The organism is Neorhizobium sp. T25_13 (assembly GCF_002968675.1).
Taxonomy (GTDB): domain Bacteria; phylum Pseudomonadota; class Alphaproteobacteria; order Rhizobiales; family Rhizobiaceae; genus Neorhizobium; species Neorhizobium tomejilense.
In genome coordinates this window covers 57,672-112,415 of record NZ_PVBI01000016.1, presented here as the reverse complement: position 1 = coordinate 112,415, position 54,744 = coordinate 57,672, and the positions used below count along the sequence as shown (strand labels likewise).

General features: G+C 61.6%; 61 protein-coding genes (2 of these 61 running past the window's edge). 33 read left to right on the top strand and 28 right to left on the bottom strand.

What is annotated here, in order from left to right; all coding sequences use genetic code 11:
* The 10 genes from C5J22_RS27215 to C5J22_RS27170 form a co-directional block, all read right to left on the bottom strand.
* Positions 1-55: the 5' end (the start) of an ABC transporter permease gene (locus C5J22_RS27215; RefSeq protein ID WP_370649435.1), read on the bottom strand. It extends 830 nt beyond the left edge of the window; 55 of the gene's 885 nt are visible here — the first part of the coding sequence; its start codon is at positions 53-55; its stop codon lies beyond the left edge, outside the window.
* A gap of 22 nt (positions 56-77) precedes the next feature.
* Complete coding sequence (locus C5J22_RS27210) at positions 78-1,094, bottom strand: ABC transporter permease (protein ID WP_046634007.1); 1,017 nt, start codon at positions 1,092-1,094, stop codon at positions 78-80.
* Positions 1,095-1,167: 73 nt separating this feature from the next.
* The gene (locus tag C5J22_RS27205) at positions 1,168-2,772 is read right to left on the bottom strand and encodes an ABC transporter substrate-binding protein (RefSeq protein WP_172746797.1); all 1,605 of its coding nucleotides are present in this window, start codon (positions 2,770-2,772) and stop codon (positions 1,168-1,170) included.
* 295 nt (positions 2,773-3,067) lie between these two features.
* On the bottom strand, positions 3,068-4,180 hold the full coding sequence (locus C5J22_RS27200) for a sialidase family protein (protein ID WP_105440797.1): 1,113 nt from the start codon (positions 4,178-4,180) through the stop codon (positions 3,068-3,070).
* A gap of 50 nt (positions 4,181-4,230) precedes the next feature.
* On the bottom strand, positions 4,231-5,163 hold the full coding sequence (locus tag C5J22_RS27195; protein ID WP_052754678.1) for a carbohydrate ABC transporter permease: 933 nt from the start codon (positions 5,161-5,163) through the stop codon (positions 4,231-4,233).
* The gene (locus tag C5J22_RS27190; protein WP_105440795.1) at positions 5,160-6,062 is read right to left on the bottom strand and encodes a carbohydrate ABC transporter permease; all 903 of its coding nucleotides are present in this window, start codon (positions 6,060-6,062) and stop codon (positions 5,160-5,162) included. The genes C5J22_RS27195 and C5J22_RS27190 overlap by 4 nt, the downstream gene beginning before the upstream one ends.
* Positions 6,063-6,072: 10 nt before the next feature.
* Positions 6,073-7,374, bottom strand: coding sequence for an extracellular solute-binding protein (locus tag C5J22_RS27185; protein ID WP_172746795.1), 1,302 nt, complete (start codon positions 7,372-7,374; stop codon positions 6,073-6,075).
* A gap of 31 nt (positions 7,375-7,405) precedes the next feature.
* Entirely contained in the window at positions 7,406-8,500 is a 1,095-nt protein-coding gene (locus tag C5J22_RS27180) for an ABC transporter ATP-binding protein (RefSeq protein WP_105440792.1), read from the bottom strand.
* A 202-nt stretch (positions 8,501-8,702) separates the two neighbouring features.
* Positions 8,703-9,386 carry a GntR family transcriptional regulator gene (locus tag C5J22_RS27175; RefSeq protein ID WP_105422830.1) on the bottom strand — a complete coding sequence of 228 codons (684 nt, stop codon included), beginning with the start codon at positions 9,384-9,386 and terminating at the stop codon, positions 8,703-8,705.
* Between the two features lie 31 nt (positions 9,387-9,417).
* The gene (locus tag C5J22_RS27170) at positions 9,418-10,317 is read right to left on the bottom strand and encodes a dihydrodipicolinate synthase family protein (RefSeq protein WP_105440791.1); all 900 of its coding nucleotides are present in this window, start codon (positions 10,315-10,317) and stop codon (positions 9,418-9,420) included.
* Positions 10,318-10,568: 251 nt separating this feature from the next.
* Between C5J22_RS27170 and C5J22_RS27165 the strand changes: the two genes are divergently transcribed.
* The 13 genes from C5J22_RS27165 to C5J22_RS27105 all read left to right on the top strand — a co-directional run bounded on the left by C5J22_RS27165 (position 10,569) and on the right by C5J22_RS27105 (position 22,516).
* Positions 10,569-11,318: a hypothetical protein gene (locus C5J22_RS27165; RefSeq protein WP_105440790.1), complete on the top strand. Its 750-nt coding sequence runs from the start codon at positions 10,569-10,571 to the stop codon at positions 11,316-11,318.
* Between the two features lie 159 nt (positions 11,319-11,477).
* Positions 11,478-12,356: a dihydrodipicolinate synthase family protein gene (locus C5J22_RS27160; RefSeq protein WP_105440788.1), complete on the top strand. Its 879-nt coding sequence runs from the start codon at positions 11,478-11,480 to the stop codon at positions 12,354-12,356.
* 5 nt (positions 12,357-12,361) lie between these two features.
* The gene (locus C5J22_RS27155) at positions 12,362-13,042 is read left to right on the top strand and encodes a GntR family transcriptional regulator (protein ID WP_105440786.1); all 681 of its coding nucleotides are present in this window, start codon (positions 12,362-12,364) and stop codon (positions 13,040-13,042) included.
* Positions 13,043-13,093: 51 nt separating this feature from the next.
* A complete protein-coding gene (locus C5J22_RS27150; RefSeq protein WP_105440785.1) occupies positions 13,094-14,425 on the top strand; it encodes an ABC transporter substrate-binding protein in 1,332 nt (443 codons plus the stop codon).
* A complete protein-coding gene (locus C5J22_RS27145; protein WP_105422838.1) occupies positions 14,425-15,360 on the top strand; it encodes a carbohydrate ABC transporter permease in 936 nt (311 codons plus the stop codon). The genes C5J22_RS27150 and C5J22_RS27145 overlap by 1 nt, the downstream gene beginning before the upstream one ends.
* Before the next feature lie 29 nt (positions 15,361-15,389).
* A complete protein-coding gene (locus tag C5J22_RS27140; protein WP_172746798.1) occupies positions 15,390-16,211 on the top strand; it encodes a carbohydrate ABC transporter permease in 822 nt (273 codons plus the stop codon).
* Positions 16,212-16,238: 27 nt separating this feature from the next.
* Complete coding sequence (locus C5J22_RS27135; RefSeq protein WP_105440783.1) at positions 16,239-17,297, top strand: ABC transporter ATP-binding protein; 1,059 nt, start codon at positions 16,239-16,241, stop codon at positions 17,295-17,297.
* Between the two features lie 72 nt (positions 17,298-17,369).
* A complete protein-coding gene (locus tag C5J22_RS27130) occupies positions 17,370-18,881 on the top strand; it encodes a UbiD family decarboxylase (protein ID WP_105440782.1) in 1,512 nt (503 codons plus the stop codon).
* Positions 18,882-18,998: 117 nt separating this feature from the next.
* Positions 18,999-19,661, top strand: coding sequence for an iron-sulfur cluster repair di-iron protein (gene ric, locus C5J22_RS27125; protein WP_105440781.1), 663 nt, complete (start codon positions 18,999-19,001; stop codon positions 19,659-19,661).
* A gap of 54 nt (positions 19,662-19,715) precedes the next feature.
* The gene (locus C5J22_RS27120) at positions 19,716-19,991 is read left to right on the top strand and encodes a DUF6522 family protein (RefSeq protein WP_038546230.1); all 276 of its coding nucleotides are present in this window, start codon (positions 19,716-19,718) and stop codon (positions 19,989-19,991) included.
* Positions 19,992-20,100: 109 nt separating this feature from the next.
* Entirely contained in the window at positions 20,101-20,610 is a 510-nt protein-coding gene (locus C5J22_RS27115; protein WP_105440812.1) for an SCP2 domain-containing protein, read from the top strand.
* On the top strand, positions 20,601-21,578 hold the full coding sequence (locus tag C5J22_RS27110) for a peptidase U32 family protein (protein WP_105440779.1): 978 nt from the start codon (positions 20,601-20,603) through the stop codon (positions 21,576-21,578). The genes C5J22_RS27115 and C5J22_RS27110 overlap by 10 nt, the downstream gene beginning before the upstream one ends.
* Positions 21,579-21,580: 2 nt before the next feature.
* Positions 21,581-22,516, top strand: a complete 936-nt coding sequence (locus tag C5J22_RS27105; protein WP_371412675.1) for a U32 family peptidase — start codon at positions 21,581-21,583, stop codon at positions 22,514-22,516.
* A gap of 20 nt (positions 22,517-22,536) precedes the next feature.
* Here C5J22_RS27105 and C5J22_RS27100 read toward each other — a convergent pair whose 3' ends face one another.
* On the bottom strand, positions 22,537-23,220 hold the full coding sequence (locus C5J22_RS27100) for an NnrU family protein (RefSeq protein ID WP_105440777.1): 684 nt from the start codon (positions 23,218-23,220) through the stop codon (positions 22,537-22,539).
* 10 nt (positions 23,221-23,230) lie between these two features.
* On the bottom strand, positions 23,231-23,386 hold the full coding sequence (locus tag C5J22_RS31385) for a hypothetical protein (RefSeq protein WP_167551678.1): 156 nt from the start codon (positions 23,384-23,386) through the stop codon (positions 23,231-23,233).
* A gap of 121 nt (positions 23,387-23,507) precedes the next feature.
* Here C5J22_RS31385 and C5J22_RS27095 point away from each other — a divergent pair, with 121 nt between their 5' ends.
* The 6 genes from C5J22_RS27095 to C5J22_RS27070 all read left to right on the top strand — a co-directional run bounded on the left by C5J22_RS27095 (position 23,508) and on the right by C5J22_RS27070 (position 29,149).
* A complete protein-coding gene (locus C5J22_RS27095) occupies positions 23,508-24,053 on the top strand; it encodes a cytochrome c oxidase subunit 3 (protein ID WP_245440551.1) in 546 nt (181 codons plus the stop codon).
* Between the two features lie 9 nt (positions 24,054-24,062).
* A complete protein-coding gene (locus C5J22_RS27090; protein ID WP_105440774.1) occupies positions 24,063-24,335 on the top strand; it encodes a cytochrome C oxidase subunit IV family protein in 273 nt (90 codons plus the stop codon).
* Between the two features lie 202 nt (positions 24,336-24,537).
* Entirely contained in the window at positions 24,538-24,990 is a 453-nt protein-coding gene (locus C5J22_RS27085) for a c-type cytochrome (protein ID WP_105404461.1), read from the top strand.
* Between the two features lie 22 nt (positions 24,991-25,012).
* Positions 25,013-26,359 carry a nitric-oxide reductase large subunit gene (locus tag C5J22_RS27080; protein ID WP_105440773.1) on the top strand — a complete coding sequence of 449 codons (1,347 nt, stop codon included), beginning with the start codon at positions 25,013-25,015 and terminating at the stop codon, positions 26,357-26,359.
* A gap of 75 nt (positions 26,360-26,434) precedes the next feature.
* Positions 26,435-27,241: a CbbQ/NirQ/NorQ/GpvN family protein gene (locus C5J22_RS27075; RefSeq protein WP_105440811.1), complete on the top strand. Its 807-nt coding sequence runs from the start codon at positions 26,435-26,437 to the stop codon at positions 27,239-27,241.
* A gap of 9 nt (positions 27,242-27,250) precedes the next feature.
* Positions 27,251-29,149, top strand: a complete 1,899-nt coding sequence (locus C5J22_RS27070; RefSeq protein WP_105440810.1) for a nitric oxide reductase activation protein NorD — start codon at positions 27,251-27,253, stop codon at positions 29,147-29,149.
* Positions 29,150-29,213: 64 nt separating this feature from the next.
* Here C5J22_RS27070 and hemN read toward each other — a convergent pair whose 3' ends face one another.
* Positions 29,214-30,566, bottom strand: a complete 1,353-nt coding sequence (hemN, locus tag C5J22_RS27065; protein ID WP_105440772.1) for an oxygen-independent coproporphyrinogen III oxidase — start codon at positions 30,564-30,566, stop codon at positions 29,214-29,216.
* Between the two features lie 201 nt (positions 30,567-30,767).
* Between hemN and C5J22_RS27060 the strand changes: the two genes are divergently transcribed.
* The 5 genes from C5J22_RS27060 to C5J22_RS27040 are packed head-to-tail and all read left to right on the top strand — an operon-like array spanning position 30,768 to position 33,412.
* Positions 30,768-31,037, top strand: coding sequence for a DUF2249 domain-containing protein (locus C5J22_RS27060; RefSeq protein ID WP_038546255.1), 270 nt, complete (start codon positions 30,768-30,770; stop codon positions 31,035-31,037).
* 12 nt (positions 31,038-31,049) lie between these two features.
* The gene (locus C5J22_RS27055; RefSeq protein WP_105440770.1) at positions 31,050-32,408 is read left to right on the top strand and encodes a hypothetical protein; all 1,359 of its coding nucleotides are present in this window, start codon (positions 31,050-31,052) and stop codon (positions 32,406-32,408) included.
* Complete coding sequence (locus C5J22_RS27050) at positions 32,405-32,926, top strand: DUF2249 domain-containing protein (RefSeq protein WP_105440768.1); 522 nt, start codon at positions 32,405-32,407, stop codon at positions 32,924-32,926. The genes C5J22_RS27055 and C5J22_RS27050 overlap by 4 nt, the downstream gene beginning before the upstream one ends.
* A complete protein-coding gene (locus C5J22_RS27045; protein ID WP_105440767.1) occupies positions 32,919-33,215 on the top strand; it encodes a metal-sulfur cluster assembly factor in 297 nt (98 codons plus the stop codon). The genes C5J22_RS27050 and C5J22_RS27045 overlap by 8 nt, the downstream gene beginning before the upstream one ends.
* Positions 33,212-33,412: a hypothetical protein gene (locus C5J22_RS27040; protein WP_105440766.1), complete on the top strand. Its 201-nt coding sequence runs from the start codon at positions 33,212-33,214 to the stop codon at positions 33,410-33,412. Before C5J22_RS27045 ends, C5J22_RS27040 begins: the two co-directional genes overlap by 4 nt.
* Positions 33,413-33,466: 54 nt before the next feature.
* Here C5J22_RS27040 and C5J22_RS27035 read toward each other — a convergent pair whose 3' ends face one another.
* A complete protein-coding gene (locus C5J22_RS27035) occupies positions 33,467-34,162 on the bottom strand; it encodes a Crp/Fnr family transcriptional regulator (protein ID WP_105404467.1) in 696 nt (231 codons plus the stop codon).
* 166 nt (positions 34,163-34,328) lie between these two features.
* Between C5J22_RS27035 and C5J22_RS27030 the strand changes: the two genes are divergently transcribed.
* Positions 34,329-35,546 (top strand): NnrS family protein, encoded by a 1,218-nt coding sequence (locus tag C5J22_RS27030; RefSeq protein ID WP_105440809.1) that lies wholly within the window; start codon positions 34,329-34,331, stop codon positions 35,544-35,546.
* Positions 35,547-35,602: 56 nt separating this feature from the next.
* On the opposite strand, the gene C5J22_RS27025 is transcribed toward C5J22_RS27030, so the two are convergent.
* The 7 genes from C5J22_RS27025 to C5J22_RS26995 form a co-directional block, all read right to left on the bottom strand.
* Positions 35,603-37,219 (bottom strand): copper resistance CopC/CopD family protein, encoded by a 1,617-nt coding sequence (locus C5J22_RS27025; RefSeq protein ID WP_105440764.1) that lies wholly within the window; start codon positions 37,217-37,219, stop codon positions 35,603-35,605.
* A 31-nt stretch (positions 37,220-37,250) separates the two neighbouring features.
* Complete coding sequence (locus tag C5J22_RS27020) at positions 37,251-37,778, bottom strand: YcnI family protein (RefSeq protein ID WP_105440763.1); 528 nt, start codon at positions 37,776-37,778, stop codon at positions 37,251-37,253.
* 307 nt (positions 37,779-38,085) lie between these two features.
* On the bottom strand, positions 38,086-38,472 hold the full coding sequence (locus C5J22_RS27015) for a hypothetical protein (RefSeq protein WP_172746794.1): 387 nt from the start codon (positions 38,470-38,472) through the stop codon (positions 38,086-38,088).
* 179 nt (positions 38,473-38,651) lie between these two features.
* Positions 38,652-39,497 carry a metal ABC transporter permease gene (locus C5J22_RS27010; protein ID WP_105440761.1) on the bottom strand — a complete coding sequence of 282 codons (846 nt, stop codon included), beginning with the start codon at positions 39,495-39,497 and terminating at the stop codon, positions 38,652-38,654.
* The gene (locus C5J22_RS27005) at positions 39,494-40,354 is read right to left on the bottom strand and encodes a metal ABC transporter permease (protein ID WP_105440760.1); all 861 of its coding nucleotides are present in this window, start codon (positions 40,352-40,354) and stop codon (positions 39,494-39,496) included. Before C5J22_RS27005 ends, C5J22_RS27010 begins: the two co-directional genes overlap by 4 nt.
* Complete coding sequence (locus C5J22_RS27000; protein WP_105440759.1) at positions 40,351-41,250, bottom strand: manganese/iron ABC transporter ATP-binding protein; 900 nt, start codon at positions 41,248-41,250, stop codon at positions 40,351-40,353. Before C5J22_RS27000 ends, C5J22_RS27005 begins: the two co-directional genes overlap by 4 nt.
* Before the next feature lie 72 nt (positions 41,251-41,322).
* Entirely contained in the window at positions 41,323-42,201 is an 879-nt protein-coding gene (locus C5J22_RS26995) for a metal ABC transporter substrate-binding protein (protein ID WP_245440553.1), read from the bottom strand.
* A 364-nt stretch (positions 42,202-42,565) separates the two neighbouring features.
* Here C5J22_RS26995 and C5J22_RS26990 point away from each other — a divergent pair, with 364 nt between their 5' ends.
* Complete coding sequence (locus C5J22_RS26990; protein WP_105440757.1) at positions 42,566-43,066, top strand: sigma-70 family RNA polymerase sigma factor; 501 nt, start codon at positions 42,566-42,568, stop codon at positions 43,064-43,066.
* A gap of 184 nt (positions 43,067-43,250) precedes the next feature.
* Here the strand turns inward: C5J22_RS26990 and C5J22_RS26985 are convergent, their stop codons facing one another.
* On the bottom strand, positions 43,251-43,679 hold the full coding sequence (locus C5J22_RS26985; protein ID WP_105440756.1) for a response regulator: 429 nt from the start codon (positions 43,677-43,679) through the stop codon (positions 43,251-43,253).
* A 183-nt stretch (positions 43,680-43,862) separates the two neighbouring features.
* Between C5J22_RS26985 and C5J22_RS26980 the strand changes: the two genes are divergently transcribed.
* Complete coding sequence (locus C5J22_RS26980) at positions 43,863-44,576, top strand: Crp/Fnr family transcriptional regulator (RefSeq protein WP_105440755.1); 714 nt, start codon at positions 43,863-43,865, stop codon at positions 44,574-44,576.
* 7 nt (positions 44,577-44,583) lie between these two features.
* On the opposite strand, the gene C5J22_RS26975 is transcribed toward C5J22_RS26980, so the two are convergent.
* Both C5J22_RS26975 and C5J22_RS26970 read right to left on the bottom strand, forming a co-directional pair.
* Complete coding sequence (locus C5J22_RS26975; protein WP_105440754.1) at positions 44,584-44,829, bottom strand: hypothetical protein; 246 nt, start codon at positions 44,827-44,829, stop codon at positions 44,584-44,586.
* Positions 44,830-44,904: 75 nt separating this feature from the next.
* Positions 44,905-45,621, bottom strand: coding sequence for a Crp/Fnr family transcriptional regulator (locus C5J22_RS26970; protein ID WP_105440753.1), 717 nt, complete (start codon positions 45,619-45,621; stop codon positions 44,905-44,907).
* 233 nt (positions 45,622-45,854) lie between these two features.
* Between C5J22_RS26970 and C5J22_RS26965 the strand changes: the two genes are divergently transcribed.
* Positions 45,855-46,121: a hypothetical protein gene (locus tag C5J22_RS26965; protein ID WP_105440752.1), complete on the top strand. Its 267-nt coding sequence runs from the start codon at positions 45,855-45,857 to the stop codon at positions 46,119-46,121.
* Here the strand turns inward: C5J22_RS26965 and C5J22_RS26960 are convergent.
* Entirely contained in the window at positions 46,118-46,456 is a 339-nt protein-coding gene (locus tag C5J22_RS26960) for a hypothetical protein (RefSeq protein ID WP_105440751.1), read from the bottom strand. The two genes, C5J22_RS26965 and C5J22_RS26960, sit on opposite strands and share 4 nt — an antisense overlap.
* A 354-nt stretch (positions 46,457-46,810) precedes the next feature.
* Here C5J22_RS26960 and C5J22_RS26955 point away from each other — a divergent pair, with 354 nt between their 5' ends.
* The gene (locus C5J22_RS26955) at positions 46,811-47,116 is read left to right on the top strand and encodes a hypothetical protein (RefSeq protein WP_046604592.1); all 306 of its coding nucleotides are present in this window, start codon (positions 46,811-46,813) and stop codon (positions 47,114-47,116) included.
* A 97-nt stretch (positions 47,117-47,213) separates the two neighbouring features.
* Here C5J22_RS26955 and C5J22_RS26950 read toward each other — a convergent pair whose 3' ends face one another.
* The gene (locus tag C5J22_RS26950; RefSeq protein ID WP_105440750.1) at positions 47,214-48,722 is read right to left on the bottom strand and encodes a PLP-dependent aminotransferase family protein; all 1,509 of its coding nucleotides are present in this window, start codon (positions 48,720-48,722) and stop codon (positions 47,214-47,216) included.
* Between the two features lie 129 nt (positions 48,723-48,851).
* On the opposite strand from C5J22_RS26950, the gene C5J22_RS26945 reads away from it, so the two are divergent.
* The 4 genes from C5J22_RS26945 to C5J22_RS26930 all read left to right on the top strand — a co-directional run bounded on the left by C5J22_RS26945 (position 48,852) and on the right by C5J22_RS26930 (position 52,783).
* Positions 48,852-49,490, top strand: a complete 639-nt coding sequence (locus C5J22_RS26945) for a LysE family translocator (protein WP_105440749.1) — start codon at positions 48,852-48,854, stop codon at positions 49,488-49,490.
* 16 nt (positions 49,491-49,506) lie between these two features.
* Positions 49,507-50,415: a dihydrodipicolinate synthase family protein gene (locus tag C5J22_RS26940; RefSeq protein WP_105440748.1), complete on the top strand. Its 909-nt coding sequence runs from the start codon at positions 49,507-49,509 to the stop codon at positions 50,413-50,415.
* A gap of 548 nt (positions 50,416-50,963) precedes the next feature.
* Positions 50,964-51,383, top strand: a complete 420-nt coding sequence (locus C5J22_RS26935; RefSeq protein ID WP_205837228.1) for a hypothetical protein — start codon at positions 50,964-50,966, stop codon at positions 51,381-51,383.
* The gene (locus C5J22_RS26930) at positions 51,380-52,783 is read left to right on the top strand and encodes a hypothetical protein (protein WP_105440746.1); all 1,404 of its coding nucleotides are present in this window, start codon (positions 51,380-51,382) and stop codon (positions 52,781-52,783) included. The genes C5J22_RS26935 and C5J22_RS26930 overlap by 4 nt, the downstream gene beginning before the upstream one ends.
* Positions 52,784-52,805: 22 nt before the next feature.
* On the opposite strand, the gene C5J22_RS26925 is transcribed toward C5J22_RS26930, so the two are convergent.
* Positions 52,806-53,735, bottom strand: a complete 930-nt coding sequence (locus C5J22_RS26925; protein WP_105440745.1) for a family 16 glycosylhydrolase — start codon at positions 53,733-53,735, stop codon at positions 52,806-52,808.
* Positions 53,736-53,777: 42 nt separating this feature from the next.
* On the bottom strand, positions 53,778-54,744 hold the 3' portion of the coding sequence (locus tag C5J22_RS26920; RefSeq protein WP_105440744.1) for a glycosyltransferase. Its footprint extends 176 nt past the window's final position; 967 of the gene's 1,143 nt are visible here — the last part of the coding sequence; its start codon lies beyond the right edge, outside the window; it ends in the stop codon at positions 53,778-53,780.

Below are 54,744 nucleotides of genomic sequence, written 5' to 3'. Positions count from 1 at the left end.
GGCGGAAGGCCGAATTTGGGTTTGAGCGAGTACCGTTCATGGCCACGTCCTGCATGTCGAGAGATTGAGCTGCCATGTCACCGCGTCCTCGGATCGAAGATCTTGTAAAGCGCGTCGGAAAGCAGGTTGAGCGCAATGAAGATGATACCGACCAGCAGCACGCAGGTCATCACTGCGTTCATGTCGCCGATCAGCATGTTGTTGGTGATGTATTGGCCGAAGCCCGGCCAGGAGAACACGGTTTCGATGAGGACGGCGCCCTCCAGCAGGCTGCCGTAGGCCAGCGCCACGATCGTCACCAGCTGCACCCGGATGTTCGCGAACGCGTGGTGCCAGATGGTGCGGCCCTTCGACAGCCCCTTCACCCGCGCCGTGGTCACGTATTCCTGGTTCAGCTGGTCCAGCATGAAACTGCGGGTCATGCGGGTGATATAGGCCATCGACGAATAGCCGAGGATGCTCGCCGGCAGCAGCAGATGGTTGACCGCATCCCGCAAGACCTCCCAGTCGCCGGCGATGATCGAGTCGATCAGCAGGAAGCCGGTCGTTTCCGGCACGAGGCCGATGTAATAATCCGACAGGCGGCCGCCGCCGCCGACCAGATCCAGCGCCGCATAAAAGATGATCAGGCCGATCATGCCGGTCCAGAAGATCGGCATGGAATGGCCGATCAGGGTGAGGAACCGGATGATGTGGTCGACCGGCCGGTTGCGGCGCACGGCTGCGAGAATGCCGAGCGGAATGCCGAGGCCCGCCCCGACGATGATCGCGAATGTCGCAAGCTCGATCGTCGCCGGCATGACATGCAGGATGTCGTTGATGACCGGCTGCCCTGTCCGGATCGACGTCCCGAAATCACCGTGAGCCAAGTCGCTCACATAGCGGAAGAACTGCTGGTAGAGAGGAAGGTTCGCGCCGATCCTTTCCGCGACCGTGTCGTATGTGGCCTGGTCGGCCTCTTCGCCGACAATGGCGCGGACCGGATCGACGGGCATCAGCCGTCCGATGCAGAAGGTCAGGATCAGCAACCCGAGAAGGGTTGCCAATATGGTGCCGGCCTGCCGCGTGAAAGCGGTGAGACGCTCGTTGTTCATGGGACTTCCTCAGAACCGTACTGGATGCCGCGGCGCTGCAAGACCAGGAGGCCTACGCCGCGGCAGCCGACGATTATCGTTCTTTCTTGACGGTGCGAAGCTGGGTGGACCAGGACGGGTTCAGCTCAAGACCCTTGATGTCGGCCCGGAAGCCGACACTGTCGACCACTTCCGAGAAGGGCTGGATCGCCGGCACCATATCCGCGTAATAGGTCTGGATCTCCTGATACTGCTTGGTCTGCTTGTCCTTGTTGCCTTCGACGAGAGCATCATCGACCATCTTGTTGATCTTCTCATCATAGAAGGACGTGCGCCAGCCCTGGAAATTCGTCAGCTTCGCCTCATCCGCATTGTTGGGATTGTAGACGATGGCGCGGAAGTTCGAGTCCGGATGCGGCAACTGGCCGCCGCCGCCGCGGCCGACGAGAAGCTCATACTTGCGTTCGCGCATCGCGCCGTAGATCTGGTCGCCGGAGCCGGTGACGATCTCGGCCTTGATGCCGGCCTGCGCCAGCGTCGCCTGGATGGCGGTCGCAAGACTCATGAACGGCACGTCGGAAATGGCGCGCAGCGTGGTCGGGAAGCCGTTCGCATAACCGGCCTCGGCAAGCAGCGCCTTGGCCTTCGCGACGTCGAGCTTGTAGCCCGCATTCGGCAAGGCGCCGAAAATGCCCGCCGGAACCGGACGATCGCGCAGCTTGCCGAAATAGGGCAGCACGCTGTCGTTCAGGCCCTGGTAGTCGATGAGGTAACGCAGCGCCTCGCGAACCTTCGGCTTCTGGAACTTCTCGTCCTTCATGGAGACGGCCAGATAATAGAAGCCGCTGCCGCCATTCGTCTGGATCTTGACGTCCTTGCTGCTCTCAAGCGCCTTGAGGTCGGCCGCCGACATGGAAAAGGCGATGTCGATATCGCCCTTTTCGAGCATCAGCCGCTGGCTCTGCGATTCCGCCAGATGGCGCATCATGATCCGGCGCATGGCCGGCTTCTCGCCCCAGTATTTCGGGTTCTGCTCGAGCGTGACGCGCTCGTTCGACTGCCACTGGCCGAGCGTGAACGGACCGGAGCCGGCAGAGTTGTTGGTGAGCCAGGCGGCGCCCATATCGCCGCTCTTGTCGTGCTCCATGACCGTCTTCATGTCGAGGATGGAGCCCGGCCCGACGATGCCGAGCGTCTGCACGATGACCTGCGGATCGACCTTCTTCGGCAGCTTGATGACGACCGTGCCGTCGTCCGGAGCGGTGAAGCTTGCATCGGCATTGGCCGCAGAGAAGCCATGCGTCTTCAGGAATGACGCCTGCGCCAGGTTGAGCTTCATCAACCGCTTGAAGGACCAGACCACATCCGCCGAAGTGACCGGGTTTCCGGAAGCAAAAGTCGCCCCCTTGCGCAGATTGAAGGTGATCGAGCCGTTGTCGTCGGCGATCGTCCAGCTTTCCGCCAGCTGCGGATTGACCTGGGCGCGATTGACGGCATCGAGCGCCACAAGGTTGTCATATATGTTTGTGAGAACCTGTACGGTCTCCTTGCCGGTGATGGCAGCAGGATCGAGCGTCAGGATATTGGTCATCGAGAAGCCGACGACCAGCATATTGGGTGGGGTTTCGGCATAGGCAGGCTGGAAAAACAGAGCGGAACCGAGCAATACCGGTCCCATTATTCTCGATAGCGGCGTCATGGCCGTCCTCCCTTGGATTGCCGGTCTCCTCCCGGCAGATAGATAATCGCGCTCCAAGAGATATGATGTCTTACGACACCTGTCAATCCAAAATGCCGCCTTCCCCACTCGCAGCGCAGTGGCTGAGGGCAGGCACCAGACATGTTTTCCGAATCTGCTTTCTGAAGCACCGCCGGGTAATCGTATATAGGGATGTATGGCGGCGCGTGGAGCCCCTCCCCTTTGTGGAAAGGGGTTGGAGAGGGGTCTTCACCTAACATAAAAGCCCGGTCGCCGGGCTGAGCCGCGCGGCTGATCAGTCAGCTATGCCGAAAATCGATGCGGCGATGAAGCGCTCCTGATCGCTGCCGTAATTGTAATAATAGACGCTCAGCAGCTTCCCATCCGGCCTGACGACCGTACGCGGATAACCGAGATCGGACATGCCGCCGTCGTCGCGGATGACGATGTCGTCGCTCCAGGTCTTGCCCTCGTCCGAACTGACCCGGGCACGAAGGCCATAGGGCGCGTCGCGATACCCGAACACGAGCACCAGCCGGTCATCCTTCAACCGGTTCAGCGTCGGCGGGTTGCCGGCGTAACCCGTATTCGGCACCGGTCGGCCGATCAATTCCCAGGTCTTGCCCTCGTCGCCGGAGGTATAGGCCTCGATCCAGGCCTTGCGGTCCGGGCCGCGGCTTGCCGTCGAGCAACGCACCAGCGTCAGCACCTTGCCGTCCTTCAGCCGGATCGACGCCGGCATGATCGCAAAACCCTCCGGCTCCTCTCCGACGAAGCTTTCGAAGCTGAAAGTCTTGCCGCCGTCGCGGGTGCGGACGCAGAAGACCTGGCCTTCCTTGCCGTTCGGCTTGGCGGCGCTCAACAGGAAGAGCGCGTCATGCTTGCCGAGCGGCACGATGTCGGTGCGCGCCGAAATGCCCGGCAGGCCGAAATCGCCAAGCCGGTAGGGACCGCGCCAGGTCCTCGCCCGGTCGTTGCTGACATAGAACCAGCTGATCGCGCCGCCCTGCAGGCCGGTGCGGGCGCACATCACCATCGTTTCCGGATCGGTGAAATCGATCGGCTGGTCGAGCGAGCGAAGGTCCCGGTCGATGTCGATCCTAGGCTGCGCTTCGAGTTCAGGCAGGACATGCTCGTCTCCGGAAAGCGTCTGGCCGCCGGGTACGAAAGCGTTAAACCGCTCGATAGTCCAGGTTTCGCCACCGTCGAGGCTGCGGGCCTGCACCGGAATGAACGGCCGGGTCTTGTCGCGCGCATGCAGATTCTCCGCCTCGCCGCGGAAACCCTGCACGAAAATCGTCACCGCCTCGTCACCCCAGAGCCACAGGCCGTAATTGGCGGGCCATGCGGCAAACTCGCCCGGTTTACGGTAGACTTCCACATTCTTGATCGCATCCGACTTGATCACAGGCATCCTCCTTGCCGCCGGGGCGGCTCATTCATCTCTTGATTGATCGGTCAGCCCTTGACGCCGCTGGTCACCGCGCCGTCGATCACGTGCCGCTGCGCCAGAAGGTAGACGATGATGACCGGCAGGGTGATGAGGGTCGCCATCGCCATGACGACGTTCCAGCGCGCATCCGGCCCGCTCTGCAGAAGCTGCAAGCCGATCTGCAAGGTCGCCATCTCCCGGTGCGAGTTGAGGATGAGCGGCCAGACGAAGTCGTTCCAGGCGCTCTGAAAGCTCAAGACGCCGAGCACGGCGAGCGACGGCCGGGCCAGCGGCAGCAGGATGCGCCGGAAGATCGTGAACGGCGATGCACCGTCGAGCTTGGCGGACTCCTCGTATTCCATCGGGATGCGGGTGAAGAACTGCCGCATCATGAAGATGCCGAACGGTGTCGCCGCAGTCGGCAGGATCATGCCCCAATAGGTGTTGAGAAGGCCGGTGCCGCCATTGCCGAGCCAGTCGTTGCCGCCAGCGAAGGGGATCTTCTGGACGATCAGGAAGACGGGAACGATCTGGCTCTGCGCCGGCACCATCAACAGGCCGACGACCAGCGCGAAGATCAGGTTGCGGCCGGAAAACTGCATGCGGGCAAGCGCGTAACCGGCGAGCGAGCAGAAGACGAGGTTCGAAACGGTCGAGCCCAGCGCGTAGATCAGGCTGTTCACCAGCTGCCGGCCGGCATCCGGCGAGGCCATGGCATCAAGATAGTTCTGCCATCGCAGGCCGTCCGGAACGAAACTCGGCGGAAACCGGAAGATTTCCTGGTCGCCCTTGAACGAGGTCGAGACCATCCAGAGGAAAGGCATCACGGTGGCGAGCGCTGCAAATAGCAGCAGCAGGTAACCGATGACGTTCATGACGTCGAAGCGCGGGAATTCCCGGCCGCGGCGGCGGGCCGTGATCTGTCGTTCCATCGCGGCGGGCTGTGCAAGGTCGGTCATGCGTCTTTCCTCCGCATGATCCGGGTCCCGATGATCGAGAACACCAGGATGGTCAGGAAGAGTATGGTCGACATGGCCGCGCTATAACCGAACTCGGTATATCCGAAGGCCGTCTGGTACATCTGGTAGACGACGGTTTCCGTCGAGCCGAGCGGCCCGCCCTGCGTCATCACGTAGATCGCGCCGAACACCTGGAAGGTCTGCACGATCAGGATGATCAGCAGATAGAAGGTGACCGAACTCAGCATCGGCACGGTGATGCGCAGGAAAATATCCTTGCCCTTCGCCCCATCGAGGCGCGCTGCTTCGTAGAGGTCGTTGGGAATGTCCTGCAGACCGGCGAGATAGATGATCATCGCGGTGCCGAAATCGCGCCAGATCGCCATGATGATCAACGAATTCATTGCAAGGCTGGGGTTCTGAAGCCAAGGCTGCGGCGGCAGGCCGACCCGGGTCAGGACACCGTTCAGCGGCCCGGCATAGGGCTCGTAGACATAGGCCCAGACGACGGCCGCCGCAATCAGCGAAGTGAGGACGGGCAGGTAGAAGATCGTCCGGAAGGCGATGCGCCCCGGCACGTTCTGATTGAGCGCGACCGCGGCCAGCAGGCCGAGCACCATGGTCGGAAAGGTTACGCCGACCGTATAATGGATCGTGTTGCCGACCGCCTGCTGGAAGCGCGTATCGTTGAAAAGCTTGATGTAATTGTCGAAGCCGACGAAATTCGTCGGCTTCAGGAACGAGACGTCCGTGAAGCTCATCAACAGGGTCGCCACCGCCGGCAGCAGCAGCGACAGGAACAGGATGACGAGCGCGGGCGCGAGGAATGCGTAGGCGCTCCAGTTCTGATGAAAACTGACCGTTTTGATCGGTCTGGATGTCGAGTTCTGAAGCGCCATCACCTGCTCCTCAGCTCTTTTTGAGCAATGTCTGCACTTCGTCGGCGGCAGTCTTCAGCGCCTTGTCGGGCGTGTTCTTCTGGAAGATGACTTCCTGAACGCCACGGGCGACGAGCGTCATCATGCGGGAGAATACGGGCGTCGCCGGGGCCGTCGGCGGAGCGTAGCTCGCGGTCTTGATGAACTTGGAAAGATAGGGGTCGGCCTGCACGTCCTTGTTCTGCTGGGCGGACTTCAGGGCCGGCACGTTCTTGCTGGCAACCGCAAATGCGACCTGCTGTTCCGGTGACATCGCAAACTCGACGAGCTTGAGCGCCGCTTCCTGGTTCGGGGCGCCTGCCCGGACGGCGAAGCAGAAGGGATCGACAAGCGAGGTGAAACCGCCGCTCTCCTTCGGGAAGGGCACGACGTCGAACTCGACGCCTGCCTTCAGCGCGTTATTGGTCGAATAGTTGCCCGCGACCAGCATCGCAGCGCGTTGCTGGTTGAACGGGTTCGCCATGCCGCCGGGGCCGACGCCGAAGCCCGCATCGGTGATCTTGTCGGTGACAACGAGGTCTTGCAGGAAGGTCAGTGCCTTGACGCCTTCCGGACCGGCAAAACCCGGCGCCGACAGATCCGCCGTCAGCAGCGAACCGCCCGCCCCCTGCAGCAGCAGCGTGAAGAGTTCGAAGGCCTCGAGGTCGTTCTGGTAAAGCTGGATGCCGGAGACCTGCAGCATGCCGCCGCCCGGGCGCTTGGTAACGGCCTTTGCCCATTCGCGAAGTTCGGCCCAGTTCTGCGGGCCCTTGTCCGGATTGAGGCCCGCTTCGCTGATGAGCTTGCGGTTGATGCCAAGACCACGCGAGGTGCCGTAGAGCGGCATGGAATACTGACCGCCGTCCGCGCGACCGTAGGCGAGCAGGGACTGGTCGAGATCGGCCGTCTTCACATTCGGAAGCGCCTTTCCGAGTTCGACGAGCTTCTTGCCCGAAGCATAGGTGAGATTGTAGTCCCAATGCTGGACGATCAGGTCCGGGCCGGTATTGCCGTTGATCGCCGTCAGCATCTTTTCATTGAGCTGCGACGGTTCGGCATAGAGGCTGGACTGCAGCGCGACTTCCGGACGTGCGGTCTTGAAAGCAGCTTCGAGCGCTTCGCCGGCGGCCTTTTTGCTGCCTGCGAGCTGAGACCAGAAAACCAGTTGCTGGTCCGCCGCAAGCGCACGGCCGGACGCCGACATCAGGATCGGCAGGCCCGCGAGCCCGGCGGCGGCACCTGACAGAAATGCACGGCGCGTAGGCCTCATGGCATGCATGACATCGTTCTTCATCGCAAACTCCTCCCGATTTATCGACGATGATTCAGTTCCGGCCGACTGTAGTCCCGGCGGCATCAAAGACGTGGATGTTGGCCGCGTCGCAATAAACGTTGAGGTCCCTGCCCGGCTCGACGGCCTGGTCGCCGGCAAATACGCAGGTGAAATTCTGACCCTCGATACCGCTGTGAACGATCGTCTGGGCACCCAGCCTCTCGACCGATCGCGGCACGACGCCGATCTTCACCAGCGGCTCGCTGCCGGCCGGATGCGGCGCCAGAAATTCCGGGCGAATGCCGAGGACGACCTCCTCGCCGACCTTGAGGCGCTTCGCCAGTCCGTCGATGACGATCGTCCCGATGCCGGCAACCTCGAAGGAATAGTATTCGCTTTCGATCGCCTTCACCTTGCTGCGCAACATGTTCATCGGCGGACTGCCGATGAAGCCGGCGACGAAACGGTTTACCGGCTTGTGATAGAGGTCCATCGGCTTGCCCACCTGCTCGACACGGCCGCCGTTCAGCACCACGATCCGGTCGGCCATGGTCATGGCCTCCAGCTGGTCGTGGGTGACATAAACCATAGTGGCGCCAAGCTCCTTATGGAGCTGGGTGAGCTCGGTGCGCATCTCGATGCGCAACGCGGCGTCGAGATTGGAAAGCGGCTCGTCCATCAGAAAGATTTTCGGCTTGCGGACGATCGCTCGGGCGATCGCGACGCGCTGTCGCTGGCCGCCCGAAAGCTTCGACGGTTTGTCCTTCAGCCGGGTGGAAAGCTGCACCGTGCCGGCGGCTTTTTCGACCTGCTGGCGGATGTCGCCCTTCGAGCGGCGCTCCATCTGCAGCGGAAAGGCGATATTGTCGTAAACGCTCATATGCGGATAGAGCGCGTAGGACTGAAAGACCATCGCCACACTCCGCGTGCCGGCCGGCCGGCGGGTCACGTCGTCCGGGCCAATTCTGATCGCGCCGTCGCTGATCGGATCGAGCCCCGCGATCAGGCGCAGCAACGTGGACTTGCCGCAACCGGACGGGCCGACGAAAACCGCGAATTCTCCGTCCTCGATGGCAAGCGATACGTCCGTGATGGCGTCGAACGCCCCGTAGCTTTTCGAAACGTTGGATAGCTCCAGACGCGCCAAAGCTCGGTCCTCCCCTGAATTGCTTCTCCCAAAGCGTCAGATCCCTGACACCCTCACCATGCAACAAAAAACCGGACCTGTAAACATGTTGTTCGACAACTTCTATGCAAACTGATATGATCAGTTATACATTAAGAGCGCCGCCGGGGACGTGGAGCCCCTGGAAACCACCGATAGGATTTAAATACCGGGCCGCCGCCCGTCAGAGCTCGATCGCACGCTCGCGGGCATGCATGATGTGGCGGTCGATGGCGTCGCCCGCCGCATGCGGATCGCGGGATTTGATGGCATCGATGATTGCCAGATGATCGGCGAAGGCCGGCGGCAGGACCTGCTCGGAAAGGCTGATCCTGTCGAGCTTGATGAGCCGCATGCGGATCGCGTTGACCGCATAGGCCTGGATCAGCAGATCGTTCTGGGTCGAGTCGACGAGAAGGTTGTGAAATCCGTCGTCGACCTTCTGGCCGCGCTCGAAGACATCCGGCGAGGGAGCATTGCGGACCTCGTCGAGGATCGACTGGTGAAGCCTGGCCTGCTCGTCGAGGATAGCGTCGGGCATCCGCCTGACGGCCGTCAGCACGGCCTCGCGCTCCAGCGCCATGCGCACCTGGAAAGCCTGGCGGATGATCGAGAGGTCGATCTGGGTGATCTGGATGCCTCGCTGCGGCATGACCACCAGCAGGCCTTCATATTGCAGACGCGGCAACAGCTCGCGCAGAGCGCCGATCGACAGGCCAAGGAGAGCGACGAGCTCCCGCTGGGACACGAACTGACCCGGCCGCAGCCGGCCATCGAACAGCGCCTCGCGAAACCGCTCGTAGGCGATCTGTTTGACCGAGCGGAGTTCTGGCTGTTCGGTGCCGGGCGGTGCAGTACGTGCGCTCATCTGTCTCCTATCGCCGGCGGTACCGGGCGGGTCAAGCAGCGGCGCGATAACCCGTCCGCTCAAACAATTCAATGAGCATAGCACGATCGCGCTGATTGAGAGCAACCAGGGGCGGCACCGCATATGCCAGACTTTCGTCGTTGCGATAATGGGCAAGAGCCGCCTTGAGGGCAACGAGCGATCCGTAGGCATCCACTGCCTCGATGCGCCGCGACTGCTTCTCCAGAAGGCCCGCATCGTCGGGATTGTCGTAAAGCGCCCTCAGATCGCTGGCAAAGACGTTCGGCATGCCGCCGATCATGCCGGCGCCTCCAGCCTTGACGAGCGTCGGCAGAACCCGGTCGTCGCCCGTAAAGACGGCAAGCCCCGGGAAGGACTTCACCAGCATCAGGCCGTTTTCGAGATCCCCGGTCGAATCCTTGATCCCGGCGATGCGGCTGCCATGCCTGCGCATCAGGGCGGCGACCAGCGGCTGCGTAAAACGGACGCGGCTGAGCTGCGGGATGTTGTAGAGGACGAGATCGATTTCCGTATGCGCCCTGGTCTGCTCGATCAGCGCATCGAAGAAAGCCGCGACGCCGTCCTCGCTCGCTCCGTAATAGAAGGGCGGCAGGACGAGCGCGGCGCGACAGCCGAGCTCTCCATAGGCGATCAGCGAGGTTACCGCGTCGTCGAAACTCGCCGTCATGATCGCCGGCATCTGACGGGCCATATCCGCCCCACCCGCCTTCAGCGTTTCGAGCGCTTCGAGCTTCTGGGCGGTCGAAAAAGATGCGCCCTCGCCCGTCGTGCCGAACGTGGAAATGAAGCTGCAGCCGTTTGCCAGGAGACGGTCGACATGCGCCTTCAGCCGGAGGGTATCGATACGAAAATCGGCCGTCACCGGCGTGACGGAGGCGGCAACAATGCCCTTCAGCGCTGCATTCGACATGAACAGGTTCCTCGTTATAGAACTGATATAATCAGTGTAGATATCAGTCGTCAAATATATATTTACATCAGCCGCCGGCTACGGCATGTTGCGCCCGGGATTGGCGATGGAGGAACGGATGCGCGACTGCCGTCGGCATATTTTAAAGCGTGCAAAATCCATTGATTTTATTGGGATGCTTGAAAGCTCGGCTATTGGTACTAATTGCGAATGCCCCTGGGCTTCCACTTCAAACCAAGGAAACTGAACCGATGCCGGACATGCCTGCCGACACCCTCCCCGCCCGCCTCGCGAGTGCCATTCGCAATGCCATCCTGTCGAGGACCGTGCTTGATCCGGAGCCCTTTCTCGGGCTGCCGCTGGCGGATGCGTATGCGGTGCAGACGGACGTGTTTCGCGCGCTTGGCCTGCCGTTCAAAGGCGCCAAGCTCACCCTGAAGGGTGATTTCTGCCAGAGCGCACCGCTTCTGTCCGTCGACGAAGAAACCAGCCATGCCCATCAGCCGGGCATCTCGCTGGAAGTCGAACTGGCCTTCGTGCTCGACAAGGATGTCGTGGCCCGCGACGGCGAAGTGACCCGCAAGGATATCGTCGACGCGATCGGTTCGGTGCAGATCGGCGTGGAGCTTCTCCGCAGCCGTTACCAGGGCGGTTCCCGGGGCGATCCGGCCCTCGCCGCCGCCGACATGATGAGCAATGTCGGGTATGTCCTCGGCCCGCCGCTGGACCGGAGCCTGCTCGACGAAGGCGCATCGATCGGTCAGCTGTCGGTTTTCATCGACGGTCAGTCCGGCTTCGACAAGCCCGCGGCGCATTCCGACGGCGACCCGCTGAAGACCATGGTCGTGCTGGCCAACCAGAAACAGCTCTCCTCCTTTTCCATGCTCAAGGCCGGACAGGTGATGACGACGGGCACGTTGTGCGGACTGATCCCGGTCGCCGAGCCGGGCAGGATCGAAGTGAACATGGGCGGACAGCGGTTCGTCCTCGACCTGAGCTGACGCGACCTCGAGGGATGTGGCGATGACCGAACGTCCCTCGAAACCCACCAACGAACAGTAGCCAGGGCTCACCTTCAACTCCAAGCAAATTACTCACTTGATTTCTAACATGTCAGTATGCAAGCATTGGACCAACACTGGGAGGATAAATAAACCAATATGCGTTTCGGGCTCTCCGTCGCACTCGCGACCCCTTTTGACAAAGACGGCAAGATCGTGCTCGACGCGATGGTCACCCAAGCTCGCCGCAGCCTCGATGCCGGCTGCGACAGCGTCACGGTTTTCGGCACGACCGGTGAAGGCGCCTCGATCGGCAATAGCGAACGGGACAAGGTCCTCGCCGCCATGATTTCGGGCGGCATCGCGCCGCGCCAGATCGTTGCGGGTGTTCTCGTCGATGCGGCCGGGGACGCCGCAGAACAGGCCGCACACGCCCTATCGGCAGGTGCGCGCAACATTCTTCTGGCCCCGCCCTCCTATTTCAAGAATGTCAGCGACGAGGGCCTGTTCGGCTGGTTCTCCACGGTCTTCGCCCTTTTGGGCGACAAGGCCCGCGACATCATCGTCTACCACATCCCGTCGGTGACGATGGTGCCGCTCAGCCACGCGCTGATTGGCCGGCTTCGCCAGGCATTTCCCGGCATTGTCACAGGGGTGAAGGATTCCGGGGGCGAGTGGGCCTTTACCGAAAAGCTGCTCAAGGAACATGGCGACCTCATCATCCTGATCGGCGACGAGCGCCATCTGGCCCAGGGGGTGCGTCTCGGCGGACAGGGTGCGATCTCCGGTGTCGCAAATTTCGCCCCGCGCGAAGCTCGGCGCATGGCCGTGGATGGCGAGGACGATCAGCGGGTTGTCGATCTCGTCGTGGAATTGCTGAAATATCCCGTCATTCCGGCCGTGAAGGTGATGATCGCCCATCTTTCGAACGATCCGTCGTGGCTGACGGTGCGGCCGCCGCTTCTTTCGATCACCGACGAGGGTCAGCGCCTGTTGGCATCGGCCTTCGACACCCTGTTCCGTTCCAAGGCGGCCTGAAGACCATGGACCAGGCGCGCCCCACGGAAAATCCGGTCGAGGAGCAGCCAACGCTGAGGGAGAAGGCTTACGAGAGCTTTACGCGCCACCTTCTGGCGCGTGACGTTCGCCCGGGCCAGTTCGTCTCGCAACGCCGGCTGGTGGAATTGACGGGCCTGACGCTGGGCGCAATCCGCGAACTCGTGCCGAGGCTGGAGGCCGAGGGACTGATCAAGACCGTACCGCAGCGCGGCCTGCAGATCGCCCATATCGACCTCAACCTTATCCGTGAAGCCTTCCAGCTTCGCCTGTTCCTGGAAAAGGAAGCCGTTGCACTGTTCACCCAATCGGCCCCGGACCAGGCGATCGCCAGGCTTTTGCAAGAGCATCGCGAGATCGTTCAGGCGATCCAGGGCGGCAACGACAGCCGCGAGCTGGAACTCCATGCGCAGGCGGTCGACTGGGGCATGCACGACGCCTTTATCGACGCGCTCGGCAACACCATCATCTCGAACGTCTACCGGGTGAACTCCATCAAGATGCGGCTGATCAGGCAGGAGCGGTTCCGCATCGACGGCCGGGTCGGCCCCGTCATGAACGAGCATCTGAAAGTGCTCGAAGCGATCGAGCGACGCTCCGTGGAGGAAGCGGTCGCAGCACTCGTCGCCCATATCAATCACGCGAGGGATCGCGCGATCAGACTTTAGAAAAAGCAGCCGGAGACAAGGGTATCCGGCGCATTAGGAGGAGGAAATAGCATGTCATCTTCGTTCTGGAAGCCTACCCGCCGCAGTTTCCTGGCCGGTTCGGCCGCGCTCGGCGCCGCCGGTTTGGTCGGTTCGCGTCCGGCCTCGGCCGCCGTCGACTGGAAGCGCTTCGCCGGCACCACACTGGAAGTGAACCTCGTCAAAAGCCCGCGCGGCGACACCATCATCAAATACCTGGCCGAGTTCGAGGCCCTGACCGGCATCAAGGTCAATGCCGAAGCGACCCCGGAACAGCAGCAGCGCCAGAAGGCGACGATCGAGCTCTCGTCCGGCAAGCCGAGCTTCGACGTCATTCACCTGAGCTACCACGTCCAGAAGCGCCAGTTCGAAAAGGGCGGCTGGCTTGCCGATATCAGCGGTTTTCTGAAGGATCCGTCGCTCACCGACCCGTCGCTGAGCGAAAGCGATTTCGCCGAAGCCGGCCTCACCTTTGCCAAGGACAAGGACGGCAAGCTGCGCTCCCTGCCCTTCTCGGTCGACTACTGGATCGTCTACTGGAACAAGGAACTCTTCGAGAAGAAGGGCCTCGCCTACCCGAAGACCTTCGATGAGATGGCGGCGGCAGCCGAAGCGCTGACCGACAAGACCACCAATACCTACGGCTTCGTCGCCCGCGGCCTGAAGAACGCCAACGTTCCGGTGTGGACGGCGCTGATGCTGGGCTACGGCGCGACGGCGATTGGGCCTGACGGCAAACTGCGCACGACCTCCGACGAGGCCGTCGAAGCCGCCAAGCTTTACCAGCGCCTGATGACCAAGTCGGCCCCGGCCGGCATCTCCGGCTTCAACTGGGCGGAAGCCCAGTCTGCCTTCCTGCAGGGCAAGGTCGGCATGTGGCTGGATGGCGTCGGATTTGCTCCGCCGCTCGAAGACCCGCAGAAGTCCCGTGTCGTCGGCAAGGTCGGCTACGGCGTCATGCCGAAGGGACCGAAGGCGCAGGCGGCCGCCACCTTCGGCGATGGCATCGGCGTCACCGCCGGCAGCCAGAAGAAGGAAGCCGCCTATCTGTTCTGCCAGTGGGTCATCTCGAAGGAGATGGGCGCACGCCTGCTGCAGGCCGGCGCCGGCGTTCCCTTCCGCCAATCCATCCTCGCCGATGCGGAAGTCCGCAAGGGCGTCACCATGCCCAGCGCATGGGTGGATGCGGTCGCTGCTTCCGGCAAGGTGTCGCAGCTTGCGCTGCCGGTCATCATCCCGGTCACGGAATTCCGCGACATCTACGGCGTCGGTCTCACCAACATGATCGGCGGTGCCGACCCTGCGACGGAGCTCAAGACGGCAACGGCGCAGTTCGAACCGGTCCTTGCCAAGAGCGAGGGATAATGGCCTCCGTGAGCATCGAAACAGCACGGACGGAAACCGGTAACAAGAGGAGCAAGCCGAGCAGGCTTGCTCCCAACTACTGGCCTTTCGTCGTTCCCGCCCTCATCGTCATCGGCGCCGTCATCGTCTTCCCGTGGGTTTTCACCCTGTGGATGAGCGTGAACAGCTGGACGCTGGGACAGGAGCAGACCTTCGCCGGGCTGGACAATTACATCCGGCTGGCGACCGATTTCCGCTTCTGGGAATCGCTCTGGCACACGCTGATCTTCACGGTGCTGGCGGTCGTGGCACCGCTGTTTCTCGGCACGCTCGCAGCACTTATCTTCGATGCTCAATTTCCGGGGAGAGGCTTTCTGCGCGGCGTCTTCGTCATGCCGATGATGGCGACGCCGGTCGCCATCGCACTCGTCTGGACCATGATGTACCATCCGCAGCTTGGCGTCCTCAACTATCTGCTGTCGCTGGTCGGCATCGGTCCGCAGGAATGGATCTATAACCGCTACAGCGTCATTCCCTCGCTGGTTCTCGTCGAGACCTGGCAATGGACGCCGCTGATCATGCTGATCGTGCTCGGCGGCCTCGCCGCACTTCCCCGCGAACCCTATGAGAGCGCCGAGATCGACGGCGCCAACGCCTGGCAGAAATTCCGTTACCTGACGCTCCCGATGATCGCACCCTTCCTGATGATCGGCGTCATCATTCGCTCGATCGACGCAATCAAGAGCTTCGACATCATCTACGCGATGACGCAAGGGGGGCCGGGCACGGCATCCGAGACGATCAATATCTACCTCTACAACACCGCCTTCGCCTATTACGACATCGGCTACGGCTCGGCGATGGCGGTCGTCTTCTTCGTGATCATCGTCGCGCTCTCTTTCCTGCTGATGATGGTCCGCGCGCGGACGAACTGGTCGGACATGGAGACGCGCTGATGGAACACGCCCTCACCAAACGCCCCCTCATCAGACGCAAGACGCTCGATCGCATCGGCCTCCTGTTCGCGGCCCTCGTCATGGTGTCGCCGGTCGTGCTGTTCTTCCTCTGGATGATCTCGCTGTCGCTCAAGTACGAGATCGACAACGGTGCCTATCCACCGATCCTCATCCCGGAAAACTTCGCCTGGTCGAATTATGTGCAGGTGTTCCGCGAGAACAATTTCTTCCTGTATTTCTGGAATTCCGTGCTGGTGACGGGGGCCGCGACGCTGCTGGCGCTCATCATCGGCGTGCCGGCGGGATACGGCATCGCACGGTTGAAGGCGGACAAGGCAGCGATGGTCATCATGATCGCCCGCATGACGCCCGGCCTTTCCTTCCTCATTCCGCTCTTCCTGCTGTTCCAGTGGCTGAACCTGCTCGGCACGCTCTGGCCGCAAATCATCATCCATCTGGTCGTCACCGTGCCGATCGTCGTGTGGATCATGATCGGTTATTTCGAGACGACGCCGATGGAACTCGAGGAGGCTGCCAGCATCGACGGGGCAACGTCCTGGCAGGTGTTCCGCCTCGTGGCTCTGCCGATCGCCAAGCCCGGCATCGTCGTTGCCTTCATCCTGGCGCTCATCTTCTCCTGGAACAACTTCGTCTTCGGCATCGTGCTCGCAAGCCGCACCACGCGGACGCTGCCCGTTGCCGTTTACAACATGCTTTCCTTCGAACAGGTCAGCTGGGGACCGCTCGCCGCGGCCGCGCTGATCGTCACCCTCCCCGTGTTGGTACTCACCCTGTTCGCCCAGAAGCAGATCGTCGCAGGCCTGACGGCCGGCGCGGTCAAGGGCGGCTGAGCAGGCTCACAAACAGGATCGAATTTCATGGCAACCGTCACCCTTCACAACATCCAGAAGCGCTTCGGCGCGGTCAACGTCATCCAGGACCTCAGCGTCGATATCGCCGACGGGGAGTTCGTGGTTCTCGTCGGCCCATCGGGCTGCGGCAAGTCCACGCTGCTGCGCATGGTCGCCGGTCTCGAAGAGGTCAGCGGCGGCGAGATCCGCATCGGCGCCCGCGAGGTCAGCAACCTGCCGGCCCGCGACCGCGACATTGCCATGGTGTTCCAGAACTACGCGCTCTATCCGCATATGACGGTGGAAGACAACATGGGCTTCGCGCTGAAGCTCAAGCGTGCGAACCCCGCCGATACCGCAGAGCGGGTGAAGAAGGCGGCCGCGATCCTCGGCCTGGAAAACCTGCTTCAACGCTACCCTCGCCAGCTTTCCGGCGGCCAGCGCCAGCGCGTCGCCATGGGCCGCGCGATCGTCCGCAATCCGCAGGTGTTTCTCTTCGACGAACCCCTCTCGAACCTCGACGCGAAACTGCGCGTGGTGATGCGCAGCGAGATCAAGGCCATGCACCAGCGCATCGGCACGACGACGATCTACGTGACGCACGACCAGATCGAAGCCATGACAATGGCCGACAAGATCGTCGTATTGCATGACGGCAATATCGAGCAGGTCGGCGCGCCGCTGGAACTCTACGACCGGCCGGCCAACCTCTTCGTTGCCGGCTTCATCGGTTCGCCGGCCATGAACTTTCTGGACGGTAAGATCGAGGAAGGCGTTTTCCGCACCGAAAAGGGGCTGATCCTGCCGCTTCCGGCCGAAGTCTCGCCGGCCAAGGCGGGCGGCCGCCCGCTCGTCTACGGCATCCGGCCCGAACACATCCGCGCCAGCGATCAGGGCATCCAGGGCCGCGCGGCGATCGTCGAAGGCACCGGCTCGGAAATCTTTGCCAAGCTCGATTGCGGCGGCGAGCAGCTCTCCTGCCTTTTCCGCGAGCGCATCGATGTCAGGTTCGGCGACACGGTCGGTATCTCGATCGACGCGAAGCAGGTTCACCTCTTCGACAAGGTGACGGGCCACAGGCTCTGAGCGAGAGCTGGCGGCGTCTAATCATTTGCGCAAGCGCAAAGACAGCCGCTTCTTTCTTCTCAATCTGGGGGCATGAAAGCAGATGCCACAATTCCCCGCCACTACGGCAATCTCCAGGATTTCTTAGCCCTTCTGGAAAGCAGGGGGCGGCTGAAACGGATTTCGCAGCCCGTTTCGCTGGTCCATGAGATCACCGAGATCCACCGCAGGGTTCTTGTGGAAGAAGGGCCAGCGCTGCTCTTCGAAAAGCCGGTCGATGCCTGCGGCAATACCCTGGCAATCCCGCTCGTCGCCAACCTGTTCGGAACCCGCGAGAGAATAGAGTGGGGCCTTGGGCTCAGAGCCGGCGGCATAACGGGGCTTGCCGATTTCCTGAGCGAATTGCGCGAGCCGCGACCGCCGAGATCGATGCTCGACGCATGGCGAAAACTTCCGCAGCTGAAGGCGGCGCTCTCGCTGAACCCCCGCGCGGTTTCGCACCCGTCGTGTCAGGAGATCGTCTGGCAAGGCGCCGATATCGATCTCGACCGGCTGCCGATCCAGTCCTGCTGGCCCGGCGAGCCCGCCCCCCTCGTGACCTGGCCGCTGGTGATCACCCAGGCGCCGGACGATCCGGCGGATGTCAATGTCGGCGTCTACCGGATGCAGAAGCTCGGCAAGGAGCGGCTGATCATGCGCTGGCTCGCTCATCGTGGCGGTGCAAGGCACCACAGGATGTGGCAGGCACTCGGCCGCGACATGCCGGTGGCGGTGGTCGTCGGCGCCGACCCGGCGACAATCCTCGCGGCCGTCATGCCGCTGCCGGACAAAATGAGCGAACTGAATTTTGCCGGCGTCCTGAAAGGCAGGCGCCAGGCGGTTGCGCCCGCGTTTTCCGTAGCGCTCCCCGTTCCCGCGGAGGCCGAGATCGTCCTCGAGGGCACGATTTCCGCTACGGAGATGGCGGACGAGGGACCTTATGGCGATCACACCGGCTATTACAACGCCGTCGAAAGCTTCCCGGTGCTTTCCCTTTCGGCGATCACGATGCGCCGCAATCCGGTTTATCTCTCCACCTATACCGGCCGGCCGCCGGATGAGCCGTCGAGGCTCGGCGAAGCCATGAACGAGATCTTCATCCCGCTGGTCAGGCGCCAGTTCCCGGAGATCAGGGATCTTTGGCTGCCACCGGAGGCCTGTTCCTATCGAACCATGGTGGTGTCGATCGACAAACGTTATCCCGGCCATGCCCGACGGATCATGATGGGCCTCTGGTCCATGCTGCCGCAGTTCAGCTACACCAAGCTGATCATCGTGGTCGATCCGGACATCAATGTGCGAAGCTGGCCGGACATCATGTGGGCGATTTCCACCCGTTTCGATGCCGGCCGCGACCTCATGGTCGCAGACAACACGCCGATCGACTACCTCGACTTCGCCTCTCCGAAGCCAGGCCTCGGCGGCAAGCTTGGGCTGGATGCCACGACCAAGATCGGTTCCGAGACGGCTCGGGAATGGGGCCGGGTTCTCGAAATGTCCACCGAAATCATCGCGAAGGTCGACCGGATATGGGCATCGCTCGGCCTCGACGAGGCCTTGCCATGACAAATCACTTGCAGAGCGCCGAGCCGCAAAAGCTATCCGCCGGCCAATGATGCCGACGCCCGTGCAATCCTGAAACCATCATCGACCCCCGAAATCATCATCAACGAGGAGTACATCATGACCGAAATTGCCCCAGACACGACAGTCGCAGCGATCGCCACGGAACTGCCGGGAGCCGCTGAGCTCTTCCGCCGTCACGGCATCAGCTTCTGCTGCGGCGGCGACATACCGCTCTCCATGGCCGCCGAACAGGCGGGTCTCGCGCCGGCCGCGCTGATCGCCGATCTCAAGGCCCTCCAACAGGCATCGGGACGGGATGCGCCGCAGGAAACGCTGGCATTGATCTCGCACATTCTCACGAGATATCACGCCGCCCATCGCGAGGAACTGGATTGGCTCATTCCACTCGCTCAGAAAGTCGAGCGGGTGCACGGCAACCACCCTTCCGCCCCGATCGGCCTTTCCGGGACATTGGCACAGCTCCGCGATGAACTGGAAAGCCATATGATCAAGGAGGAGCAGGTGCTCTTTCCGATGATGCAGCACGGCGGCAGCCGAATGATTGCCCATCCGATCGCCGAAATGCGAAACGAACACGACGACGAAGCGCAGCATCTGCAGACCATCGAGCACGTGACGCGCGGCCTCGCCCTGCCCGAAGGTGCCTGCAGATCCTGGACGGCGCTCTATACGGGACTACGCAAATTCACCGACGATCTCGTCGTCCACATGCATCTCGAAAACGACGTGCTGTTTCCAAGATTTCAATCGGTGTCGTAGAAGGTGGAGAAAGCGGCAAACCTTGCCGCAACACTGTCGATCTGAGGAAGAGCGATGCATATCGAACGCGACCCGAACGGCGACTTCATCCTGGAATCCGGCGAGATTGCCGGTCGGTTCGGGCTGTCTCGCGACGATTTCCGGCAGAGAATCCGCCAGGGTCTCGTGACAAGCACGGTCGAGCGTGGCGAAGCCGAGGATATCGGAACGTCCCGCCTGAGCGTTCGTCTCGGAAACCGGGTCTGGCGCGCCGTCCTCAACAACGAAGGCGAGGTTCAGAACGAGGCCGTGACCTTCGTCCGTGGAAGAGGCCGATCCGGCGGATCCTGACGCCGATCGCGGGTCTTTCAAAGAACCATCGTTCCTCTTTGCGCTGGCTCAAGCACGGCCGCTCCCGCAACCGATAGCCTGTGCCTGCATTTCAGCAGGACGCATGAACATGGAATTTCCCCGCGCACTCGCCATCCCCTTGGCCCACATGCCGCTTGCCGTGATCGAGCGGGCGGCAGGGCTGCTGTTTCAGCGCCTCCTGAAAGAACATCCCGACCTGTTCGAGCGGCTGGGCGAGTACAAGGCGAAACGCTTTGCTTTTCTTCCGAGCGACCTGCCTCTCGCCTTCATCGTGGAGCCGGCCGGGCCGTCCATCCGCGTCACGCGGAAACAGGCGATGCAGGACCTCGCCGATGCCTCCGTCGAAGGGCCGCTTTTCCTGCTGCTTGCCCTGCTCGAAGGCCGCTGCGATGCCGACGCGCTGTTCTTCTCCCGCGATCTCTCCGTCACCGGCGACATGGAAGCCATGCTTGCGATGCGCAATGCGCTCGATGGCGCCGACATCGATCTGCCGCGCGACCTGTCGAGGCTTGCCGGCCCTCTTGCGCCCCTCTTCGGAAAGATGGGCCGGGATATCCGCCGCCGCGCACTGAACGACGAGACTTCCCAATGGAACTGATCTGCCCCGCCGGAACGCCGGCGGCCTTTCGCGAAGCCGTCGATGCAGGAGCCGACGCCGTCTATTGCGGCTTCCGCGACGAAACCAATGCCCGCAATTTTCCCGGCCTCAATTTCAGCCGCCAGGAATTGCGCGAGGCGATCGCCTATGCCCGCCGGCATGGCACGCAGACCTTCGTCGCCCTCAACACCTTCATGCGCGCCGGAGACGAGGAGATCTGGTACCGCGCCGCCGCCGATGCCGTTGCTCTTGGGGTCGATGCGCTGATCCTTGCCGATTTCGGCCTGATGGCACATGTGGCCGAACGTTATCCCGAGCAGCGGCTGCATGTCTCGGTGCAGGCCTCCGCCTCGAACGTCGACGCGATCAACTTCCTCGTCGAGGCCTTCCATGCCAAGCGGGTCGTCCTGCCGCGAACGCTCACCATTGCCGACATCGCACGGATCGCGCCGCAGATTCGCTGCGAGATCGAGGTCTTCGTCTTCGGCGGGCTCTGCGTCATGGCCGAGGGCCGCTGTTCGCTCTCCTCCTATGCGACGGGCAAGTCGCCGAACATGAACGGCGTCTGCTCGCCGGCAAGCCATGTGCGTTATCGCCAGGAGGGCACGGAACTGGTGTCCGAACTCGGCGACTACACGATCAACCGCTTCCCAGCCGGCGAAGCGGCCGGTTACCCCACCCTGTGCAAGGGTCGTTTCGATATCGCCGACAGTCCGGCCTATGCATTCGAAGACCCGGTTTCCCTGGATATCATGGGCGAGATCGAGGCGCTTTCGGCAGCGGGCGTCAGCGCTCTGAAGATCGAAGGCCGCCAGCGCGGCAAGGCCTATGTCGCCGAAGTGGTCTCGACCCTGAAAAAGGCCCTGTCGGCCGGACCGGAGCAACGAAAAGCGCTGCTGATGCGCCTGCGTGGCCTCAGCGAAGGCCAGAAGACCACATCGGGCGCCTATGAGAAGCGCTGGAGATGAACATGCACCGCACCACCTCGCCCTCCCTGACGATGGGGCCCGTCTATTATCTCTGGGACGGCCCCAAATGGCGCGATTTCCATTTCCGCATCGCCGACGAAGCGCCGATAGAACGCGTGGTGATCGGCGAAACCGTCTGTTCCAAGCGACAGCATTTCATCGAACCGCATATCGCCGAGGTGATCGAGAGACTGGAAGCTGCGGGCAAGACCGTGGCTCTTTCGACTTTGTCGCTCGTCACCCTGGAGCGCGAGAGCCGGCAGATCCGGGATCTCGTCGCCGACAGCGAACATATGATCGAAGCCAACGACCTCTCCGCCCTCGGACTGCTGAACGGCAAGCCCCACAGCATCGGCCCCCTGGTCAACGTCTACAACGCGCCGACGGCCAAGCTGCTCGCCGGCCGGGGAGCGACCAGCATCTGCCTGCCGCCGGAATTGCCTTTCACATCCGTCGAGAAGATCGTCGCCAACGCGCCCGCAATCGCATTCGAGGTCTTCGCCTTCGGCCGCATGCCGCTCGCCATCTCGGCGCGATGCGCTCATGCGAGATCCAAGGGCAAGATCAAGGACAATTGCCAGTTCGTCTGCGGCGAAGATCCTGACGGCCTGCCGGTGAACACCCTTGACCGGCAATCTTTCCTCGCGCTCAACGGCGTGCAGACCGTGTCACACACCTGCCAGGCCCTGCTGGGCGAGCTCGCCGGCCTCGCCGCATGCGGTATCTCGGCGATCCGCCTGTCGCCGCAGGACTGCGACATGGTGGCGGTCGCAAAGCTCTACCGCGCCGTGCTCGACAACGCGCTGGACGCGGACAAGGCGATCACGCTGCTGCGCGAAATCTATCCCAGCGCCGCCTTGTCGAACGGTTTTCACCATGCCCGCGAAGGTGCAGCATGGGTCGCGCGTGCCCGCGACATGGCTCATGGCCGAGCGTGAGCGGTTGCCTCGCGAGGCGATCAGGCGCCAAGAAACAGGAGCGGATCCGCGCCCACCAAAACCGCATGTCCCCCGCCGAGAAGCCAGACGAGCAACGCTGCCGCGCAAAGCGCAGCGGCGGCCATCGGCATATCTACTGTAAATTTAGACTTACCATTGATCGCCGCGGCGAACGGAATGACCGAAGTCTGCGCCGAGACCGCCGGCCAAGCTGGCCCCAGCGATCGACGTGCCCTCTTTTCGAGCATGAACAAGCCGCCGGCGGAAAAAGCGGCGAAGCCGCCAAACAGAAGCAACGAACGCAGGTCTCCATTCGCAGGAACGTGCCCGACCGACCAGCAGAGAAAACCCCAGAGAACCGGGTGGCGCGTGACGGCCACGATCGCATCCGCCTCCCCTCCCTTGCGGAACGAGATCGAGAAGGGATTGCGGCTGAAGAGACCGGCAAGGACCAGGAAAAGCCCGATCGGCGATAGCACGAAGGCAGGCCAGGCCTGCCACGGCCTCGGTTGCCAGATTTCCACATAATCGAGGCTCAGAGCGGACAGGAAGAGCCAGGCCAGGGCCGCTGTCGAGACGACGGAATAGCCGGCAATATAGCTCCCGTGCCCCATCCATCCGATCAGCGCGCCGCGGATCTTCGGGACTGCCGGAATGGAATGCAGGGCGATGAAGGCCACGAAAGCCAGCAGAAACTGCGTCATGGCACGGCCGCTACTGTTGCCAGAAAAGAACGCCCGCAATCGCCACGGAAAAGACGACCGCGGCCAGCGAGCTGTAGCCCTGCAGGACACCCATCCGCTTCAGGGCGATGGCGAATATGACAATGATCGGGGCGGCCATCAGAAGGCCGACTTGTGCATCAGACATGGCAAATCCTTGGTTTGCCGTCATCCTACCCCCTCTATCTGCCGTTTCTTTGCGATATGACAAAGAGCCGGTTCTGTATTGCCTCCATTTTCCGGGACGGAAGAATACCGGAGGTTTCGGAATGGCGGCAATCTCGACCAGCGAAGAGAGGGATGAAGGCGGCGACCTTCTTCTCTGGGTGCTCGTCTGGGGCGAACTCGCGGCGTTCGGCATCCTGCTGACCGGCTATGTCGTCATGTCCATGCTGCACCCGGAAAGTTTTGGGCTCGCAAAACTCCATCTCGCGCCGCGGCTGGCGGGGCTCAACACGGTCGTGCTGCTGGCGAGCAGCTGGCAGGCGGCGCTTGCCGCCAACTCCCAGGGAAAACCTCGCCGGCAGCGCCTGTTCCTGCTCGGCGCGGCATTGTTGGGATTCCTCTTCGTCGCCCTCAAATTCGCCGAGTACAGTTCCGAATGGGCGGCGGCAGGGGACGAGAACCTGCAGACCTTTTTCGAGCTCTACTTTCTCATCACCGGCTTCCACCTCGCCCATGTCGCGTTCGTGGCTATCCTCTTCGTATTGGCCGCGATCAGGCTGGAGCGGTCGACGATCGTCACGCTGACGACCATCTGGCACGTCATCGACATCGTCTGGCTGGTGATGTTCCCCCTGATCTATCTGAGCTAGGAGGCCGGAATGGAGGATTCGAAACTCTTCGGCAGCGCCAACTGGGTCATGATGCTCGGCATCGTCGGCGCATTGATCGCCGCGCAATGGAAGCATGAGGTGATACCGGCGGCAGCACTTGCCGTCATCCTCGTCATGACCATCGCCAAGATACGGCTCATCGTGCTCGACTTCATGGACCTGCGGGGGATGCGGCCCAATCTGGCCCGCGCGCTGATGATCTGGCCGATCTTCTTCTCTGCCCTGTCGCTGGGCAAGGTCGTACTGGCCACCCTTCTCTAGGGCCGCGCCCACCGGCGCAAGGAAAGCAGAAGCTTACTATCCGAAAAAAATAGCGGACTTCGTGGGCAACGCTTTTTTGTTTGGTAAATCGCAAAGAACGCTTCCGGAAAGCCGCTCATAGAAGCTTCACGGGTCATCGTCCGCGTTCGCGAATGTGGCCCCGCAGCAACCCGCAAGGCATCCGCACAAAGGGGACATGAGGATGGCAGAACGCCTCACAAAGACCGGGGCACGCAACGTCTTTTACGGCGGCTCCGCGTTCTTCTTCGCAATCTTTCTCGGGCTTACCGCCCACAGTCACTACTACATGCGAACCACGTCTACGGACGAAGCCACGCTCTCGGATTCCGTCGGGCGCGGCAAACACGTCTGGGAAAAGAACGCCTGTATCAACTGCCATACGATCCTCGGGGAAGGCGCCTATTTCGCTCCCGAAGTCGGCAATGTGTGGAAGCGCTGGGGCGGCGATACCGATCCGGACACCGCCCGCGCGACGCTGAAGGCCTGGATGGCCGCGCAACCGAGCGGCATCGAAGGCAGGCGGCAGATGCCGCAGTTCAACCTGACGGAACGGGAACTCGAAGATCTGGCCAACTTCCTCGAATGGACGAGCAGGATCAAGACCCAGAACTGGCCGCCGAACGATGCCGGCTGATCTCACGGGAAGGGAAAAACACATGAAATATCAAACCCAGAAGGTCGCGATGCTGTATTTTTACGGCGCGCTCGGCCTGTTCATCGCCCAGGTTCTGTTCGGCGTTCTGGCGGGAACGATCTACGTCCTGCCGAACACGCTTTCGGAACTGCTGCCCTTCAACATCGTGCGGATGGTCCACACCAATGCGCTCATCGTCTGGCTGCTGATGGGCTTCATGGGCTCGACCTATTATCTTCTGCCCGAGGAGGCCGAGACGGAGCTGTTCAGCACCAGGATCGCGGTTGCGCAGTTCTGGCTTTTCCTCGTCGCGGCGGCGATCGCCGTGGTCGGTTATCTGTTCCACTATCATGAGGGCCGCGAGTTTCTGGAACAGCCGTTCCTCATCAAGGTCGGCATCGTCATCGTCGCTCTGATGTTCCTGTTCAACATCACGCTCACGGTGCTCAAGGGCCGCAAGACGGTCGTCACCAACATCCTGATCTTCGGCCTCTGGGGTGTTGCGATCTTCTTCCTGTTCGCCTTCTACAACCCGGTCAACCTGGCGCTCGACAAGATGTACTGGTGGTATGTCGTCCATCTCTGGGTCGAGGGCGTCTGGGAACTGATCATGGCCTCGGTGCTGGCCTTCCTGATGATCAAGCTGAACGGTATCGACCGCGAAGTGGTCGAAAAATGGCTCTACGTGATCGTCGGCCTTGCCCTGTTCTCCGGCATTCTCGGCACCGGCCACCATTTCTACTGGATCGGCGCCCCCGGCTACTGGCAGTGGATCGGCTCGCTCTTCTCCACCCTGGAAGTGGCACCCTTCTTCACCATGGTCGTCTTCACCTTCGTGATGACCTGGAAGGCCGGGCGCAAGCATCCGAACCGCGCCGCACTTCTCTGGTCGATCGGCTGCTCGGTCATGGCCTTTTTCGGCGCGGGCGTCTGGGGCTTCCTCCACACGCTGTCTTCGGTCAACTATTATACCCACGGCACGCAGCTCACCGCCGCCCATGGCCACCTCGCCTTCTTCGGCGCCTATGTGATGCTGAACCTTGCTGTCATGGCATACGCCGTGCCGGAACTTCGGGGCCGCAGCCCTTATAACCAGTGGCTTTCGATGGTCAGCTTCTGGATCATGTGCACGGCGATGTCGGTCATGACCTTCGCGCTGACCTTCGCCGGCGTCCTTCAGGTGCACCTGCAGCGCGTCCTTGGCGAAAGCTTCATGGATGTCCAGGACCAGCTGGCGATCTTCTATTGGGTCCGGCTCGGATCGGGCGTCTTCGTGCTCATCTCGGCGCTGATGTTCCTCTGGGCCCTGTTCGTCCCGGGCCGCGAGCGGCATCCCGCCGGGACGCCAAGCATCCAGCCGGCCGAATGATGCAGCGCGGCTCCGTCTTCCACCGACGGAGCCGCGTTCCTCCATCCCTCCAAAAATCAGGACATTCCGATGACCATGATTTCCACGATAAAGCCGGTCGAGACCGGACCGATCCCGCACTACATTCCCGCAGGCAACGAATGCGAGTTGTTCGAAACGGCCTGGAAGCGGCAGCTTCCGCTTCTCTTGAAAGGTCCGACCGGATGCGGAAAGACCCGCTTCGTTTGCCACATGGCCGAGCGTCTCGGACTGTCGCTTGCGACGGTTTCCTGCCATGACGATCTGGCTGCCGCCGATCTGACCGGCCGGTTCCTCCTGAAGGGCGGCGAAACCATCTGGGTGGATGGCCCACTCACGAAGTCGGTGCGCGGTGGCGGCATCTGCTATCTCGATGAAATCGTCGAAGCGCGGAAGGATGTCGCCGTCGTCATCCACCCCTTGACCGACGATCGCCGTATCCTGCCGCTCGAAAGAACCGGTGAGGTGCTGGAGGCGCCGCCGGAGTTCATGCTGGTTGTCTCCTACAACCCCGGCTACCAGAACATCCTCAAGGCATTGAAGCCTTCGACCAAGCAGCGTTTCGTCGCCATCGAGTTCGACTTCCTTCCCCGGGAACAGGAAGTGGCGATCGTCGCCGCCGAAAGCGGCCTTTCCGAGCGCCATGTCGTGCCGCTGGTAAACCTTGCCCATCGCCTGCGCGCCTTGAAGGGACACGACCTGGAGGAGGGCGTTTCGACCCGCCTGCTCGTCTACTGCGCCACGCTGATCGAAAGCGGGCTCGATCCGCGCCGTGCGATACGGGCTGCCATGATCGAGCCGCTGACCGACGATCCGGACGTGCGTGCGGCGTTGATCGAAGTGGCGAATGCCGTCGTTGCCTGAGGTGCTATGATGCTGGATTTTCTCGAGCTGGAAGAAACCGTCGGCAAGGCCTGGCACCGCCTGGTCGGCCAGACACGAAGCCTGCCGCGTTATCCCGAACAGGCGTTGACGCTGGACGAGATGAAACCCGTCCTCGCATCCTGCTTCCGCGGCTTCGGAGGCGATCACGCGGTCCAGCTCGTGGCGGCCCATCAGCGCACGTCGAAACATCGCTTGAAGCTTCGCCAGCTTGTGGGGCTCGGCGAGGAGCGGATTGCCCGCTCCGGCCGGGATTTCGCCCGCGCAATGCTGCCCGATGTCATCGACTTCTTTCCGGACCGCAGCCTGAACCGGGCATTGTACGTCTGGCTGACGGCGGCAATCGCTACATTGCCCGAGGCCCGGCCAGCCTCGCCGGATCCCCTCGCACGGGATCTCGAGCGGCTGCATATGGCAATATCCAATGTGGACGACACGCTTGCCGCATTTCCCGGCCTGCGCCCGGTCTATCGAAATTTATGTCAGGTAACGCTTACCGAGCGTCGCCGCGGTAGGCTTCCCTCGGTGGAACGGTTGCTGGAAAGCAGGATCATCAGCCTGCTGCGGGCAGGCGCCTGCCTGCCGGACGATACCCCGAGCGCGATCTTCCCGCGTCATGCCCCACCCGGCTACCAGCCTATGATGGACGTGCCGCTCTGGCCGGAATTCTTGTCCCATGAGGAAAGCCGTTCTTCGGCGGAGGATTCGGAAACCCCGCTCGGCGATCCGCAGGGTCTGACTGGCAAAAGAAGGTTCAGCGCGCAGCGCGAGCGGGAAGACGAGAAGCGCTCCGAGCGGAGCCCGTTCATCCTCAACCGCTTCGAGAAAATCCTGGCGATGACGGAAATGGTCAATGTCGACCGGCCGACCGACGACAAACCCGAGGAAGACGGCAAGGCCGCCGAGGATCTCGACGAGATGGTCCTCGGGCGCCGCAAGGAACGCCCCTCCTCGCGTTTCCATTTCGATCTCGATCTTCCGCCGGAAATGGTCGACCTGAAGGAAATCGCAACCGAGCTGACCTATCCCGAATGGGACTATCGAAAGGCCACCTATCTGAAGAACCACTGCCGGGTCCTTGCCGTCCCGACCTCGGGTAGCGGCGACCGCCTCGAGATATCGGAGGACACGAAGGCGCTGGCGAGGAAGGTGCGCAAGCAGTTCGAGATCCTGCGGCCGCGCCAGGAAATGCTCAAATCGCAGCTCGACGGCGTGGAGCTCGATCTCGATGCCGTCGTCCGGCGCCGGACCGATCTCATGGCCGGAGGGCAGGCGACCGACCGTATCCACGTGGCAAGCCGGCAGCGCACGCCCGATCTTGCCGTCACCATTCTCGTCGACGTTTCCCTCTCGACCGACGCCTGGATAGACAACCGGCGGGTTCTGGATGTCGAGAAGGAAGCGCTCCTCGTCCTCTCGCAGGGCCTGACCGCCTGCGGCACCGATCACTCCATCCTCACCTTCACCTCCCGGCGCCGCTCCTGGGTACGGGTCGAGACCGTGAAAGGCTTCGACGAGCGGCTTTCGCCAGTCGTCGAGGATCGGATCGCCGGCCTGAAACCCGGATATTACACCCGCCTCGGAGCCGCCCTGCGGCACGCCACCGCGGACCTCGCAAAACGCCCTAACCGGACCCGGCTGCTTCTCGTGCTGACCGATGGCAAGCCCAACGACATCGACCACTACGAGGGGCGTTTCGCGATGGAAGACAGCCGCCGCGCCGTGCAGGAAGCAAGGCGCCTTGGCGTCAATGTCTTCGCCGTGACGGTGGACAAGGATGCGAAATCCTATCTGCCGACGATGTTCGGACGCAACGGTTATGCGGTTGTCGGAGATATTTCAAAGCTTCCGGCGGCTCTGCCCGCCATCTATCGCGGCCTGACGGGATAGGGAGCCCGGCCGCATGGAGGTCCGGCTCGGCGGACTGCCGGACCTCCGTTTTCCGTTCTGAACCCTATGCCGCCTTGCTGAACGACCTGCCGCTTCTGTTCAGATAGGCATCGAATGCAGAGGCCGCGGCTCTGACGATGAACCGGTGATCCTCCGAGACGCGGATGATGCCGCCCCGGCGTTCGATCAGGCCGTCTCGTTCCAGCTCATCGAGCCGATCGTTGCCCCGCAGCAGAAGCTCGGCATCGAAGCCGTGCGCCGCCGCAAGGGCCGCAGCATCCACCGCAAAGTCGCACATCAGCCTCTCGATTACCTCGCCGCGCAGACGGTCCTCCGGTGTGAGGCGGTAGCCCTTGGCGACCGGCAGTTCGCCTTTCGACACCCGGGTCGCATAAAGGCCCGGCGGAACCTCGTTCTGGATATACCCTTGCGGCAACCGGCCGATCGACGACGCCCCGAGGCCTATCAGGGCGTCGCAGGCGTCCGTCGTGTACCCTTGGAAATTCCGGTGCAGCCGGCCTTCGGGCTGCGCCAGCGAGAGGTCGTCGGCCGGCAGGGCGAAATGGTCGAGACCGATCCTGACATATCCTGCCGCCACCAGGGCCTCGGCGATCGCGGATGCCTGAAGCGCGCGCTCCCGTGCATCCGGAAGCGCCGCCTCGTCGATGAGCCGCTGGTGCTTCTTGAAGCTCGGGATATGCGCATAACCGAAGACGGCAAGGCGATCCGGCCGCATGCTGACGGCCGCTTCGACCGTCTCGACGCAGGATTCGACCGTCTGAAACGGCAGCCCATAGATGAGGTCGAAGTTGATCGCGTTAATATTGTTGTGGCGAAGATGCTCGACCGCATCCATCGTCGTCTCGACGCTCTGGATGCGGTTGATCGCCTTCTGGACCTTCGGATCGAAGCTCTGGACCCCAAGGCTTGCGCGGGTGACGCCCGACTGGCCGAGCGCAACCGCCATCTCCCCGGTCAAGGTTCGCGGATCGATTTCGACCGCGGCATTGACGGCGCCCGCAAACCCGAGACGATCGCGAAACGCGTCCATCAGCGCGATGAATTCCTCCGGCCTGATGATGGTCGGCGTGCCGCCGCCGAAGTGGATTTCCCCGACGCTGAAGCCGTCGTCCCTGGCGGACGCCAGCAATTCGATCTCCCGGTGAAGTATCTCGATGTAGTCGAGAATGGGCCTGTCGCGCTCGGTGATCGTCGTGTGACAGCCGCAATACCAGCACATCGACCGACAGAAGGGGATGTGGATGTAGAGCGAGGTTGGCTGTCCCTCGGGCAACGCCTTCAGCCAGGCCGGATAGTCGAGGGCATCGAAATCCGGGCTGAAGTTCGGAGCCGTCGGATAGCTCGTGTAGCGCGGCAGCCGTGCATCGCCATATTTCTCGATTATCGCTGCGGACATGTCGGGCTCCTTTCAGTTTTCTTCCAAGAAGCATTTAGCTGCCCGCCGCCGGCCCCTCTTTGTGCAAAATCAACGACAGCGTGGTCTTTCTGTAAAATATTTGTCCCGACGCAAATTCCGTCGATCGCGCCGCTGCTAACTCATCGAGGCGGCCGGGATCGGCCAGGCCGCTGCACCAGATCGAAAGGCCCAGAACAAACCATGTCGGATATTGAGATCCCCTCCATCGATGTCAGGACGCTCGCTCCCGCCGAACGTCACCCGAAGATTTTTGGCGTGCTGACGTCCCTCATCCCCGGCGGCGTCATGCATGTCACCAGCGACCATGATCCGCGGCCTCTGCACTACCAGATCGAGAGCCGGTATCCGGAAGAGTTCGACTGGCAATATCTCGAACAGGGTCCGGATGTCTGGCGCGTCGAAATCCAGCGGGCGCAAAGCTCCGGCTGCGACTGCTGCTGCGGTCATTGAAAGACGAAAGCCATGCCCGGCGCCACTCTCTCCCCCTGGACGATGTCCTATTTCGCGACGGCACTCGTCTGCCTGGTCGCCGGGCTGGCCTTGACGATATCGGGGTTCGGATATCCATCCGCTCCCATCGACGACCCGGCCTCGCTGGTGGTCGTCCACCTGATCGCAATCGGCTGGCTCGGTCTTCTGTTTGCCGGATCGCTGCTTCAGTTCGTGCCGGTGATCGCCTCGCGACAGCTGCAATCCCCCCATCTCGCCCTGCCCGCCTTGCTGCTGACCATCATCGGGCTTCTCCTGCTGCTCGGCGGGTTTCTGGGGCTCGCCGATCTCGTGCCCCTGTGGACATGGGCACTGCCGGCCGGAGGCCTTCTCCTGACGCTGGCCTTCGCGGGCCTCTGCTGGATGGTCGCGGGCACTCTCGTGGCAGCGAGGCCGTACTCGCTGCCGGCAAAGTTCGTCGCGCTCGGCTGCGTGCCACTGATCGCCACGGCGCTGGTCGGGCTGCTGTTTGCCCTTTCCCTCTCCGGCCTTACCGATGATCCGCATCTCGTCGGGCTGCTGCTCTCGGCCGGACCGGCGCACGCCTATCTAGGCCTGTTCGGATGGATGACCATTACCGCGATCGGCGTCAGCTATCGCCTCCTGACAATGTTCCTGCTGTCGCCCGAAAGGACGCACGGGACAAGCCGGGCGATCGGCTGGCTATCGGCCGCCGCTCTCGCAACAGCAAGCTCCGGCGTCTTCCTCGATGGAGCCGGTTTGCCCGCGGACTGGCCGCTTCACCTGGCGATAGCGCTCTCGGGACTGGCCGCTCTTCTCTACGCAATCGATATCCACTCGATCTTCCGCGAGCGGAAACGGAAGTCCGTGGAACTGAACGTGATCGCGAGCTTGGTGGCGATCGGCATGCTGCTCCTCTGCTTCGTTCTTTTCGCCGCCTCGATCGTGATCGGCGACCCGGCCGGGATGGTGATGCCGATCGCCTATCTCTTCACGTTCGGATGGCTGACCGGGCTCGGCCTCGGGCAACTCTACAAGATCGTGGCATTCATGACGTGGCTGGAGTTTTACGGCCCCGTTCTTGGCCGCACAGCCGTCCCGCGCGTCCAGGACCTGGTCAACGAGCGGCGGGCATCGGCATGGTTCTGGCTCTATTTCACCGCGACGGCAACGGCGACCGCGGTCCTGATCCTCGACATGCCGGACATGTTCAGGGCGGCTACATTCGCTCAGCTCGCGGCTGTCTGCGCTCTCGCCTTCGAGTTCATCCAGGCCCGCCGCCTCGCCATGGTCCCGGCCGTGACCCGGCTGCCATCGGCCATCGCCGCACGGCGGCTCATCTTACCAAGCTTCAACGGGAGGTCACGATGACCCAGGAATTCAAGGAACTCGATGTCAGGCCGATCCTGAAGAACGGCGGCGAGCCGTTCGAAGCGATCATGACCGCGGTCGGGGCGCTGCAGCCCGGTCAGGGACTGAGGCTGCTTGCGCCCTTCAAGCCGCAACCGCTCTATCGCGTCATGGATGCCAAGGGCTTCGATCACTCGGTTGTCGAACTCGACGGCGGGGATTTCGAGGTCCGCTTCACGCCGCGCCGGCAAGAAGCGGTCGCACTTTCCGAAAACGCGGTCTCGCCCGAACTTTGGGCGGAGCCGTCCGTGCAGCTCGACCTTTCCGACCTTGACCCGCCGGAGCCGATGCAGCGAATTCTCGGCGCGGCCGAAGCGCTCGACCCGGGCGAAGTGATCTTCGCGGTGCTGGCACGCGAACCGGTCTTCCTGTTCCCGGAACTGACGCGCCGGGGCCATCAATGGGTGGGCAATTTCGATCGGGACGGCAGCGCCTACCGCATCATGATCCGCATCGGCAAAGGGGTTGCCGATGCCTGACACGTCCGAGCAGGCCAACCTGATCGAACAGGTCAGGCAACAGCTCTCCATGGTCATCGATCCGGAGATGGGACGCAGCGTCGTGGACATGGGCCTGATCTACCGCATCGAGACGGATCAGGCCGGCGACATGCACATATCGATGACCACCACGACGAAAGGCTGCCCCGCCTCGACCTTTCTGAAGGAAGCCATCCAGGCCTGTGCCGCATCGGTCGCGGGCGTGAAGAGCGTCGAGGTGGAGCTGACCTACGACCCGCCGTGGAACCCTTCGATGATGACGTCATGAAGCTTCTGACGCTGATCAGGCGCTGGGGAGAGACCCGGCACCACGAAATGGCGCCGCTCGTTTCGCATGCGGGAAATGTCCGGGACAAGCGCCACGCGGTCTACGAGATGGTGGCATCCGGTGCTGCCGACGATCCGGCCTTGTTCATCATCGAGGAAATCGAGCGCCTGAGCGAGTCGATCACCCGGGAGATCTGAGGCATCTCGCCGGGTTGTCCGGCGCCCGTTTCAGAAACGCCTATCCCGCCCCCGTTATCCCTTCGTGCTTTCGGCCAGCGCCAGCAGGCCTTCGGCATCCTTCACCAGCAGCTTCTGGCGCCCGCCTTCGACCAGGCCTTTCGCCTCCCATGCGCTCATGATCCTCGATACGGTATGCAGCGTCGTGCCGGTCATCTCGGCTATGTCCTGCCGGGAAATCGGGAAATCGATCCGCACCGCGTCGCCCTCCTTGCGGCCCGCGTGCTTGGCGAGCCTCAGAACCGCATGGGCGACCCGCTGCTCGACCTCCTGCGTCGACATTTCGCGGATGCGGGCATGGGCTTCTTCCAGGCGCTGCCCGATCGTCTGCATGGCGGTGACCGCAAGCCGGGGATTTCGATCGACGAACTGGGGCCAGAGTTCCGTCGGCCAGCAAAGCGCGATGCTTTCCGCAACGGCCATCGCCGTGCCGGGATAGTCCGTCCGTTGAAGCGCCTTGGCAAAACCAAAGAGATCGCCCGGGTGGACGACGCGCACGATGATCTGCTGACCGTCTTCGGTGACCTGCGTGACTTTCAGCCTGCCGTGCAGAAGCAGATGGAAATGCGTTGCGGCCGCCCCCTGTTCGAAGACGGCTTCGCCGACCGGCACCCGACGGGAAGTTGCGTGAGCAAGAAGCGCTTCCGTATCGGCATCCTCCATCCTTTCGAACAGGGGAAAACTTCTCACGAGGCTCTTATCGATCTTCAACGGCCTATGCTCCGCTACGGTCAGCGCGAACCTAGCACAGCCCGCGGCGAGATCGAAGATGCGCTATTGCCGCGCCGGCAGCAAACATTCCCGCGTCTGCTTGCGACGCCGCAATGAAGGGCTTCGCCGCCGCCGCTACAAGGGTGCCGAACAAGGAGTTCCGAAGATGACGACAATTCCGGCCGGGCGGCGACCTGGGAGCATCCCGAGGGGACTCTCCACAACCGCCCCCATCATATTCTCCTACGGCTTCCGGCCATTCTTTCTCTCGTCGGCCCTCTGGGCGGCTGCCGCGATGCTGTTGTGGATGGCAAGCCTGGCCGGACTGATCGACGTGGCGATTTCCTACGGCACCGTCCATTGGCATGCACACGAGATGCTGTTCGGTTATGCGAGCGCCGTGCTGGCTGGTTTCCTGCTGACCGCGGTCCCTAACTGGACCGGCAGGCTGCCGGTGTCCGGTTGGCCGCTGGTCTTCCTGTTCCTCGTCTGGGTCTCCGGCCGGCTGGCGCTGCTTCTGTCCGACCTTATCGGCACCATGGCCGCCATCCTGGCCGACAGCGCCTTTCTGCCCCTCCTCCTTTTCATCTGCGTGCGCGAAGTGGTCGCGGGACGGAAGTGGAAGGATTTGAAGGTCATCACCGGCCTGGTCGCCCTCTCCGCTGCAAACATCCTGTATCATCTGGCGGTGGCCGGCGGGCAGCACCCATCCATCGGGATCAAGCTTGCCCTCTCGGCCTATACCGCAATGATCCTCATTGTGGGGGGCCGAATCATCCCGAGCTTCACCCGCAACTGGATCAACAAGACCGGTCGGACGGATTTCCCCGCCGCCTATGACCGGTTTGATACGGCGGCCATCCTGTGCGGGGTCGCCGCCCTGGCCGCCTGGGTCATTCTGGACGACGGCAAGCTTGTTGCGGCGGCGGCAGGACTGGCGGCGGCCATGCAGGCTATCCGGCTCGCACGCTGGAGGGGCTGGACCACGACCGCTGAAATGCTGGTGACGATCCTGCATATCGCCTACCTGTTCATACCGCTGGGGTTCCTTGCGATCGGCCTTGCAGCGGTGAACCTTTTCGACCAGACCTCCGCTATCCACGTCCTGAGCGTCGGAACCGTCACCACGATGATGCTCGCCGTCATGACACGGGCAAGCCGGGGCCATACCGGACGGGTCCTGACCGCGTCGCGAACAACCGTCGCTTCTTATGCGGCAATCGTGCTCTGCGCCCTTCTAAGGCCAAGCGCCGGCCTCTTTCCGGAATTTACCAGCCTGATCTATTCGCTGTCCGGGGCCGCATGGCTTGCCGCTTTCGGCCTGTTTGTCCTTGAATACGGACCGATGCTGACCCGCGTGCGGCGGCGGGTGGTGGAAGGATAAAGGAATGTTGGCTTGCGGACGCTCCACCCTGGAGGGAGCGTCCGGCTGGCATCGAATCAAGGTGCGATTTCGATCTCGCCTTCCATCCTGGTGATCTCGAAATCGCTGATGATCACGTCAAGGCGAAGTCGCCACCGCCCGGGTAAGGGAAGTACGATATCGGGCACCGTCCAGCCGTCCTTGCCTTTCCCGGCTCGGCGCCTTATCGGCTCGATCTCCGCCCCCGGGTTCGACAGCACAACCGTTACTTCCTGAGGATCGAGCGGCGACCGGTCGCTTTTGGCGATGGCCGCGGATATCGCGACCTTCCCTACCCTGTCCGGCGTGATCCTGACATCAGCCACGGCCTTGCTGGTCTCCAGGTGAACGACGGCAGTCCGCTGGACTTCGGCGATCAAGGTGCGTGGAGGCGGCGTGAAGCGCCACGTCGCAGCCACCGCGAAGATGAGGAGCAGGATGACGGTCTCCGCAGCGATCGAACGAACGAGCTGGCGGATCGCCGCCGGCTCTCCCTTTTTCGAACCGGAAGTGAGTTTCCACCGGTTGACGGCTGCCAGGGCAAACAGCAGGGCGAGCAGCCCGAGCTTGACGAGGAATACGATCCCATACGCCGTCGTGACCAGCCCCTCCGGAGTGCGGATCTGGACGACGGCAAGCACGCATCCGGCCACGGCAAGGACCAGGACGGCCCATGGTATGAAGACGGAGAAGCGGCGCAATGCTGCGCCGGCCGCTTCTTTGTCTTTTCCGAACTCGGCCAGGAGCGGCAGCAGCGCACCGGCCCAGACAGCTATGGCCGCGACATGCAGGAAAACGGCCGGGCGCATCAGCCATTGCGGGTCTGCCGCACTCGCGTGCCCGCTGAGGCAGAGGGCAAATGCTGCGGTCATGACGGCGGATATCGATATCCAGCGGGCATCCCTGCCCCGACCGCTGGCCAGAGCGAGCCCCGCAAGCGCCTGGGCCGCGATCGCAAAAATGACGGTCGGCCCGAAGCTCGTGGCCATTCCCGCCTTCCAGACGGCCGGCACGAAAAGCCGCGAAACAGGCTCGCCCACCGTATCGAGGCCCTGGAAGCCGGCAGAAAGAAAGGCGCCCACAAAGCCGGCGCCGAGGGCCGCAAGCACCTGCCTCAACGCATTCCCGGAACCGTCCGCGAACCAGTGGATGGCAAAAGCGCCGCCGACGCCGAAAAAGAGACCGACATAGAGCGCCACCTTGCCGATCCAGAGGCCGGTGCGGACCGGCCAGTCGATATCGACCACCGTGCCCCGGGCGTCGGCGTTCGGCCGCCCGATCGAGAAGACGACCGAGCCGCCGATCGGGTGGCCATCCTCCGAAACGACCCGCCAGGAGAGAAGATAGCTTCCGTCCGAAAGGTCGTCGGGCGGGGTAATCTCGACCGTCCTGTCCTTCAGGACGAAGTTTTTGAGAGTGACTGAACTGCGATCCGGCCGCGTGAGCTTGAGGCTGGTCGGCGAGACAGGCTCGCTGAAGGTCAGAGCGATCACGCGAGGGGCCGTGGACACGACCGAGCCATCGCGCGGCTCGGTCGTGTTGAGGGATGCATGGGCGGATGCCGCCGCCGTCATGACCGACCACAGCAGGATCGCATACACGAACCGCTGCAGAGTGCCGGTCAGTGAAAGTGCCTTGTAGCAAAGCGGCGTCATCGGCCTTCATGCTCCCGGATGGATCGATCGTTTAGTTGCCGGTCTTCTGAAGGAGCTTGACGCCCGGGGCCGGGAGTTCGAGGTCCGACGCCTTCTGGCCTGCGGCCGGCACTTCGATCCAGCGTTCCTTGAGGCCTTCCGGGCACTCCTGGATCACCGGGAAATAGAGCATGTCGCCGGCTTTCAGATCCACGGCAATCGTGCCCCGCAGCACGAACTCCTCATACTCGTCATCGCCGAGGTTACCGCCGCTCCAGACCACTTCCTTGACCCCTTCGGTGACGGGAGAGCCGTGATTGTCATAGGCCTTGGCATAGGCGCCCTTGACCTTGTCGAGCGTCCAGCCGGCCTTCGGCTGCGGCTTCACTCCGTAGAAACCTTCCGGGATCTGGACGCGCACGGTGTTCGTCGGCTTGCCCTCGCAACCGTGCGGCACGCGCAGCACCGCCTTGTAGGTCGAGCCTAGAGGAGCTTCTTTTCCCTCCAGGGTGACATGCGCCAGAGCGGCGGTGCTGCCGACCACGAGGATGGCGGCGGTTGTGGTGATTTTCTTCAACATAAGAATCTCCATGCTTGGCCGCACGTTGGACGGCCTGATTTTGATGTGACGGGCAGCCGGGAAGGCGCCGGTCCGGGATGGATTGATGGTTTGAAATGGTGTCCCGCCTTTGCTCCGATCCCGCCGGCCGCCGGGGATGCGATACACGGCTTTTGCCGCGTCATCGCCGTTTGGCCGAAGCGAGTTTAGGGAACAGAGAGGTGCCCCACTTGGAGCGCCCGGCGATCCTTGAGATTCACCAGCCGCGCTTCAAGTCTTTGGTTCGCATGCCGTGTCGCAAGACGGTGACGTTTTGCGCGGCACGCTTTCAGGCTGCCGACGGTGGCGCGCGGGGATTTCCGGGAGAGGTCTCGGGCCGTTCGAAAGGACCTATATCCGTTTCGGCCGGAACCGGCCTGGAGGTGGCCTCCAGCCGGTTGCTCAGAAAATTGTCGGAAAACTGCGGTGCGAGCGCCGGAGCGAGAACGCTGCATGCCTGGGTGCAGCACTCGGGCAGTTTTGGACCGTCCTTGTGATCGGATTGGCCGCTACCGCCCGCATGGGTAATGCAAAGCGGGTTTCCAAAATCATCGATGACAGGTGTTGCGACCGCTGAGCCGAGAAGGACGGAGCCAAGCACCATCTGCACGACGAGCGCGTAGGCCGCGATAGACGCGAACACAACACTCCAGCCAGGCGCTCTGCGGTTCTTCACGGTCCCCTCATCAGTTGCGGCCAGCCGCCGATGTCCGATCTGGACATCCGTTATTGGCACGGCACAGTCAGCTCTGTCTATGCGCCCTTCCGCCACAGCGTTCTTTGATGCGCGTCAACTCGCCAGCCTGTCGCGATCAAGGGTAACGCCAAGACTAGGCGCTCCCCTCCCTCCTCCTGCTAGATCGTTTCGGTCGTCTCGACCCGGGCAGCCTTGCGGGTAGCGTAGATGAAGGCGAGCACGAAACCGATCGCCAGCAGGAGCACGATGGTCGGGGCCGGAGCGCTGTCGATGAAGAAGGACAGGTAGACGCCGGCGAACGAACCGGTCACGGCAATGGCGATGGACAGGATCAGCATGGTGCTGAACTTGCGGGTCAGCAGGAAGGCGATGGCTCCCGGCGCGATCAGCATGGCGATCGAAAGGATGATGCCGACCGCCTGCAGGGCACCGACGATCGTCAGCGAAATGAGAGCTAGAAGACCGTAGTGCAGGAAATTGACCCTCAGCCCCACGGCCCTTGCCTGCGCCGGATCAAAGGCGTGCAGCAGGAAGTCCTTCCATTTCACACCGAGAATGCCGGCCGTGATCGACGCGATGACGGCCGCCTCGCCGATGTCACGCCAGGAGATGCCGAGCATGTCCCCGAACAGGATATGATCGAGATGCACGTCGGACTGGATCTTCACATAAAGGACGAGGCCGAGCCCGAACATGCCGGCGAACACGATGCCCATCACCGTGTCCTGTTTGATGCGGCTGTTTTCCTTCAGGAAGCCGGTGGCGATGGCGCAGAACATGCCGGCTGCGAAAGCGCCGATCGCAAGAGGCATGCCGACGATATAGGCGATCACCACGCCGGGAAACACGGCATGGCTGATCGCATCGCCCATCAGCGACCAGCCCTTCAGGACAAGGAAGCAGGACAGAAGCGCCATCGGCACGGCCATCAGCACCGAGATCAGCAGCGCGTTGACCATGAAGCTGAACTGGAAGGGTGAGAGAAGCGTATCGACAATGGTCATGGGGCCTCCTCCAGTGCCTGGGCTGCCCGTCTGCGCGCCGCCAGCATCCCGTGCTTCGGCGCCAGGAAGAATGCGATCAGGAAGATTGCCGTCTGGAGCACCACGATGATGCCGCCGGTCGCCCCGTCGAGGAAATAACTCGCATAGGCGCCGACAAAGCTGGTGATCGACCCGATGATCACGGCCAGAACAAGGAGACGCGGGAAACGGTCGGTCAGGAGGTAGGCGGTCGCGCCGGGCGTGACCACCATACAGACGACCAGGAAGGCCCCGACCGTCTGGAGCGCGGCAACCGTCGAAGCCGACAGAAGAGTGAAGAAGACGATCTTGAGCGCGGTCGGATTGAGCCCGATCGACCGGGCGTGGCTCTCGTCGAAGAAGGTTACCATCAGGTCCTTCCATTTGACGAGCAGAACAGCCAGCGACACGAAGCCGATGATGGCGAGTTGCAGCGTGTCCTCGGGCGTGATGGCGAGGATGTTGCCGAGCACGATCGTCTGGATGTTCACCGCCATGGGCCTCAGCGAGATCATGAACAGCCCCAGCCCGAAGAAGGAGGAGAAGATCAGGCCGATGATGGCATCTTCCTTCAGCTTGGTGCGCTGGTTGAGGAAAAGCATCGTGGCCGCGGCAAGCCCTCCGGAGAAAAAGGCGCCTATCGAAAAGGGAAGCCCCAGCATATAGGCGCCTGCCACGCCGGGAACGATGGAATGCGAGAGCGCATCGCCGATCAGCGACCAGCCTTTCAGCATCAGGTAACAGGAAAGGAAGGCGCAGACGCCGCCGACAAGGGCCGAGACCCACATGGCATTCAGCATATAGCTGTAGGAGAAGGGCTCCATAAGAACGGCGATCATTCGCGGCCTCCGCCTTCCTCGTCCGATGCGCGGTTGGTCGCCTTCCCGCCCCGAAGCACCAGGGGCCGCTCATCGTCACTGATCAGGCCGATCGACGTCGATCTTCCGTTCTGCGCGTCGCTGAGCACAAAATGACGCAGCACGCCCCCAAAGGTCTTTTCCAGGTTTTCCTGGGTGAAGGTCTCGACCGTCGGCCCATAGGCGAGCACCGTGCCCTTGATCAGGATGGTCCGGTCGCAGAATTCCGGCACCGAGCCGAGATTGTGCGTCGAGACCAGCATGACGCGGCCCTCGTCGCGCAGCTCGCGAAGCAAGCTGATGATCTGGTCCTCCGTCTTGACGTCGACGCCGGTGAAGGGCTCATCGAGCATGATGACGCGGCCGTCCTGCGCCAGTGCGCGCGCCAGGAAAATCCGCTTCTTCTGCCCGCCCGACAGTTCTCCGATCTGGCGCTTGCGGAACTCGCTCATGCTGACACGGGCGAGCGCCGTCGCCACGGCCTCGTGATCGGCGGCTTTCGGAATGCGCATCATCCCCATATGGCCGTAGCGGCCCATCATGACGACATCCTCGACGAGCACCGGAAAGTTCCAGTCGACCTCTTCCGACTGCGGCACATAGGCAACAAGGTTCTTGCGCAGCGCCTCCTTGACCGACATGCCGAGCACCCGGATGTCGCCTTTCGCCAGGCGCACAAAACCCATGATCGCCTTGAACAGCGTGGACTTGCCGGAACCGTTGACCCCTACCAGCGCGGTGATCGTTCCCTGAGGAATACTGAAGCTCGCATCCCGTATGGCCGTATGGCCATTGCGGTAGGTCACGGTCGCGCCGTCGACCATGATTCCGTCAGAGCCGGAAGGAGCATGGTTCGGCCAACGGGGTTGAGCATTCATGGGAAACATCCTCTTGAAAACGGCAAATGCACGCGCCCACCCGCCGGATCGCGAATGGGCGCACGACAGATATCACGGCGAGGCGGCCAGGCCCTTGGCGATGGTACTCGAAGTCACCTTCAGCAGATCGAGATATGTCGGAACCGGGCCATCCGCCTCGCTCAGCGAGTCTACATAAAGAACGCCGCCGTATTTGGCCCCGGTTTCCCGCGCCACCTGTTCGGCTGGCTTCGGCGAGATCGTACTTTCCGAGAAAACGACACCGATCCGGTTCTTGCGAACGGCGTCGATCACCTTGCGAACCTGCTGCGGCGTGCCCTGCTGGTCAGCATTGATCGGCCACAGATAAAACTCCTTCAAGCCGAAATCGCGGGCGAGATAGGAAAAGGCGCCTTCGCTCGTCACGAGCCACCGCTTGTCTTCCGGCACCCTGGCGAGTTCGGCCTTGATGGGATCTATGGCCGCCTTGATCTTCACCTTGTAGGCTTCCGCATTGGCCTTGTAGATCGCGGCATTCTTCGGATCGTACTTCACGAAGGCATCGCGGATGTTGTCGACATAGATCAGCGCCGCGGTGGGAGACATCCAGGCATGCGGGTTGGGCTTGCCCACATACGGGCCTTCGACGATGCCCATCGGCTCGACGCCTGTCGAGACCACGACGCCCGGCACGGCCTTCAGGTTCTGAAAGAACTTCTCGAACCAGAGCTCGAGATTGAGCCCGTTCCAGAAGACGAGCTTGGCGCCCTGCGCCCGCTGAATGTCGCCGGGTGTCGGCTGGTAGTTGTGGATTTCCGCACCGGGCTTGGTGATGGATTCGACGACCGCGGCGTCGCCGGCGACGTTTTTCGCGATGTCTGCGATCACCGTGAAAGTCGTCACCGCCTTGAACTTGTCCTGAGCCGATGCCGGCATGACCGCCAGAACGGCGGCGAACGCCGTTCCTATCATTCCAGTCAGGACCAGCCATCGTATCTTGTCAAGCATGCACGCCTCCTTTTGCGAATAAGACTTAGTTGCAATCAGTGCTCGGAATGGCCTCGTCGCAGCTCGGGGATCGCCTGCAACAACGATGGGCACTCTCGTTACATTCATATTCTGCAATTGCGAATGAATTGCAACAAGGATTCGCAGCGGAGGACAAAATGATTGCAGCCGTGCCTGACGGGATAACGTGGCGGCATCGGCGAAAGACGCCGACAACCTCGCTGGCTACGATGCCGTCATCACTTCGACGCCGCCCGGGGTTTAGATAAAACATCGGAACAAATTGGCTCTCGCCGCAGTTCCGTCGATTGTCGTGTGAGGAGGCACCATGACGGTCGATAAATCCAGTTCTCATGTTCGTTCGGAGGTCGTGGACCTGATACCTGCCCTCAGATCCTTCGCGCGGCGGTTTCACCGGACGCCGAGCGACGTGGATGATCTCGTGCAGGAGACCCTTCTCAGAGCGCTGGCTAACCTCGACAAGTTCCAGCCGGGCACCAGCCTGAAATCCTGGCTTTTCACGATCATGCGCAACACGTTCTGCACCAAATTCGGCCTTGCCAAGCGAGAGGTGATCGGTCTGGGAGAAGGCATTTCGGCACAGCCGTCGGTCCAGGCGCCCCAGGAATGGTCGGTCCGCGCCCGGGAACTTGAAAGGGCATTTTCGGAGCTGCCCGCTCATTATCGGCAGGCTCTGGATATCGTCCTGATCCAGGGGGAGAGCTACGAGGTTGCAGCACAACGTTGCGACTGCCCGCTCGGTACCATCAAGAGCCGGGTCAACCGTGCCCGAATCCACCTTGCCGCCCAGCTCGGGGAAAACAACTAATTACAATGCCGTAGTCGCGCCGCGATCCGGCGGGGATTGCGAAAAGATGTTCGGCACCGTCTCGGGCGAACGGCCAGCAACAGCAGGAGCGACCAAACCTCAGGCGCAGGCCAGGTGCGAGCAACAGTAAGGATCGCCCAACTTGAGGCCGCGGCGCCGGCTACCTCCCGTGGGAAGGTGTTCTCTACCGATGGTCGCACTGCCCCTGGTATTCATTGCCCGGGCGGGCGGGCGCTGACTTCCGACGACGAGGCACACACTCTTTCACGGCCTTCACGAATTCATCCGGATCGCACGGCTTGTCGATCCACCTGCATTTCGTGCCCATGTACGGGTGATTTCCACTGCCGTCCCGTTCTACCGAGTGGACGATATATGGAACGCCGCGCTGGTTGAGAACGGCGGCGATGGCGTCGCATGGCTCGTCTCTGAGCCGGGTTTCCATCACGGCAAGCTTAGGCGTGTTCTTCTGAAGCCATTCGGCCGCGGCAGCGCAGGAGGAGTGCGTGCTGATATTGTCAAACCCGGCCTGATGAAGCAGCTCCTCAATGTAAATGGCGATAAGAGCCTGATCTTCCAGCAGCAAGACCGGTTCGTGTCCCGGGTTCTCCATTTTTACGCCCTCCTGAAATGAAGAGCCATGAGATTACTCTTCATGGACAAAAAGGGGCGAAGCGTCTGCCAGCGTACGCAAAAACACCTGGAACAACAGGATGCTATAGAATCGACAACCGTCCGTCAGTTCTGGGCATGGCGGCCGGAAGCTCTCGGCTCCCGCCCGACCTCAGCGAGAGCCATGTCCGCCGCAGAACCCCCAGAAAAGCGAAACCGACTGATAGCCTTGTTGCCGGACGACGAGTTCCATAGCGTCGCCGCCGCGCTTGAGCCCGTCGATCTCGACAGAGGTTTTATCATCGTCAAGGCAGACAGGCCGATCGACTATGTCTATTTCCTCTGCAACGGGATCGGGTCGGTCGTCACCATCTCGTCGGACGGTCAGCGGGCTGAGGCTGGAATGTTCGGCCGCGAGGGTTTTTCGCCGACCTCGGCCGGCGTCGGCGGCACGATCAGCGTTCATGAGGTGCTGATGCAGGTGGAAGGGCATGGGTTTCGCATGCCGCTCGACGCCGTCATTCGGGCACTCTCGCAGCATCCCGTTTTTGCCAATCTCCTCGCCAGATTTATCCAAACCTTTGCCTCGCAGATATCCTACACGGCGCTTTGCAACGTTACCTATCAGGTCGATGAACGCCTCGCTCGTTGGCTGCTGATGTGCCACGACCGTGTGGACGGCGACGAGATCGCGCTGACGCACGATTTCATCTCGTTGATGCTCGGCGTTCGCAGACCGAGCGTCACCACCGCCTTGCATGTCCTTGAAGGCAAGAAACTCATCCGTGCGGAACGCGGCCGCATCACCATCCGGGACAGGAAGGGAATGGAGGAGTTCGCAGGCAACGCCTACGGCAAGCCGGAAGAGGAATTCCGTCGCCTTATCGGCGAATTCTGAACCGGTCTCAGCGTTTGAGCTGGCCTTCGATCACCTCGTGGAACGAGATGACCAATTGTAGCGCGTCTGCTTCGTCGCGTACTTCCATATGCTCGTTGAGGATCATCAGGCCTCTCTTGATCTTTGCCGCCACTAGTTCCCGGACGGCATTGACGGCGCTGACCCGCGCGTCGTCGAGGCTGGCGAACTCGTCGCCTTCCTCATCGAGGACCGTCTCGTCATTCCGCCGGATATGGAAGAAGTAGCGTGTCATGTCGGTTCGCCCGGTGAGTGACTGCCTGCCCTGCCTGAAAGCTCGATCGACGGCAAATCTAACGCATCTGATGCGTCAGAAAAGGTCTCTCATCAGACGCCGGTATTCCTCTTCCGGCCTTCCATACGCATCATGCGCAAATTCTTCGAGAGCGGCCCGGTTGCGAATGGTAATGTGACCTCTCTCGGACTTGATGAATCCATTGCCTTCAAGCACGTGCAGAGCCGTCGTCACGCTCGGCCGGCGGACGGCCAGCATCAACGAGATGAAGTCGTGAGTGAGGTTGATTTCATTGCCAGGCACACGGTCATGACACATCAGCAGCCAGCGGGCCAATCTTTCGGTGACGTCATGTATGGCGTTTGACGCGGCCGTATAGGCGAGCTGAATCGAAAACGCCTCCAGCGAGCGGATCATCACCTTGGAAAGGCTCCTGTTCCGCTCCATCCAGCCGCGGAACGCATCGTAGTCCATCCTGTAGCCATCGCCCTCCAGCTGGATGCCGACGTCGTGCGCGTTGATCTCCGCGCCCGCGACAGCCGAGGTGGGGACATACCCATCAAGGCCAAACAGGCCTGCTTCGGCGCGATGACCCTCGGGCGTCGTCGCGACGACGGAACCTATCCCGGACGTGAGAAAATAGACATATTTGATGGGCTTTCCCATTTCGCCGAGCAAGCTTCCTCTTGGAAGGACGACATGGGCCAGGTCCGGCGCAATCTGGTCGTAGTCGGCTGGAGGAAGCAACGCCAGAAGCTTGTTCGGCATATTGAATTGCAGAGGCGCGGCCATGTGTGCTTCCCACGATTGGGGGCAAGAGCACACTGTAACCCTCAGCCGTTCGCGCCCTGTTTAGTCTGCGAACGATAAAATGAAGTCTACTCCTTTGGATCTTCACCAGCAAGCTTTGCACGCTGGCGCGTCAGGTAGGGATGCACCAAGCGGCCAGCACTTCGACTGTCCGCTACCGTACCGGAACGACATAACAGCCTGCTGGATTATCTGGCGTAAGGAGGGAGCAGCGAATGACCGTCGTCCCGGGTGCGCCAAGTCCCAATAGCCAGGAAGATGTGAATCCTAAGATCGACGATCTCGTCCCCTGGGTCCGCCGTATGGCACGTCGTTTCGTCCGCTCCGACAGGGAAGCCGGTGCACTTGCCGATCGAACGATCATAGAGGCAAAACTTCAACGTCCTCTGGGACAAACGAGCCAGGCTCTTCGCCTCCAGCTGTTCAGGCTGATGCTAAAGAATTTCGCGGCACATTCGTCGACCGAACGAAATCAATCCTAGTGCCGGACGCCGCTGTCGTATTGTTGAAGCAGCTCTTCGACAATGTCTTTGATATCTTCAGGCCGAACTCCGAGCACGTAAGGGCCCTTATGTCCAAGAACCAGCTCTTCACGAACCACGAAGACAAAGGGAACCGAAGCCGCTTCAAGCTGCTCGGATATCCGAAACATGAAATTGGCATCCTCCGTGGCATCGATCAGCACGCCATGGGCAGCCCGCACGAGGCCCATTTCGAAAGCCGACGGCAAAACGGGGCCTCGCAACCCGACCCCCGCTTGTTTCCAGGCATCGCGAATTTCGGAAGAAACGATGTTCTTGTTCCCGATGACGATCATTCGGTACGGCTTCACCTGTGATCCTGCTACGAGCGAGGTTTCTACTCATCCATCACTTACCTACCGCAAACTGTGGTGGAAGTCGGAAGTTCGCTGACAGGTCCACAATTTTCGCAAGCGCCGCAATGGTCGCGGACTACCGCACCTTCGTCAACGGCAATCACACCGTCGTCTTCCCGGCAAGCCCGGGTTCCTATGCCTCCGAGCGCATGGGATAGACATGACCATTGTCATCGAGGGAAAGCCCACCGCCGCCGTGATCAGACCAACGGAGGGTGGTTTTGCAAAGTTTGAGTTGACCGTTTTCGATGGCGAGGCGACAGTTCAACCTGCAGCAAGGCAGGAGGAAAAACGATGGACGAGACAGATCGCTGGCGCCACATGGCAAGCGCACCGAAGGACGGTAGCCGGATCTTGGTCACCATCCGGCCGTCCGAACAGGGGCCGGCAGAAGTTGACCTCGCGTACTGGTCGAATGGCGATCAGTTCGGTGGAGAAGGCTGGCGCGCCTCTGACTCCTCGCCCGGCCACATCATCGAATACGCCGAGCCGGAACTGAAGTGTTGGATGCCGATGCCCTCGGCCAGCCTCAATCGCCTTTCGCTGCCCTCACCCTGGGAAGGCCGCGACACACAGCAGTTCGACGGGTCAGGGATTTAGGAAATGGCGCTGACGTCCGCTGTCATCTGCGCAGCGGAAGACGTTTCTTCTCGAAGTCGCAGAAACAGCGGATGCGTCGCATAGTCGCCGGTCGAAACTATGTGGCGCTCGAAGACTTGCCGTTTTGGCTCCCGCTCCCGCCTGGAGGGACCTTTTCGCCGATGAAGCCGAGGTATGCGCGATGCAACTTTTCCACTCCTTTGGCGAGTTGATCGACAGACATGGAGGCATAGCCAAAGATATATCCGGCTCGTTCATCAGCCGGCGATGAGAACAGGCGAGCGATGGGATAGATTCCAATGTCGTGGCTTCGAGCGATATCCGCGAAACGCGCCTCTTGTCGGCCGGAAATGGTGTTGAACCACACGACGACGTGAAGTCCCGCAGTCGTGCCGACGATCTCGATGTCGTCCACAAAAGCGCTGGTCATCGACGCCAAGAATACGGCGCGTCGCTCAGCGTTAAGCCTCCGCATTTTGCGGACATGCCGCTCGTAGGCACCGGTCTCGATCAGCGCGGCGAGAGCCTCCTGTTCGAACGTGGATGTGTGGCGATCGGCAATCCGCTTGCATTCGATAAAGGCCTCGACGAGTGGATGCGGAATTATGACGTATCCGAGCCTGAGCGTCGGCGACAGGGTTTTTGAGACCGTTCCGACATAGATGACGCGGCCTTGCCCAGAGAGATAAAGGGGCGGAATGGGGCTGACATCGTACCGATACTCGCTGTCGTAGTCGTCCTCGATGACATAAGCCCTCGCCGACATGGACCACTCCATCAAGGCTTGGCGATGCGCAGCGGGTAAGACTCCTCCCAGCGGAAACTGGTGGCTCGGCGTCACATAGGCGACTGCGATGTCGCCAACCTCAGGAAGCTTCGTGGTATCTATGCCCTGAGCGCCACAAGGTACGGCAACGATGTTTGCTCCGACGGCATGCATCACGTTCTTGGCCATGGCATAACACGGGTCTTCGACCACGACACGATCGCCGGGATTGACAAGAACCCGAGCGCATAGGTCCAGCGCCTGCTGCGATCCGTTGACAACGATGATCTGGCCGAGATCGCAGCTGATGCCCCTTGACCGCCAGACATAGCCCTGCAACGCCTCCCGCAAGGATCGGCTTCCTGCTGGATCATCGTATCCCAATCTGTCGCGATGCCTGAGGAAGGCGGTATTCAGCGCTTTTCGCCAGGGGGCCTTGGGAAAGTCCTCTGCCGCAATATCGCCGTAGCGGAAATCGAATTTGAGCGGCAGCCTCCCGGCGATGCTGTTCGGCGGCAGAGCCATCGCACGAGTTGCATAGGCGGAAAGCCGGCGAGCGGGGATCGCCGAACGGTCGGGCGGAGCAACCTGGCTCAGCCGCCCTGCTGAAGCGACACACGCTTTCCGTCCCTGCTGCACCCGGACATATCCCTCCGAAACAAGCTGGCCGAAGGCGGCGGTCACCGTCGTCCTCGAAACACCCAGTTCTTCCGCAAGCGAACGGCTTGAAGGTAGAGCGTCACCGACACCATAGACACCAGCTTCGATCTGGTTGAGCAGGGAATGATAGATACGGCGCGTCGCTCCGGTCCTGCGAGACCCTTGCCTGTACTGGACCAATGAAAATCTCCCAAACTGGCAGTTTAGTTTGTGCCAATGAACTGCAATAGGTCGCTTGCAGTCAAGACAATCGTCACCGGTAGCAATTGCATCTTTCGGTGCTGGATAAGGTTTAAAGGGCTTCAAGGAATGAATTCCGACCTGCATCAACTGCTCATAGTCTATGCAGCATATGTCATCGCCGCGGGTAGCCCCGGCCCGAGCAACATGCGCATCATGGGCGTGGCGATGGCGCGCGGCAGAGGCGCTGCGCTCATGCTTGCCTCCGGCGTTGTCAGCGGCTCGATCTTCTGGGGTCTGATGGCCTCGACGGGTATCTCCGCCTTGTTGGCCAGGTACGCCGAGGCCCTGATCGCTCTCCAGATTTTCGGGGGCTTGTATCTGCTGTTCCTCGCCTTCAAGGCGGGACGTTCGGCGCTGATGTCGAACGAGAAGCTGGCGGCGCGCGTGTCGGCGGATGAAGTTGCTCTTTCTCGGGCCGCGCTCTACCGGCGGGGCCTCCTGATGCATTTGGCGAACCCGAAATCCGTGCTGGCATGGATCGCGCTGGTCACGTTGGGCATCGGCCCGAGTTCTTCGTGGGAAAGCATCGCCGCTATATTGGGTGGCTGCGCCGTCTTGAGCGTCGCGATCTTCTGTGGCTACGCCATTGTCTTCTCCACAGCGCCGATGGTGGCTCTGTACCGCCGCTGCCGCCGTTGGATCGAAAGCCTGCTGTCGCTGTTCTTTGCGTTCGCGGGGCTGCGCATGCTGCTCTCCCGTATTTAGTTTGAAAGGTTGGATCATGACTTTGTTCAATGGCCTGTCTGCGTTCCCCCTGACCCCGACCGATGCTGAAGGGCGCGTCGACGCCGAGGCGCTGGCCCGTTTTCTCGAGCGTATCCATCACGCGGGTGCAGATTCCATCGGGTTGCTCGGCAGCACGGGTGGCTATGCATACCTCACGAAGGAAGAGCGCAGGCGTGCCGTCGCGGTTGCCGTTGAATGTATTGGCGGCAAGACGCCTCTTGTGGTGGGTGTAGGAGCATTGCGCACCGACGACGCTCAGGCTTTGGCGCGCGATGCCAAAGCCGCTGGCGCCGACGGTCTGCTCCTGGCGCCCATGTCATACGTTCCCCTGCACGAGGACGAAGTCTTTCAGCACTTCGTCGCTGTGGCCGAGGCGGGGGAATTGCCTTTATGCATCTACAACAATCCAACCACTACGCGCTTCACGTTCAGCGATGCGTTGATCGCCCGGCTGTCGGCGGTGTCCAACGTGGTCGCGGTGAAAATGCCCCTGGCGGCAGGTGGCGATTACGCCGGGGAACTCGCACGCCTACGGCAGGTCACCCCTGACAGGTTCACGATCGGATATAGCGGCGATTGGGGGGCGGCCGATGCCTTGCTTGCCGGATGTGACACCTGGTACAGCGTTGCGGCAGGCCTGCTACCGGGGCCGGCGCTTGCCCTGACGCGTGCAGCGCAGGCCGGCGACATTGTCGAGGCCGCGCGGTTGAACAAGGCTTTCGAACCGCTCTGGACCTTGTTCAAGCGCTACGGCAGCTTCCGCGTTATGTTCGCCATTGCGGGCCTTCTGGATCTGGCGCACATCCAGCCGCCGCGTCCGGTGTTACCGTTGCCGAAAGACACCGGAGATGACGTCAGGCTCGCATTGGATATCCTCGAGGTCGCGGCCCCGCAGAGGTCTTGATGTGCCGGACGTGGGTTCGGGGACATCGTCCATCTCTGCCTTTGCTCAGCGGCGGTTCCGATCTAGGCCAGATGGACGGACCAAACTGCACGTTTAACCACTGCGGCATCGGCTTCAGAGAGAGACGTATCATCAAGTTCTCAATCGTAAGCAGGTAGCCGGCCAGGGATCGTCGATCGTCTCGCCCCCGGCCAAAGCAGTCCTCATTCTCGGAAGACTCTTAATGGTTTGGCTGCGACGAATGCCTATTCTCCCTAAACCTTTTGATGCTGTTGCCAGGACGGTTCAAAGCGATACGATCACTTGCGATACGGAGATAACCTAGGGTTCGGTTCGGAAAGCGACCGACCTTGGGTTTTGTCGTAACTTACGAAGCACGGCGAAGGCTCGACCCTTGGGACGGATGGAGCGCGTGCCTTCGAACAGGCCGTTCGGCAGATCCGTCGCTGCATTGCATGCCTTGCTACCCATAGCGACCATACACAGTCCCCCAATGCGTCCTGACGTGAAGCACGTTCGGCTCCACGCAACGAATGAAAGGGATCAAGATGGAAAGTCTACAGGCATATTTTCTGAATTTTCCGCAGTTCGCCACTACATGGGGGATTTTCTTCGGCGCGGGATTGCTGAGCTTCTTCTTCCTGCTGTGGAGAGACAGCTCGGACTTTTCATTCCGGGAAATGTTCGAGCACTGCGTGCCTTTCAATGTGCTCACATCGAAAAGTTTCCACATGGATGTCATCATCTATGTCTGGAGAAAGCTGACGGATCTCGTCTTCATCGCCCCGGGCCTCGCGGCCATGGCTCTGGTTTCCAGCGCGGTAGTCGGCATTTCTGGCGACAGAGACGCGTCATTGCAGAAATTCAATAGGTTCAAGGCCGCCTATTTCGATCCGGTCATGAGGAGTTGGAAGGCGATCGTCGCACAGGTGCGCCCCGGCGCCGGCAACGACAGGTATCGCGCATGAGTTTGGAGCCCATCGGAATATTTACGCTCGTTCTGGGGCTCTACTGTCTATTCGCGGGATACCATGCGAGCATCGTCGTGTTCATCGGCCTTTCCGTTTTCGGTGCTGCAGCCGCGATCCTGGCGGGTTCCGCAAACATCCAGCCGGCACACCTCTTTCTCGCATTCCTTGCCCTTAGCGTCCTGACCTATCGAGACAAGTTCAGCATCGCGCTGAAGGCACTGTCCTTCCCTAATCCCGGGTTCTGGCTGGCCTGTCTGCTGATCTACGGAACAGCGTTGGGTTTTTTCGCGCCGCGCCTGCTTGCCCGCATCACGGACATCATCCCGCTCGGCGCTTCCGAATATCCATCCACCGGCAGCACCGTGCCTTTGGGGCCGGTCTCCAGCAATTTTACCCAGGCGGTCTACGTTTCCGCAGATCTTCTCACCTATGTCCTGATCCTGGCGATCGGATCCACCATGGCCGGCTTCAGGGCGATCATCGTCGGGGTGCTGGTATTCGCCGGCGCGAATGCCTTCTTTGCTCTGCTCGACATCGCGACCTATGGCACTGGGGCTCAAGACCTCTTTCTCTACATCCGCAATGCCCAATACACATTTCACGATGATGACGTCGTAGCCGGTGTCAAGCGTATCGTCGGCTCATGGCCGGAGGCGTCGGCATTCGCCGGCATCAGCCTCGCCGCCGTCGGGTTTACCGGCACGCTGTGGCTCTGCGGGCGCAACCTGAGATGCAGCGGCGCACTTTTTCTTGTCACGACCCTTCTGGTGATACGGTCTACGTCGTCGGCAGGCCTATTGGCTTTGCCGCTTTGCTTCGTGATCTTGTATATCACCGCCGTCTTCCGCTGTGGCGGGCAGTCCGGAGCCCGGAACAGTTCGGCGATCGTGCTGTTTGCGCCGCCGTTGATTTGCCTCATCGCATTGGTGATTGCCATCAACGATGCACTTTTCCGGCAGCTCTACGACTATTTTGACCTGCTCATCTTTAGCAAGTCCACGTCGCATTCCGCGGTAGAACGCAGTTCCTGGAACACCTATGGATACCAGAACTTTCTCGATTCCTACGGTCTCGGAGTTGGCCTCGGCACCTCCCGCACATCAAGCTTCCTGTTCGCCCTGCTCTCCAATGTGGGGATACCCGGAACGATCATGTTTTCGCTCTTTGCGATCTCGGCATTCTCGAAACGGCGCGGGATGCGACGCACCTTCACCTCGGATGTCCGGCTTGCCGCGCGCAACGGCTGCGCCTGCCTGATGATCGGCGCCATGGTTGCGGGGCCGACCGTCGATCTCGGCCTTGTGTTCTTCATCCTGGCCGGCCTTTCGAGCGCCGAGCCGGAGCACGAAACGGTGACTGTTCCGGCGACCCGCTACGTGACCGTGAAGGTGAGTTGATTGGCCGCCTCAAGCTTGTCCGTCAGGCATACACCCGGAAATAATCGACCCGCATACGTGTGAGCGTGTCCGCGGGCAAGAGTGGCTGCGGATAAGCAACATCCGAACGCAGGGCAAGCGTGAGGACCGGCCAGAATACATCCTGCTCGGCATCGAGTTGTGCGGAGCGGGTGATCGTCCAGACCGCGGGCATTCCGGTCCTGGTATCAATGATGGGCTGCCGTTCGAAATAGATAGTGCATTCGGTGTCGGTGACCAGCACCCCGTATCGGCAATAACCGGCGGTCATATCGATCGGCGTGGGCACGCCGGTTCCTTCACTGTGCTCGCCGGGTTGCCCCCATTCGTGCAGATAGGCCCCGTAGAGCGTGGGTTCCCAGCCCTTATGCTCGACGACGTCGATTTCGATGCTCGTCTGAGGACGCAGGATGCTGCGTCCATTCATCATCCAGAAAGCCGGCCAGCTCAACGGGTGTCTTGGAAACAGCATCCGCGCCTCGAAATAACCGCGTCGCCAACCTTTCAGGATCGTGCCATCGCGCTTGGCCGTCTGAATATTGCCCGATATCCATTGAAACTCGGCGAGGTTATTACCGTAATAATGGGGGACCTTCATCGGTTGTCCAATGTGCTTTGCAGCCACTTCCAACGCCTTGCCATCGCTCGCGTTCGGGTCGTCGACAATCGCATAGGGATTGAAACCCTCTTCGCCGCTATCTCTCGCGAAGGCCGAACGGCCGTAAAAGCCCGGCTCGGAGGTCGTCGGCTTCGGACCGGCGCTCCAGGTCGACCAATCGAGCCTGGTGAAATTATCCTCAAATATCAGGGCTCGCCCGCTGGTCGGGTCCTCCAGGCGAGCTGATGCCTTCGATCGCCAAAGGAGACCGCCGGCGAGGACCGCCGAGGCCAAGGCGCCGACCGCGAATGAGCGACGGGACAATAAAGTCGTCATGATCCACCTCACGTCGTTTCATTCAGGCTGACCCGCAGAGATCTATGCCGCTGCCGCACTCCGCAACGCCTTGGCATGCACCTCAAGCACCCGCTCCGGGCTGTAACAGTCAATGAACTCCTGCCGGAAGCTGGCATGGGCCTGCTCGGCGCGCAGATTGTCGCAATAATAAATCATCGCGTTCACGAGCTCTTCGCTTCGATCTACCGGCACGAGCAGGCCGAGCCTGCTGTCGACGAGGATATCGCTTGGGCCGAATTCGCAATCGGTCGCGATGACGGGCAGACCAAACCGCAACGCTTCACAGATCGCCAGCGACCACCCCTCCCATCGGGACGTGGAGACATAGACGTCACTTGCCACCAGCGCGGGCTGGGGATTATCGGGATGGTGCTCCAGGCTTACTACGTCCGTGAGGCCCCGGCGGTCGATCTCTGCCCGCAAGGCCGTCTCCCCGTCGCCATAACCGACGATTTTCAGCAGGACATTGCTGCGTTTTTTCCGCAGCTCGGAAAATGCGGCCAAAAGAATGTCCTGGCCCTTTTGGAAGGAAAAGCGACCGACATTGATGAAGGTGACATTATCGTCGACGCGCGCCCGGTCGGCATCGGAAAGGTCAAACTTTCGCACGGGGTTCGGCACCCAGTAATGCGGGCGCTTGTTCTTGAACATCGCGTTGAATGCAGTGAGCTGCCGCGGAGAAGTTCCGAAAACCGAGGCGATCTTCGGAAGAAAAAGCGTCTTCATCAACAGGAAGAGTATCTTGGCCTTGATGTGGCTGCGCTCCCGCTTGGGATTGCCGTGAAGATGGACGGCAAACCGGCGCCGGATGCCGATGCAGGAGGCCATGCAGATCACCGTCGGCTCGATCTGCGGCACGACGATCAGGTCATAATCCTTGCCCGCAATGACTTCCCGGAAGTTGCGCATCAGTTCGATCCGGCTCGAAGCCACACGATCGATAATGGTGTAACTCCTGCTCTCCGTCGGGCGATTTTTGTGAACCGAA

Excerpts from the sequence above, each read along its gene's own strand:
- C5J22_RS27210 (WP_046634007.1), bottom strand. The coding sequence starts at position 1,094 with ATGAACAACGAGCGTCTCACCGCTTTCACGCGGCAGGCCGGCACCATA.
- C5J22_RS27205 (WP_172746797.1), bottom strand. The coding sequence starts at position 2,772 with ATGACGCCGCTATCGAGAATAATGGGACCGGTATTGCTCGGTTCCGCT.
- C5J22_RS27195 (WP_052754678.1), bottom strand. The coding sequence starts at position 5,163 with ATGACCGACCTTGCACAGCCCGCCGCGATGGAACGACAGATCACGGCC.
- C5J22_RS27190 (WP_105440795.1), bottom strand. The coding sequence starts at position 6,062 with ATGGCGCTTCAGAACTCGACATCCAGACCGATCAAAACGGTCAGTTTT.
- C5J22_RS27185 (WP_172746795.1), bottom strand. The coding sequence starts at position 7,374 with ATGAAGAACGATGTCATGCATGCCATGAGGCCTACGCGCCGTGCATTT.
- C5J22_RS27175 (WP_105422830.1), bottom strand. The coding sequence starts at position 9,386 with ATGAGCGCACGTACTGCACCGCCCGGCACCGAACAGCCAGAACTCCGC.
- C5J22_RS27170 (WP_105440791.1), bottom strand. The coding sequence starts at position 10,317 with ATGTCGAATGCAGCGCTGAAGGGCATTGTTGCCGCCTCCGTCACGCCG.
- C5J22_RS27165 (WP_105440790.1), top strand. The coding sequence starts at position 10,569 with ATGCCGGACATGCCTGCCGACACCCTCCCCGCCCGCCTCGCGAGTGCC.
- C5J22_RS27160 (WP_105440788.1), top strand. The coding sequence starts at position 11,478 with ATGCGTTTCGGGCTCTCCGTCGCACTCGCGACCCCTTTTGACAAAGAC.
- C5J22_RS27155 (WP_105440786.1), top strand. The coding sequence starts at position 12,362 with ATGGACCAGGCGCGCCCCACGGAAAATCCGGTCGAGGAGCAGCCAACG.
- C5J22_RS27150 (WP_105440785.1), top strand. The coding sequence starts at position 13,094 with ATGTCATCTTCGTTCTGGAAGCCTACCCGCCGCAGTTTCCTGGCCGGT.
- C5J22_RS27145 (WP_105422838.1), top strand. The coding sequence starts at position 14,425 with ATGGCCTCCGTGAGCATCGAAACAGCACGGACGGAAACCGGTAACAAG.
- C5J22_RS27135 (WP_105440783.1), top strand. The coding sequence starts at position 16,239 with ATGGCAACCGTCACCCTTCACAACATCCAGAAGCGCTTCGGCGCGGTC.
- C5J22_RS27130 (WP_105440782.1), top strand. The coding sequence starts at position 17,370 with ATGAAAGCAGATGCCACAATTCCCCGCCACTACGGCAATCTCCAGGAT.
- ric (WP_105440781.1), top strand. The coding sequence starts at position 18,999 with ATGACCGAAATTGCCCCAGACACGACAGTCGCAGCGATCGCCACGGAA.
- C5J22_RS27120 (WP_038546230.1), top strand. The coding sequence starts at position 19,716 with ATGCATATCGAACGCGACCCGAACGGCGACTTCATCCTGGAATCCGGC.
- C5J22_RS27115 (WP_105440812.1), top strand. The coding sequence starts at position 20,101 with ATGGAATTTCCCCGCGCACTCGCCATCCCCTTGGCCCACATGCCGCTT.
- C5J22_RS27110 (WP_105440779.1), top strand. The coding sequence starts at position 20,601 with ATGGAACTGATCTGCCCCGCCGGAACGCCGGCGGCCTTTCGCGAAGCC.
- C5J22_RS27105 (WP_371412675.1), top strand. The coding sequence starts at position 21,581 with ATGCACCGCACCACCTCGCCCTCCCTGACGATGGGGCCCGTCTATTAT.
- C5J22_RS27100 (WP_105440777.1), bottom strand. The coding sequence starts at position 23,220 with ATGACGCAGTTTCTGCTGGCTTTCGTGGCCTTCATCGCCCTGCATTCC.
- C5J22_RS31385 (WP_167551678.1), bottom strand. The coding sequence starts at position 23,386 with ATGTCTGATGCACAAGTCGGCCTTCTGATGGCCGCCCCGATCATTGTC.
- C5J22_RS27095 (WP_245440551.1), top strand. The coding sequence starts at position 23,508 with ATGGCGGCAATCTCGACCAGCGAAGAGAGGGATGAAGGCGGCGACCTT.
- C5J22_RS27090 (WP_105440774.1), top strand. The coding sequence starts at position 24,063 with ATGGAGGATTCGAAACTCTTCGGCAGCGCCAACTGGGTCATGATGCTC.
- C5J22_RS27085 (WP_105404461.1), top strand. The coding sequence starts at position 24,538 with ATGGCAGAACGCCTCACAAAGACCGGGGCACGCAACGTCTTTTACGGC.
- C5J22_RS27080 (WP_105440773.1), top strand. The coding sequence starts at position 25,013 with ATGAAATATCAAACCCAGAAGGTCGCGATGCTGTATTTTTACGGCGCG.
- C5J22_RS27075 (WP_105440811.1), top strand. The coding sequence starts at position 26,435 with ATGATTTCCACGATAAAGCCGGTCGAGACCGGACCGATCCCGCACTAC.
- C5J22_RS27070 (WP_105440810.1), top strand. The coding sequence starts at position 27,251 with ATGCTGGATTTTCTCGAGCTGGAAGAAACCGTCGGCAAGGCCTGGCAC.
- hemN (WP_105440772.1), bottom strand. The coding sequence starts at position 30,566 with ATGTCCGCAGCGATAATCGAGAAATATGGCGATGCACGGCTGCCGCGC.
- C5J22_RS27060 (WP_038546255.1), top strand. The coding sequence starts at position 30,768 with ATGTCGGATATTGAGATCCCCTCCATCGATGTCAGGACGCTCGCTCCC.
- C5J22_RS27055 (WP_105440770.1), top strand. The coding sequence starts at position 31,050 with ATGCCCGGCGCCACTCTCTCCCCCTGGACGATGTCCTATTTCGCGACG.
- C5J22_RS27050 (WP_105440768.1), top strand. The coding sequence starts at position 32,405 with ATGACCCAGGAATTCAAGGAACTCGATGTCAGGCCGATCCTGAAGAAC.
- C5J22_RS27045 (WP_105440767.1), top strand. The coding sequence starts at position 32,919 with ATGCCTGACACGTCCGAGCAGGCCAACCTGATCGAACAGGTCAGGCAA.
- C5J22_RS27040 (WP_105440766.1), top strand. The coding sequence starts at position 33,212 with ATGAAGCTTCTGACGCTGATCAGGCGCTGGGGAGAGACCCGGCACCAC.
- C5J22_RS27030 (WP_105440809.1), top strand. The coding sequence starts at position 34,329 with ATGACGACAATTCCGGCCGGGCGGCGACCTGGGAGCATCCCGAGGGGA.
- C5J22_RS27025 (WP_105440764.1), bottom strand. The coding sequence starts at position 37,219 with ATGACGCCGCTTTGCTACAAGGCACTTTCACTGACCGGCACTCTGCAG.
- C5J22_RS27020 (WP_105440763.1), bottom strand. The coding sequence starts at position 37,778 with ATGTTGAAGAAAATCACCACAACCGCCGCCATCCTCGTGGTCGGCAGC.
- C5J22_RS27010 (WP_105440761.1), bottom strand. The coding sequence starts at position 39,497 with ATGACCATTGTCGATACGCTTCTCTCACCCTTCCAGTTCAGCTTCATG.
- C5J22_RS27005 (WP_105440760.1), bottom strand. The coding sequence starts at position 40,354 with ATGATCGCCGTTCTTATGGAGCCCTTCTCCTACAGCTATATGCTGAAT.
- C5J22_RS27000 (WP_105440759.1), bottom strand. The coding sequence starts at position 41,250 with ATGAATGCTCAACCCCGTTGGCCGAACCATGCTCCTTCCGGCTCTGAC.
- C5J22_RS26995 (WP_245440553.1), bottom strand. The coding sequence starts at position 42,201 with ATGATAGGAACGGCGTTCGCCGCCGTTCTGGCGGTCATGCCGGCATCG.
- C5J22_RS26990 (WP_105440757.1), top strand. The coding sequence starts at position 42,566 with ATGACGGTCGATAAATCCAGTTCTCATGTTCGTTCGGAGGTCGTGGAC.
- C5J22_RS26985 (WP_105440756.1), bottom strand. The coding sequence starts at position 43,679 with ATGGAGAACCCGGGACACGAACCGGTCTTGCTGCTGGAAGATCAGGCT.
- C5J22_RS26980 (WP_105440755.1), top strand. The coding sequence starts at position 43,863 with ATGTCCGCCGCAGAACCCCCAGAAAAGCGAAACCGACTGATAGCCTTG.
- C5J22_RS26975 (WP_105440754.1), bottom strand. The coding sequence starts at position 44,829 with ATGACACGCTACTTCTTCCATATCCGGCGGAATGACGAGACGGTCCTC.
- C5J22_RS26970 (WP_105440753.1), bottom strand. The coding sequence starts at position 45,621 with ATGGCCGCGCCTCTGCAATTCAATATGCCGAACAAGCTTCTGGCGTTG.
- C5J22_RS26965 (WP_105440752.1), top strand. The coding sequence starts at position 45,855 with ATGACCGTCGTCCCGGGTGCGCCAAGTCCCAATAGCCAGGAAGATGTG.
- C5J22_RS26960 (WP_105440751.1), bottom strand. The coding sequence starts at position 46,456 with ATGATCGTCATCGGGAACAAGAACATCGTTTCTTCCGAAATTCGCGAT.
- C5J22_RS26955 (WP_046604592.1), top strand. The coding sequence starts at position 46,811 with ATGGACGAGACAGATCGCTGGCGCCACATGGCAAGCGCACCGAAGGAC.
- C5J22_RS26945 (WP_105440749.1), top strand. The coding sequence starts at position 48,852 with ATGAATTCCGACCTGCATCAACTGCTCATAGTCTATGCAGCATATGTC.
- C5J22_RS26940 (WP_105440748.1), top strand. The coding sequence starts at position 49,507 with ATGACTTTGTTCAATGGCCTGTCTGCGTTCCCCCTGACCCCGACCGAT.
- C5J22_RS26935 (WP_205837228.1), top strand. The coding sequence starts at position 50,964 with ATGGAAAGTCTACAGGCATATTTTCTGAATTTTCCGCAGTTCGCCACT.
- C5J22_RS26930 (WP_105440746.1), top strand. The coding sequence starts at position 51,380 with ATGAGTTTGGAGCCCATCGGAATATTTACGCTCGTTCTGGGGCTCTAC.
- C5J22_RS26925 (WP_105440745.1), bottom strand. The coding sequence starts at position 53,735 with ATGACGACTTTATTGTCCCGTCGCTCATTCGCGGTCGGCGCCTTGGCC.